This is a genomic window from Flavobacterium sp. 123 (assembly GCF_003634825.1).
GTDB lineage: Bacteria > Bacteroidota > Bacteroidia > Flavobacteriales > Flavobacteriaceae > Flavobacterium.
Genome location: NZ_RBXD01000001.1, coordinates 2,581,689 through 2,639,359 on the forward strand (window position 1 = coordinate 2,581,689; position 57,671 = coordinate 2,639,359).

Below are 57,671 nucleotides of genomic sequence, written 5' to 3' on the forward strand. Positions count from 1 at the left end.
CGCACCAAATTTCCCTAGCCAGTTTCTCACTGTTTCTGTCCTGTCGGTTAATTTAGTTACAGCACTTTGATCTGCTTGACCGTAGATATAAAAAGATATGAAAGCAAGTAATAAAGCGATTGAAAATAATACCAAAAGACTACCAAAAACAATTTTTTGTTGCTTTGATATTTTCCAGAATTGAGATACTTCAGACTCAGAACTATTTTTTTTGTCTAAAGATGATGCTTTTGCTGTTTTTGCCATTCCTGATTTTGAATTGTACTTATAAAAGTATTGGAAGATAAATAATTAAGCCAATTATAATTGCTGTTACAGCTGCGAAAAAAACAGCTCCAGCAGCAATATCTTTGATGAAACCAATTCGTTGATGATAATCCGGATGTATAAAATCTGCTATTTTTTCTACTGCAGTATTCAATCCTTCAATACTCATTACTAAACCAATTGCAAAGATTTGAAAAAGCCAATCCGTTTTGGAAATACCAAAATAAAATCCAGCAAAAGTCAGTAGTAAACCTATTGAGAATTGAACCATCACACTGTGCTCTGTTGTAATTAATTTTACAGCACCTTTGAAAGCAAATGTTACACTTTTAAGTCTACCCGTAAAAAACGAATTGTCTTTTTGAAATTCCATTGATTTACTTTAATTAAAGTACTGCTAAAGCAGCTTCGTAATTAGGTTCGTTTGCAATTTCTGAAACTTGTTCTGTATGAAGAATTTTTCCGTTTTCATCTGTAACAATAACAGCTCTTGAGTGTAAATGTGCTAATGGTCCATCAACGATATTAAGTCCGTTTGAAGTTCCAAAACTTCCAGTTTGAAAATCAGATAAATTAATTACATTTTCTAATCCTTCAGCACCACAGAAACGTTTTTGTGCAAAAGGTAAATCTCTAGAAATACATAATACAGTTGTGTTGTTTAATGAACTAGCGCTTTCGTTAAATTTTCTAACAGAAGTAGCACAAGTTCCAGTATCAATACTTGGAAAAATATTTAAGACTAATCTTTTTCCAGCAAAATCAGCAAGTGTAGCTATTGAAAGATCGTTTTTTACTAATTTAAAATCAGCAAGAGGTGTTCCAATTTTTGGTAATTCACCTGATGTGTTGATAGGATTTCCTCCTAATGTTATGGCAGCCATATTGTATGTTTTTTATTGAGGTTCAAAAGTATGAAAATTATTTAAGATTTTGTTAAAAATGGATAAAGAACGGGAACTAAAAAAAATATTGAATAAAAAAAAACGCACTCATAGCGGAGCACGTTTTGTAAAAGCAAGATTTTTTATCTTATCAAGATTTATTAAGGTTTGATTCTGATTTATTTATCGATAGAACCAAGTACTCGTTTCATAAAAGTGTTTAACGCTTCTTTTTTATCAGCACCATCTTTTATCAATTTGTTCACTTCTAATGCGCCATACATATTTGAAATCAATTCCCCTATAACATCTAATTCTTCGTCTTTCAACGAGGCAATTTCTGTCATAGCCTCAAGAACTTCAATAGTTTCAATGATATAATCTTGATCGTTTTCTTCTATAAACTGTGTTAAATGCTTGATTACAGGTAATTTCATCTTTTTTTAAGTTTTAAGTTTAAGGTTTTTTAAGTTTAAGATTTTTAAAGACTGTTGCTTAGTACTTTTATTTATGAAGTCAGGCAACTCAAAACTTTAAACTAAGAAATCATTAAACTATCTCGTTTACTAATTCAATTAGTACTTCTTGTTTGTTAGTTTGTGTTTCGTTTACCAATTTACCATTTACGAAAGTTGCAAAAGTTGGTAAGTTGCTAACGTTAGCTAGTTTTCTTGATTCTGGAGAATTTTCTGCATCTACAAGAACAAAAGCCAAAGCTTCATTTTCTGATGCTAATTTTTTGAATTTAGGTTTCATGATACGGCAATTACCACACCAAGAAGCTGAAAATTGAACTACAACTTTATCGTTTTTTTCGATTAAGTCTGCTAAGGTATCTTCGTTTAATTCTATTAACATGATTTTTATTTTTTTTAGTGTATTTCTAAATACAATGGCAATTTAAATATTGAAAATTGCCATTGATTTAAAAATGCTTTTGTTATTAGTGTGATCCTAAATAAGCTGCTGTACTGTTTCTGTCTGCGCTCATTGCGTCTTTTCCTTTTTCCCAGTTTGCAGGACAAACTTCACCTTTTTCTTGTACGTGAGTATACGCATCAATCAAACGGATATATTCGTTTACATTTCTACCTAATGGCATGTCATTTACACTTTCGTGGAAAATTTTTCCAGTTTCGTCAACTAAGTAAGTTGCTCTGTAAGTTACATTTGAACCTTCAACAATTACTGAATCAGTATCTTCGCTGTAGCTAGTTGATTCAATATCTAAAATTCCAAGAATGTTAGATAAATTTCTGTTAGTATCTGCAAGGATTGGGTAAGTTACTCCTTCAATTCCACCGCTGTTTTTTGCTGTATTTAACCAAGCAAAGTGCACTTCGTTAGTATCACATGAAGCTCCAATTACAATTGTGTTTCTTTTTTCAAATTCTGGTAACGCAGCTTGAAAAGCATGTAGTTCTGTTGGACATACGAAAGTAAAATCTTTTGGGTACCAAAATAATAATACTTTTTTGTTGTTTTTTGTAGCTTCTTCAAAAATGTTGATTTTCAAATTATCGCCCATTTCAGAGATGGCGTCAACTGCAATACTTGGGAATTTTTTTCCTACTAATGACATATTATTTTTATTTTATGTTAATGTTCTTATTTTATTGATGCAAATATAAATCAAACTACAAGTTTGAATATATAAGTTTTGATTATAAATATTTATTTTAAAATAGCATTTAACTATGGTTAATTTATATTAGCTTATAATCAACATTATAGATAATTAATTACAACAGGTAAACTTCCTTTGCAAATAGTGTTATTTAGCAATTGTTTTGCAGCAGTTTCTTGAAATTCTATAAAATCTTGATACATTTCAATAATTCCAGAGGCGTTTTTTAAATTTGGTATCACCTGAAGTGCATAAGGATTCCCAAAAACATACAGAATACACTTTTTCGAGCTGAATAATTCTTCTAAAAAATGTAAAACAGGTTCTTCAATATCAAAATTGTTTAGTGGCTTTGCTTTTGGTACAAATAACGAAATAATTATAGTGTCAAATGAATGTAAAGCTGTTTCTAATTCTCTGATGGAATCAGTGTCATCTCCCAAATTGATTTCAAATTCAGCGGAAGATAGGGGAGTCGATAGGCTTTTAAAAAACGCATTATCGACTGTTTTATAAATGCTTATTTTAGCTAATGAATTTCTCTTTTTAGCATCAAATATCATTTCTGTAGTATTGCTGTCTTTTATTTTGGTGATGCAATGTTCTGCAATTTTCTTATTTAAGATATTTGTGTATTCAAAATCAAAATCATCTTTGGAAGTTTCTGAGAATGTATTTTCACTTTTAATGATTCCAGCCTTTTGTTTGCATTTCCATAAACGATTGAAACTAGCTTCGATTCGTTCAGGTGTAGCATTATTATATATTTCCTGAATTCCTTCTGCTACATTTTCAGCAAAACACAATACATCATTTCCAGCATTGAAAGCTTCCCATTCTAATTGCCCTTTTTTAGTATACAATTTTGAGACACTGTGCATATTCAAAGCATCTGAAATTACTAAACCATCGTACCCTAATTGTTCTCGCAAAAGTGTTTCAATTATTGGTTTTGATAGTGTAGCAGAAATATTTTTTCCTTCATTCAAAGCGGGAACGGCTAAGTGACCAATCATAATAGAATCGACATTGTTTTCAATTCCTTTGATAAAAGGATACAATTCATTATCTAATAATTGGTCTAAATTTTCTTCTAAAACGGGTAATCCTAAATGCGAATCTACATTTGTATTTCCGTGTCCAGGAAAGTGTTTCAGACATCCTAAAATCCCAACATCAGACATTCCTTTTAAATACTCCAAGGCAAAAACGGCTACTTTTTCTTTGTTTTGACCAAAGGAACGATACCCAATTACTGGATTATTTGGATTGTTGTTGATGTCAGCTAATGGCGCTAAATTATAATGAATTCCAGCAGATTTCAGGTCTAAACCAATTTGTTTTCCAACTTCGTAAACCAAATGGCTTTCACTTTCGGCTAAGGCGCCAAGGGTTATTGCGTAAGGATATTGAGGTGTTTTTTCAACTCTCATCGCTAATCCCCATTCTGCATCAATACTTATTAATAGGGGTGTAGGTGCACATTTTTGATAGCGAACAATCAGCTCTTTTAGTTTATGATAACTATCGTCATTTAGAACTACTTTTTTCTTTGTTTCATAATTGGTAGCAGCACTTGCTCGACTATGAAAAAAAGTAAGACCACCTATATTATATTCTTTGATAAGTCGTTCTGTTTCTTGAATGTTTTCTTCGGTATCGTTTATAAATACGGCAGGAAAAAAAAATTGTCCTATTTTTTGCTCTAATGTCATTATTGAATAGCCATTATTTGTAAAATTATATTTTTGCTTTTTTGCCAAAATCAGATGGGAATATCAAAAAGCGAGATAGAATTAATCCAGGAATAGTTGCGCAAAACACCCAAATAAAGAAATTAGCATATCCTAGATATTCTTGAATATATCCACTTAACATGCCAGGAAGCATCATTCCTAAAGCCATAAAACCGGTTGCTATTGCATAATGAGATGTTTTAGATTCGCCTTCAGCAACGTAAATCAGAAACATCATAAAAGCAGCAAAACCAAAACCATATCCAAATTGCTCAACTATTATAGTTATATAAATGTAAAAAATAGATTCAGGATGAAAATGAGACAGCAAAATAAAACCAATAATAGGTAAATGCATCATCAATATCATTGGGAGCATCCATTTTCCTAATCCGTTTTTAGATATGGCAATTCCTCCTAAAATTCCACCAATGACTAGCGATAAAACTCCAAAAGTACCGTAAATAATGCCAACATCTTGGGTTGTTAATCCCATTCCGCCAACGGCTTTTTCGTCTATTAAGAAGGGAGTAAGCATTTTTAATAATTGCGATTCTCCAAGTCTGAAAACGAGAATGAAAATCATAACCAAACCAATTTGTTTCTTTTGAAAAAAACTGATGAAAACAGTATTGAAACTTTTACTTTCTCTAGTTTCCGTATTATTAACAGTCTCTGAATGCTCTGTGTTAGGAGTAGAAAAATAATTGTAAAGCGTAATCACAGCCATTAGGATGGCTACAAAAATCATAGTGTAAGACCATGCTTTATGCTTGTCGCCAAATTCTTGTTCGAGATAACCAGCAATAATTACAATTAAACCGTTTCCAGTTAACATAGAAAGGCGGTAAAAAGTACTTCGGATTCCTAAAAAAAAGGACTGTTGTTCTTTGGGCAAAGCCAATAAATAAAAACCATCACTAGCCACATCATTTGAAGCAGAAGCAAATGCAGCTACCCAAAAAATGGCTAAACTGACAACAAAAAATTGGCTTACAGGAATGCTTAAACCTACTAACAAAAAAGCAATTGATATGAGTAATTGCATGCTCAAAAACCACTTTCGTTTGGTGCTATACAGGTCAATAAATGGACTCCATAATGGTTTTATTACCCAAGGGAGATACAATAAACTGGTGTAAATTCCAATGTCTTCATTATTGATACCTAAACTTTTATACATAATTACCGAAACCGAAATAATAATTGCATAAGGTAAGCCAGAAGCGAAGTTTAATACAGGAATCCAAAACCAAGGTTTATTGTCTATTTTCATATTTTAATTTTGTTTTTTGATTCCTTATTGCAAATCGATAATTGAACCCACACTTTCATTACCATAAAAATCAATAAAAGTAATTTCGCAGGTGGTGTTAGTATCTAATTTCTCTTTTGGTAATGTAATTGTAATAGCATCACTTTTTTCCTTAAAGGCAATTTTATCAATAATTTGGCTTGGATCATTAACATCAATTTGAGCTTTGTTTTTTGCACAATAAACCACTACATATCGCACTTTACTATTCAGCGGATATTTGATATTTAGAAGAAATGAGTCGCTTAGATTTTTAACAGAGTTAATTTCAGGGACATCAATTACAATCTTTTTTAAATTAGGCACAGCCAATGGAAGTGCAGGATATTTGTATTGATTTTCCATTAACATTTGGGCCACATCCTGATTCTGATTGATAAACCATTTAGCACTGAAATAGGCATTTCCTTGCACATTAGTAAATGTTCTGGTGAAATCAATTTGGTTAGGAATTTCATTCGGAAGGTTCCATCGTTTATCCCCATCAGATCGAATTTTATAAGTACTGTTGCCAATATAAATAGCAGTGTTTTTAGAATTTTCAGACCACCATTTTAAGAGTTTTGAATAAGAAGCTTTAGGATGATCTAAACTCCAATATAATTGTGGTAAAATATAATCAATCCAATTGTTTTCCATCCATGCCAAAGGATCTGCGAACAAGTCGTCATAATTAGTTTGTCCAGAATCAGTATCAGAACCTTTTGGATCCATAGATTTATTGCGCCAAACTCCAAAAGGGCTAATTCCAAATTGCACCCATGGTTTGTTTTGTTTGATAGTTGAAGAAATATTTTTCACAAAATTGCTCACATTCGAACGTCTCCAATCCGCTAAGCTAAGACCATTTCCATATTTTTCATACGAAGCGGTGTCGTTAAATTTCTCACCATTTATAGTGTAAGGGTAAAAATAGTCATCAAAATGGATGGCATCAATATCATAGTTTTTAACTACTTCTTCTACAACTTTTATTAAATGTGCTTGTACTTCAGGCAATGCTGGATTGTAGTAATATTTCCCACCATATTTAATCATCCAATCCGGATGTTTATAAAAATCATGATTCGGACTTAAATTTTCTGTTTTTAAATCGAATGTAGCACGATACGGATTTAACCAAGCATGAAATTCGAAACCTCTAGCATGTGTTTCGGCAATCATCCACTCAAGGGTGTCATAATATGGTTTTGGTGCCTGACCTTCTTTCCCCGTCAAAAATCGAGACCAAGGTGCTAATTGAGAAGGATAAAATGCATCTCCAACACTCCTTATTTGAACAATAATTGCGTTATAGTTTAATTTTTTATAGGTATCTAAAATTTCAATAAAGTCAGCTTTTTGTTTGTCAACAGAGTCAACGCCGTTTTTTGGCCAATCAATATTAACTACTGTTGCTATCCAAACAGCTCTAAATTCGTTTTTAGGGTATAGTATTTTCTTTTGTGCAGTTCCATCCAAAAAAGAAAGAAAGCATGCCAAAATAAGTAGTACAAAAGATTTATTCTGAATCATTAATGGTATAATTTATAACGCATCAAAAATAGGTTTTTTAGAGAAGTTATTCAGCTAAAATTTTGATAAAATTAGGCTTTTGTTCTGCGCTATTATTTTTGTATTATGAATTTTAAAAGATATTTATAGAAACAAATGAGGAAACAATCGGAATAGCTTCCTTAATTTCTTATTTGATTATATTAAATTTTAAAGCGCTATAATTTTTATATTTGTCGGATGATGCTGTTTACACAGCTTTTAAAAACATGCATAATTTCCAACTGACTATGTTAAATCCTTTGCAATTAAAGCAATTATCCCAATCTTTGGAGGGAACACTTTTATATGATGAACTTCATAAAACCATATATTCAACTGACGCTTCTGTCTATAAAATAAAACCACAAGCTGTAGCATTACCAAAAACGGTTGATGATATCTGTAAACTTATTGAGTTTGCCAATACAAATAAAATCTCCATAACGCCAAGAACCGCAGGAACTTCCTTAGCTGGGCAAACGGTTGGTAGTGGGATTATTGTAGATGTTTCTAAACATTTTACAAAAATAGTTTCTTTTGATGCTGATAAAAAAACAGTAACCGTACAACCGGGTGTTATTCGGGATGAATTAAATTTATTTTTGAAGCCACATGGTTTGTTTTTTGGACCTAATACATCAACTACTAATCGATGTATGATAGGAGGGATGGTCGGTAATAATTCATCTGGAACAACTTCGATTCGGTATGGAGTTACGAGAGATAAAATTGTCGAAATTAAAGCGATTTTGAGTGATGGATCTCCAGTTGTTTTTAAGGAACTTTCCACAGCAGAATTTTTAGAAAAAACTAAAGGAGATTCTCTTGAAAGTAAAATTTACAAAACTATTTATGATGAACTTTCGGTTGTTGAAAATCAAAATGAAATTATAAAAGAGTTTCCTAAGCCTGAAATTCACAGGCGAAATACAGGATATGCGATTGATTTATTATTGAAGTCTGAATTGTTTTCGGGTACTGAAAAAACGATTAATCTTGGTAAACTACTTTGCGGAAGTGAAGGGACATTAGCATTTACAACAGAAATTACACTAAAAGTAGATGATTTGCCTCCTGCCAATAATGTTATGGTAGTAGCTCATTTTCATACTATAAAAGAAAGTTTAGAAGCGGTAGTTACCGCAATGAAACATCATTTGTACACTTGTGAGATGATGGATGATACTATTTTAAATTGTACCAAAACAAATAGGGAACAAGCAAAAAACAGGTTTTTTATACAAGGTGATCCAAAAGCTGTTATTATGCTGGAAGTTGCCTCTCATTCTAAGGAAGATGCAGAGCGACAAGCAGATGATTTGATTGCAGATCTTGAGAAAAATAATTTTGGTTATGCCTTGCCTAAAATTTACGGTTCCGATATTGATAAAATAAATGATTTGCGTAAAGCAGGTTTAGGACTTTTAGGAAGCATTGTAGGCGATGATAAAGCCGCAGATTCTATTGAAGATACAGCGGTTGAATTGCATGATTTGCCTAATTATATCGAAGAATTTGCAGCAATGATGAGCAAATACAATCAGGAAGCAATCTATTATGCGCATGCAGGTGCTGGGGAAATCCATTTAAGGCCTGTTTTGAATTTAAAGAAAAAAGAAGATTTAAAACTTTTCAGAATCATTGCCACCGAAGTAGCGGTTTTAGTTAAAAAATACCGTGGTTCCTTAAGTGGTGAGCATGGTGATGGAATTGTTCGTGGTGAATTTCTTCCTTTTATGATCGGGGAAACCAATTATAATTTATTGAAACGAATAAAAAACGCTTTCGATCCTAATGCCATTTTGAATAAAGGTAAAATTATCGATACTCCTAAAATGGATGAAAATCTTAGAATGGTAGCGGGTAGGGTTGAACCAGAGATTCAAACCATTCAGGATTTCTCAGATAGTATGGGGATTTTGCGTGCAGCTGAAAAATGTAATGGTTCGGGAGATTGTAGAAAAATGCCTTCGGCTGGCGGTACTTTATGTCCAAGTTATAGAGCTACAAGAAACGAAAAAGATACCACCCGTGCTCGTGCTAATGCTTTGAGAGAATACCTGACCAATTCTGATAAAGAGAATAAATTTGATTATGAGGAATTGTATAAAGTTTTTGAATTGTGTGTGAGTTGCAAAGCTTGTGCTAGCGAATGTCCTAGTAATGTAGATGTTGCGTCTTTGAAAGCAGAATTCTTATATCAATATCAAAAAGCGAATGGATTTTCGTTGCGTAATAAAATATTTGCATTCAATGCCAAATTAAATAATCTAGGAAGCATCACGCCAAAGCTTACTAATTATATGGTTAATCTGCCTTTTGTAAAAAATAAAATGGGAATTGCTTCTAAGCGACAAGTTCCGCTTTTGGCTCCAAAAACATTTAGAAAGTGGCATGAGAAAAATGTCAATTCAATCCAAAACGGTTCTTTTCCGAATGGAAAAATATATTTGTTTTGCGATGAATTTACTAACTTTTACGATGTTTCAGTTGGAATTGATGCTTTCGAATTGCTAACAAAATTAGGATATGAAGTTCTGATTATCGATCATGAAGAAAGTGGAAGATCATTTATATCTAAAGGGTTTTTAGAACAAGCAAAGGCTATTGCAACTATAAATGTTGACATTTTTTCTTCTATTATTACGGATGATTGTCCTTTAGTTGGAATTGAGCCATCAGCAATATTGACTTTTAGAGATGAGTACCTTCGACTAGCAGATGATAAAGAAAGCGCGCAAAGTATATCTAAAAATGTATTTACAATCGAGGAGTTTTTCAAAAAAGAAATCACTTTAGGAAGAATTACTTCAGACCAATTTTCGGATGTAAAAAAAGAAATTAAAATTCACGGACATTGTCATCAAAAATCACTGAGTTCTGTTGAAGCTACATTTTCGATGCTAAATCTACCTAAAAACAATTCAGTAACCATTTATAATTCAGGATGTTGTGGAATGGCTGGTTCTTTTGGTTATGAAAAAGAGCATTATGATATTAGTATGCAAATGGGGGAAGATACTTTGTTTCCTAAGATTAGAGCTACTGAACAAACGGTTGCAATTGCTGCTGCAGGAACAAGTTGTCGTCATCAGATTTATGATGGAACAAATAGAGAAGCACTTCATCCAGTTACAATCTTGAAAAGTTGTCTGAAGTAAGTTTTAAAAAAAAGAAACCAATTGATTTTAACTATTTCTTATTGTTGAATAATTTTAGCAGCAATTTATTTTTTATTTGGTTTAAAATTATATTTTTGACTTTTTTACATGGTAATAAAAAAAATGCTCATCGGATTACGGTAAAGTAAATTTCTTTTATATATTTGGTTTTTAATAAATTTACATTGTTTAGTAGATAAACAGTAAAATTTGCAGAATATTAATTTTTAACGATAAAATTTACAATATGGCATTCAAAAGTTTATTCAGGAAAAAGACCGTACAAGACATCTTAAAACAAGTCGAAAAAAACAATACGGATGGACATGAAGCTTTAGGGAAGCATTTGACTGCTCGTGATTTGACCGCTTTTGGTATTGCAGCAATTGTTGGTGCAGGTATTTTTAGTACTATCGGTAAAGCTAGTGCGGACGGAGGACCAGCTGTTATTTTTCTATTTTTGTTTACTGCTATTGCTTGTAGTTTTGCTGCTTTTGCGTATGCTGAATTTGCTTCAATGGTGCCTGTTTCAGGAAGCGCTTATACCTATTCCTATGTAGCTTTTGGTGAAATTATTGCCTGGATAATAGGATGGGCACTTATTATGGAATATGCGGTTGGTAATATAACTGTAGCAATTTCGTGGAGTGATTATTTTACAGGATTACTTGAAAGTGGAGGTATTAGTTTGCCTCAATGGGTACAAATGGATTATTTAACTGCTTCAAACGGATTTAAAGATGCTACCGCCTTAATGCAAGGAGGGAAATTATATGAAAATTTGAGTCCAGCTTTACAAAATGCATATGTAGCATGGACTAGTTCACCAGTACTTGGCTCTTTCCACTTTGTTGCTGATCTACCTGCATTATTAATAATTATTTTGATTACAGCATTGGTTTACAGAGGAATGAAAGAATCTCGTAATGCCAGTAATATGATGGTTATCGTTAAATTATGTATTGTTCTTTTGGTTATTGCTGTTGGTATTGGATATGTTGATACAGCTAATTGGCATCCTTTTGCGCCAAATGGAGTATCTGGAGTTTTGAAAGGAGTTTCAGCTGTATTCTTTGCTTATATTGGTTTTGATGCGATTTCAACAACCGCTGAAGAATGTAAAGATCCACAACGAGATTTGCCAAAAGGAATGATGTGGGCTATTATTATATGTACGCTTTTATATATTGCTATTGCATTAGTCCTTACGGGAATGGTTAGTTATAATGAATTGAATGTTGGAGATCCATTAGCTTTTGTTTTTGATAAATTGAATTTAAAATGGATGTCAGGAATTATTGCGGTAAGTGCAGTCGTGGCTATGGCGAGTGTGTTGTTAGTTTTTCAAATGGGTCAGCCTCGTATTTGGATGAGTATGAGTCGTGATGGATTATTACCAAAACGTTTTTCTAAAGTGCATCCAAAATTCAAAACTCCTTCATATGCAACTATTGTAACTGGTTTTGTTGTGGCAGTTCCTGCTTTGTTTTTGAATTTAACAATGGTTACGGATTTATGTAGTATTGGAACTTTGTTTGCCTTTGTATTAGTTTGTGCAGGAGTATTGGCTTTGCAAAATAGAACTGATATTCCTCGTGGAAAATTCAAGACTCCTTATGTAAATTCTAAATACATTATGCCTATTTTGGTTTTAATAGGATTGGTATTTGCTTTTGGATACAATAAAAAAGCAACTATGGATTTCATTACTAATGAAACTCAAATTAATAATTCGTCCACTATTATTACTTCTTTAAATAAGGAAGAAACTAAAAAAGTGTATGATTATTTAGTAACTGTAGATGCTAAAAATGCTACAGTTTACACTCCTGATTTAGAAGTTTTATTGAATCAGTACCAACAAGATGATGTGAAATATGCTTCGGTAATTGCAGGAATGCCTATTTCAGATACTATAAAATATGAAAAAGGTTTTGACTTGTTCAAACATAAAATACCAATGTGGATTTTCTTATTCGTTTTGGTTGGATTAATGGTTTGGTCTTTCAAAGAAAATTTATCTTTAATTCCGCTTTTAGGTTTAATTTGCTGTTTGTATATGATGGCTGAATTAAGTGTTTGGAATTGGATCTACTTTGGTGTTTGGCTACTGATAGGATTGGTTATATATTTTAGCTTTAGTCGAAAAAACAGTAAACTAAGATTAGAATAATTATATATTTTAAAATTCAAAAAGCCGATTCTGAAATTAGAATCGGCTTTTTTTATGCGAGAAGAAAGAGGAATAAGGAAAGATATTCGATAATATTTGCTGAAATTAGGAAAACAACATCATTTTCGTAACAAAAAACCTTAAACTTTGAACTTTAAACAAAACTTAATTCCTTAATTTTGCAACACTAAAATAAAAAACATACACTATGAGTTCATTTGACGTAGTCATTATAGGTTCCGGTCCAGGCGGATATGTATCAGCCATTCGTTGTGCACAACTGGGTTTTAAAACAGCAATTATTGAAAAATATTCTACTCTTGGCGGAACTTGCCTTAACGTAGGTTGTATTCCTTCAAAAGCATTATTATCATCTTCACACCATTATGCTGAAATAGCACATTTTGCAGACCACGGAATTGAACTTTCTGGTGAAGTAAAAGTGAATTTAGAAAAAATGATTGCTCGTAAACAAGCGGTTGTAGATCAAACTTCAGGAGGAATCAATTACTTAATGGATAAAAATAAAGTAACTGTATTTAATGGTTTAGGTTCATTTGTAGATGCAACACACGTAGCTATCGCTAAAGCAGATGGAAGTTCTGAAACTATTGAAGCGGCAACTATTATTATTGCAACAGGTTCAAAACCATCTTCTTTGCCTTTTATCAAAATTGATAAAGAAAGAATCATCACTTCAACAGAAGCTTTGGCTCTTAAAGAAGTTCCAAAACACCTTGTTATTATTGGTGGTGGTGTAATTGGAATTGAATTAGGTCAAGTATATTTACGATTAGGAGCACAAGTTTCTGTAGTAGAATTTATGGACAGAATTATTCCAGGAATGGATGGTGCGCTTTCTAAAGAGTTGACCAAAGTATTGAAAAAACAGGGTATGAAATTCTATGTTTCACACAAAGTGAAATCAGTAGAAAGAAATGGAGATGCGGTTGTTGTTCAAGCTGAAAATGCAAAAGGAGAAACAATTACTTTAGAAGGAGATTATTCATTAGTTTCTGTAGGTCGTCGTCCTTACACGGATGGATTGAATGCAGATAAAGCAGGTGTGAAAATTTCAGATAGAGGACAAGTAGAAGTAAACGATCATTTGCAAACTAACGTTCCAAATATTTATGCCATTGGTGATGTAGTTCGTGGCGCAATGTTAGCTCACAAAGCGGAAGAAGAAGGAACAATGGTTGCTGAAATTATTGCAGGACAAAAACCACATATCGATTATAATTTAATTCCAGGTGTTGTTTATACTTGGCCAGAAGTGGCTGCAGTAGGACAAACAGAAGAGCAATTGAAAGCTTCGGGAGCTGAATATAAAGTAGGAAGTTTTCCTTTCAAAGCTTTAGGTCGTGCGCGTGCTAGTGGAGATTTAGATGGATTTGTGAAAATTCTAGCGGATGCAAAAACGGATGAAGTTTTAGGAATTCATATGATTGGAGCTAGAACTGCAGATTTAATTGCAGAAGCTGTAACCGCTATGGAATTCAAAGCATCAGCTGAGGATATTTCAAGAATGTCACATGCGCATCCAACATTTGCTGAAGCAATAAAAGAAGCCGCTTTGGCAGCTACAGATAATAGAGCTTTGCATGTTTAATTAGTAAACTATGTATAAACAAAAAACCCGCTATTAAGCGGGTTTTTTATTTATAATGTATTTTTTATTTAGCAACAAATAAGCTTTTGTAATTATCCCAATGTGTGAAAATTAAAAATATGTTTCCTAAAAACACAAACAATGCGAGAGGTAAGTTTTCAGGGGTTAGAAAAAAGTTAATCAATAAGATGTTTATTGTCACTGGAAAAATAGCAATATTTGCTAAGGTTACATAACGTCCGGAAAGGAACGATAATCCACAAAGTAATTCCACAGATTTTGCTAATGGAATTAAATACGTAGAAGCTACAATTCCAATTTGGAAAGCTTTAAAGTTTCCTGTAGTTACTGGTTCTGGCATTAAGTTAAAAAAATAGCTGACAGAAGTAAAAATAAAAAGCAGACCAATCAATGTCCGAATAATAATGATAGCGATTTTCATGATATATAGTTTTTTATTGGTTAAATAACTAAAATATTATAATCTGGCACATCACTTTCATCATCAAATTATGGATCATTAATGCCTATAAAATCAGTATTTCAATTGTTTTAGAGGCTTATTTTTTTAGCCCAATTTTAATATGATTTGTTTTTATGATATAAAGATAATTAATTTTTTAAAACGAAATAGATAGTTTTTTAACAGTTTTGATTTTATTTTTGTAAATATTTTATATAATAATTAAATTCATAGCTTGAAATTATGAAATTACCTACAATTTTGTTTTTTTTAAATAATCATTTATTTTAGAATACACTTGCTTTTTTTGATACTCTTTCTTTGAAGGATTTTTTTTATTGTAATTTTGAAATCTAAAAAAAATAGTCTTTGAGAGTTTCCATTTTTAAACAAATATCAAATCCAATCCTCTTTAAGCAACAGCTTTTGCAGTGGGCACAACAATTTAGAGAAGTCGTTTTTATGGATAGTAATGAATATCCCCAAGAACATTCTAGTTATGATTGTTTACTGGCGGTTGATGCTTTTACTTCTATAAAAACGGATTACCACAATGCTTTTGAAGATTTAAAACAATACCAACAAGTAACTAAAGATTGGCTCTTTGGGTATTTAGCCTATGATTTAAAAAATGACAGTGAACAGTTGCAGTCTCGTAATTTTGATGGATTGCATTTTCCTGATTTGTTTTTCTTCCAACCCAAAAAAATATTTTTATTAAAAGGGAATCAACTTGAAATTCAATATCTCAATATGTGTGAGGAGGAATCTGAGGAGGATTATAATGAAATCATTCAAAGCCAAAAACCAAAATCTGCCGACCATCATAGTGTGAAAATTCAGCAACGAATTTCGAAAGAAGAATATCTTTCAAAAGTGAATAATATGTTAGACTATATTCATCGTGGTGATATTTATGAAGCTAATTTTTGCATGGAATTTTTTGCCGAAAATGCAGTGATTAATCCATTAGAGAAATTTCAAAAACTGAATGAAATTTCACAACCTCCTTTTGCGGTTTTTTTTAAAAACAACAAGCACTTTCTGCTTTCAGCAACTCCTGAACGTTATTTAAGAAAAGAAGGCGAAACCTTGATTTCACAACCTATAAAAGGTACCGCTAAACGTTTTGTGGATGCTGTTGAAGACGAAAAGTCAAAACAGCAATTAGCTTCAGATCCGAAAGAACGTGCTGAAAACATTATGATTACGGACCTAGTTAGGAATGATTTATCGCGTACTGCACAGAAAGGTTCTGTTCATGTGGATGAGTTGTGCGGAATTTATTCTTTTTTGCAAGTACACCAAATGATTTCAACGATATCATCAAAATTAGATCCAAAATATTCCTTAGTTGATGCTTTAAAATTAACTTTTCCTATGGGAAGCATGACTGGTGCTCCAAAGATTTCTGTAATGAAAATTATAGATGATTTAGAGGAAACAAAACGCGGCTTATATAGCGGTGCGATTGGTTATTTTACTCCCGAAGCTGATTTTGATTTTAATGTGGTTATCCGAAGTATTTTATACAATCAGGAGAACCAGTATCTTTCATTTTCTGTAGGAAGTGCAATTACTTCATTGTCAATACCTGAAAACGAATATGAGGAATGTTTATTAAAAGCAAAGGCCATGCTTGAAGTTTTAGAATAATTTTAGACACCTTTTTTGAATCAGTATCATTTCAATTATTTTTTGTTAAAGTATTGTTTAACTAATACCTTCTAAATGTAATATTACATTTTTAATCTTTATTTTTGGTACATGCTAGAAAAACTTAAAAATCATATTGTTCGTAATTTTTCCTTTTTGGAACAAAAAAAACTATTCCTAGCAGTTAGTGGAGGTTTAGATAGTATGGTTTTACTGCATCTTTTTCAGCAATTGGATTATGAAATAGCTGTTTTACATTGCAATTTTCAATTGCGAGGTTTAGAAAGTTTTGATGATCAAAATTTTGTTGCAGAATATACAAATACAAATCAGATTCCTTTTTTATTAACTCAATTTGACACTTCGGCTTTTGCCAAAGATTACAAACTTTCTACTCAGGTTGCAGCCCGTGAGTTACGTTATAGTTGGTTTTATGAACAATTAGACGAACATAAATTTGATTATATTTTGACAGCTCATCATGCTGATGACGACTTGGAGACTTTTTTGATAAATCTTTCTAGAGGCACTGGATTAGATGGTTTGACAGGGATTCCTGCGCAAAATGATAAAATTATTCGTCCTTTATTGCCTTTTTCAAGACAAGAAATAGAGAATTATGCAAAGGAAAATACTATTGAATGGAGGGAAGATAGTAGTAATGCTTCAGATAAATATGTGAGGAATAAAATTCGGCATCATTTGGTCCCAATTTTAAAAGAATTGAATTTTGAGTTCATTTCCTCTTTTCGTAAAACACAAAACTATTTGCAAGAAGCACAGGCTATGGTCGAAGATGCATCAATAATGGTGTACCAGCAAGTGGCAAAACAAGAGGAAGAGGACATTTATTTTGATTTAAAAAAACTGCTTCAATTGCCTAATTACAAATCGTATTTGTATCAATGGTTGAAAGAGTTTGGTTTTACCGCTTGGGATGATATTTATGATTTAGTTGAAGGGCAATCTGGTAAACAAGTTTTTTCGGCTGAATTTAGACTCTTGAAAGATAGAAGTTTTATGATTTTAAGTCCCTTTAATTTGGTTTCAGAAAACGAAGAATATTATATAAATCAAAATCAAGATAAAATTAATGTTCCCTTAAATCTCTCTTTTTCTAAAGTTACGGATATCAGTATAGATTCAAATACCGCTATATTTGTTGACGAAGATAAATTGAAGTTCCCATTGGTTTTGCGCCATTGGATGGAAGGCGATGTTTTTCAGCCTTTTGGAATGCAAGGGAAATCAAAAAAAATCAGCAAACTTTTTAAAGATGAAAAGTTATCCTTAATTGACAAGGAGAATGCTTGGATTATATGTTCTGATAACCAAATTGTTTGGGTTGTGGGAATCAGACAGGATGAGCGTTTTAAAATAGATACAACAACAAAAAACATGCTTAAAATACAAATAGAATAATGAGAAAAATTATTTTTTTATTGGTTGTTTTTTTGGCTTTCGCCAAAGGAAATTCTCAAATTTTAGATCCTGTAAAATGGACGACTAAGATTGAAAAAAAATCAGATCGCAATTATGTACTTATTTTTAATGGAGTTATAGAATCTGGCTGGCACATGTATTCTCAATTTACTCCAGATGGTGGGCCACTACCATTAGAAGTAATTTTTAAAAATCAAAAAGGGAATTTTGATTTGGTTGGCAAAGCCAAAGAAAGTAGGACAACAACTGCATATAATGATGTTTTTGAAGTAAATGAAACTTTTTTTGAAAAGAAAGCCCAGATTCAACAAGAGATTAAAATTGTAAATCCAAAAGTTTCAAAAGTAGAAGTAGACTTGAATTATCAGGTTTGTAAAGAAGCTTGTATTAATCTCGATAAAAAATTCACATTCGTAATTCCAACAGAAAAAGTAGCGGAGGTTGCACCATTAGAAGTTGATTCTTCTAAAATTGATACAACAGTTGCAAAACCTTTGGTAACAGAAATAAAAACTCAGAATACAGTAAGTTCAACGGTTGAAAAACGTAAACCGCAATCTCAGAGAGGGTTGTGGTCAATCTTTTTTATCGCATTTTTATCAGGATTTGCAGCTTTGCTTACCCCTTGTGTTTTTCCGATGATTCCGATGACCGTAAGTTTTTTTACAAAACAAAGCAAAACAAAAGTGGCAGGAGTTAGAAATGCTATAATTTATGGTGTTTCAATTATTGTAATATATGTTTTATTGGGAGTTTTAGTAACTTGGATTTTTGGTGCAGATGCGCTAAATGCCTTGTCAACTAATGTTTATTTCAATATTATATTCTTTATTTTATTAGTTGTTTTTGCAACTTCTTTTTTAGGAGCTTTCGAAATTATGTTACCAAATTCATGGGCTAATAAAGTAGATAATCAAGCAGATCGAGGAGGAATAATCGGAATTTTATTTATGGCATTGGCTCTAGCTATTGTCTCGTTTTCTTGTACTGGGCCAATTGTAGGAACGCTTTTAGTAGAAGCAGCATCAAAAGGCGGAATTGCACCTATAATTGGGATGTTAGGATTTTCATTGGCATTAGCCTTACCATTTATGTTGTTTGCAATGTTCCCAGGATGGTTGCATTCGTTACCAAAATCAGGTGGCTGGTTGAATACGGTAAAAGTAGTTTTAGGTTTTCTAGAATTAGCTTTAGCGTTTAAATTTTTATCAAATGCAGATTTAGTTTTGCAATTGCATTTACTGGAAAGAGAAGTATTTTTAGCTATTTGGATTGCGATTTTTGGAGCCTTAGCATTGTATTTGTTTGGAAAAATCACATTGCCACACGATAGCCCTTTGCAACATATTTCTGTTGGGAGATTATTAATGGGATTGCTGGTTTTAATGTTTACTGTTTATTTAATACCAGGACTTTGGGGAGCTCCGTTAAAATTAATTAATGCTTTTCCGCCTCCGATAGAATATAGCGAAAGTCCTCTAGGTTTTGGAGGAGCTGGTGGGGATTCTAACACAGCAATTAATTTACCTGCTGGTGCAAAAAGTGGTCCTCATCGATTAGTAGTTTTTAATGATTATGAGCAAGGTTTGGCTTACGCCAAAAGTGTAAACAAGCCAATAATGCTAGATTTTACGGGGCATGCTTGTGTAAATTGCAGAAAAATGGAAAACAATGTTTGGTCAGACCAAAGGATTTTAAATATATTAAAAAACGAAGTGGTGCTAATTTCTTTATATGTAGATGAAGACATTGATTTGCCAAAAAACGAACAATTTATTTCTAAAACTACAGGTTCAGAAATCGTAACAGTGGGGGATAAGTGGACCGATTTTATGATTTCAAAGTACAAAACAAACACGCAACCTTTGTATGTTTTAACTGATTTAGAAGAAAATAGTTTGAATACAGAAAAACCAACAATAAGCTATGTAGGTGTTGATGAATATGAATCTTGGTTAAAAAATGGCATTTCGAAGTTTAGAAAATAACTTTTAGTCAAATTAATTTTAGGATTTAAACCTGCTCAATTTGTTGAGCAGGTTTTTTTATTGTTTTAAAAATAGCAATACGTTAAATTTTTTGAATTTTGGTTTTTTATAATTACTTATAATTTAAAATAAATGCAGTTAAAAGTTTATTTTATTCCTTTTAACGAGAATGTATTAAAAAGTCTGTTAATGTATTTTTAATTATTTAATTTGGCTTATAATCATTTATAAAATAAGTCATTGTGTGATTTTTCGTTTGTTTTAAAAAGTAAATAAAAAAATATTTTTTTTAAAAATAAAGCGAAAAATACTAGCGCTTTAATTTTAAATTATAAGTAATTGTAATTGATTCCTAATCTTAATTTTTATCCTATGAAAAGAGCTTTACCCACAGCCAAATCAGGATTTTTAGCAACATTTTTTTGTATTGCTAATTTATTTTTTGCTAGTGTTGTTTTTGGACAAACTAGTGTGATTACAGATAAAGGTGATTACGCACCTGGTTCCACCGCTATTATTACTGGTTCTGGATTTCAGGCAGGTGAAATAGTAGAATTACATGTTGAACACGCTGATGGTGATCCATTAGGGATTGACCCTACGTATCACGAGCCATGGTATGTAACTGCAGATAGTACGGGTAATTTTACTACTTCATGGTACGTACCTTCTATAGTGGAAGGCGATGCATATGGAGCAACTTTATTACTGACAGCTCATGGAAATATGGGTTCAGAGGCGAGTTGGATATTTACGGATTCAGGAAATTTTGTTTATTCTACAACTAATGGTAAATCTAATTCTGTATCAATTATACCTGGAGCTACAGATAGCTCTACATTAAGTGTTGACGTGAATGCTCCAAAAAATAATGGAACTTTTAATGCAAGTTTAAGTTTTACTACTCAATCTGGGACTACAATAGGAATAGGTGTGGGAGCAGGACTAATTAATTTAACAAGTATATTAAATTCATTTGTAACAGGCGGTTCTAATGGACCTGATGTTACCCAAATATTTCCTGTTACGGTTATTGTAGGTGCTAGTGTGCCAAATGGGATTTATAAATTTAAAGCAATAGCTACTTCGAGCACCGGTACTCCAACCAATAATAAAGAATGGCTATTTGAAGTTGTAGTAGGTAACACAATTGGATCTATTGGAATTGTTACTGTAGGATCTCAATCTGGAGTTTCAGTTTATGGAACTGCGAGTACACCTTCATTTAGTATCACATCACTTAGAGGAAGCAATGGAAATGTTAATGGAACTTATAGCGTATCGGGTTTGCCTTCTGTTGTTGCATCTAGTTTTTCTCCATCAGCAACATTTACAGCCAATGGATCAGCGCCATTTCCTGGAGTAACTTTAAACCTTACTGTTCCAGCAAGTCTAAATGCAGGATCTTATAATTTTACAGTTTCATTAAGTGATGGTAGTAGTACATCTACTGCTAATGGAATATTAACAGTAACCAAAGCTTCAATTACTGTTGTCAATACAAATCGTTCCAAAGTATATGGCGAAACATTAACTGATGCAGATTATAGCGGAAGTATCACGGGTGTTGTAGCAGATGATGATATAATAGTTACTCGTGCCAGCATAGGAGGTATAGCAACAGCTACGGTTGCAGGTTCAACCTATTCAATTGTAGGAACTTTGGTTGATCCAAATGGCAGATTAGCAAATTATAATGTAACTAATCCTAATGGAATATTAACAGTAACCAAAGCTTCAATTACTGTTGTCAATACAAATCGTTCCAAAGTATATGGCGAAACACTAACTGATGCAGATTATAGTGGAAGTATCACGGGTGTTGTAGCAGGCGATGCTATAACAGTAACGAGAGCCAGTACAGGAGGTGTAGCAACAGCAACGGTTGCAGGTTCAACCTATTCAATTGTTGGAACTTTGGTTGATCCAAATGGCAGATTAGCGAATTATGATGTAACTAATCCTAATGGAGAATTAACAGTAACCAAAGCTTCAATTACTGTTGTCAATACAAATCGTTCCAAAGTATATGGCGAAACATTAACTGATGCAGATTATAGTGGAAGTATCACGGGTGTTTTAGCAGATGATGATATAACAGTTACTCGTGCCAGCACAGGAGATGTAGCAACAGCAACGGTTGCAGGTTCAACCTATCCAATTGTAGGAACTTTGGTGGACCCAAATGGCAGATTAGCAAATTATGATGTAACTAATCCTAATGGAATATTAACAGTAACCAAAGCTTCAATTACTGTTGTCAATACAAATCGTTCCAAAGTATATGGCGAAACATTAACTGATGCAGATTATAGCGGAAGTATCACTGGTGTTGTAGCAGACGATGATATAACAGTTACTCGTGCCAGCACAGGAGGTGTAGCAACAGCAACGGTGGCAGGTTCAACCTATTCAATTGTTGGAACTTTGGTTGATCCAAATGGTAGATTAGCGAATTATGAAGTAAGCAATCCTAATGGAGAATTAACAGTAACCAAAGCTTCAATTACTGTTGTCAATACAAATCGTTCCAAAGTATATGGCGAAACATTAACTGATGCAGATTATAGTGGAAGTATCACGGGTGTTTTAGCAGATGATGATATAACAGTTACTCGTGCCAGCACAGGAGATGTAGCAACAGCAACGGTTGCAGGTTCAACCTATCCAATTGTAGGAACTTTGGTGGACCCAAATGGCAGATTAGCAAATTATGATGTAACTAATCCTAATGGAATATTAACAGTAACCAAAGCTTCAATCACAGTGGCTAATACAAACCGTTCCAAAGTATATGGCGAAACATTAACTGATGCAGATTATAGCGGAAGTATCACGGGTGTTGTAGCAGGCGATGCTATAACAGTAACGAGAGCCAGCACAGGAGGTGTAGCAACAGCAACGGTGGTGGGTTCAACCTATCCAATTGTTGGAACTTTGGTGGACCCAAATGGCAGATTAGCAAATTATGATGTAACTAATCCTAATGGAGAATTAACAGTAACCAAAGCTTCAATTACTGTTGTCAATACAAATCGTTCCAAAGTATATGGCGAAACACTAACTGATGCAGATTATAGTGGAAGTATCACGGGTGTTGTAGCAGGCGATGCTATAACAGTAACGAGAGCCAGTACAGGCAGTGTAGCAACGGCAACGGTTGCAGGTTCAACCTATTCAATTGTAGGAACTTTGGTTGATCCAAATGGCAGATTAGCAAATTATGAAGTAACTAATCCTAATGGAGAATTAACAGTAACCAAAGCTTCAATTACTGTTGTCAATACAAATCGTTCCAAAGTATATGGCGAAACACTAACTGATGCAGATTATAGCGGAAGTATCACTGGTGTTGTAGCAGGCGATGCTATAACAGTAACGAGAGCCAGCACAGGCGGCGTAGCAACAGCAACGGTTGCAGGTTCAACCTATTCAATTATAGGAACTTTGGTGGATCCAAATGGCAGATTAGCAAATTATGATGTAACTAATCCTAATGGAGAATTAACAGTAACCAAAGCTTCAATTACTGTTGTCAATACAAATCGTTCCAAAGTATATGGCGAAACATTAACTGATGCAGATTATAGCGGAAGTATCACTGGTGTTGTAGCAGACGATGATATAACAGTTACTCGTGCCAGCACAGGAGGTGTAGCAACAGCAACGGTGGCAGGTTCAACCTATTCAATTGTTGGAACCTTGGTTGATCCAAATGGTAGATTAGCGAATTATGAAGTAAGCAATCCTAATGGAATATTAACAGTAACCAAAGCAGTTTTAACTGTAACGGCAGATGATCAAACTCGTCAATATAGTGATGCAAATCCTGAATTAACGGTAACAATTGTAGGTTTTGTGAATGATGATAATGAAGACGATTTAACGACAGTACCTACAGCAAGTACTTTAGCGAATGCTTCTAGTCCAGTTGGGACATATCCAATTATTGCATCTGGTGGAGTAGGTGACAACTATTCATTTGTTTATTTTTCGGGGAATCTTACTGTTGTTGAAGAAGATGCCTGTGCTTATTATACGGGAGCTCTATTTGCTTCAACAGCAAATGCTACTAGTTCGAATGCTACAATTACCTTAGCAGCTACGATTAAGGAGTTGACTGATTCAAGCGCTGGAAATATAACAAATGCGAAAGTTTACTTTATGATTGATGAATTACAAAAAATTCTTGGGCCATTTACTCCTGGAATAGTTACATCAGGAGATAATACAGTTGGAACAGTCGTTTATAATTGGTTGGTTGATATTGGAAACAGTAATTCCTTAAGTTATAATGTTCGCGTTATTGTGGAAGGTTATTATTCAGGTACTTGTGGTGATGTTCGATCAGTAGTTACTGTTTCTAAACCACTTGATGATTTTATTACGGGTGGAGGGTATTTGCAACTTACAAGTTCATCAGGTATTAAAGCGGGAGATGTTGGTGCAAAAAACAACTTTGGTTTTAACGTAAAATTCAACAAAAGTAAAACCAACTTGCAGGGTAATATTAATACGATTGTACGAAGAACGGAATCAGATGGATTAGTACATATTTACCAAATAAAAGGTAATTCTATGACTTCTTTATCAGTTCAACCAGCTTCTAATTCGAATCCACCAACAGCAACTTTTAATGGTAAAGCTAACATTCAGGATATAACAAACCCATTGGCTCCAATATCAGTTGAAGGAAATGCAACATTGCAAGTTACAATGGTTGATAACGGAGAACCTGGAGCAAAATCTGACCCGATGGATAGGATTTCTATTACTGTTTGGAACAAATCTGGGGGCTTGTGGTTCGCAAGCAATTGGAATGGTTTAAAAACGATAGATCAAAATATCGCTAAGGGTAATTTAAAAGTTCGTAGTAGTGGTTCTTTTGTAAGTGGAACAGCACTGACAAATGCATCTCTTAATTCATCATCGGTGTTCTCAACTCTTGGGCAATCAGTTACGTTTACGTCTGTAGTAACTGGTTCAGGAACGAGTATTCCTTCAGGGACAATTACATTCATTGATTATAGTACTAATACAACTTTAGCAAAAGTATCTTTAAATAAAGGAATTGCAACTTATAGTACGTCATCTCTTATATTAGGGGAACATGAGATTTATGCGTATTACGGAGGAGATAGTAAGTATTCTAGCAGTGCGAATTCATTGACACAAACAGTAAATGCTCCTCTAGCTGGCCGAACTATTTTAGCGACTTCTACCAAAAAAGATGTTTTAAGGCTTACTGAACCGACCTCTTTCGATGTGAAAATTTACCCTAATCCAGCCCAATATCAATTTACATTAGAGATGGAAGGCGGAAACTCTGAAAAAACAGAAGCGGTTATTTATGATTTATTGGGTAGAATGGTGAAACATATTGAAAATAATGATGTGCAACCTATCAATTTTGGTGAAGAGTTACCAGCAGGAACTTATATTGTAACTGTTCGTCAGGGGGAGAATCAAAAAACGATTAAATTGATCAAGCAATAAATCTTATTTTATAAGTTATACATAAAAAAAAACTCCATTTCAAATTTAATTGAAATGGAGTTTTTTTATGTAATAGTTTAAATATGTAATAGTTTAAATATGTTGAAGTTAAGTTTTTGTAGAATAGAGATTATTTAAACATGAATGTTGGTATTAGAATGATTTTTAAAGTGATAATTACAAGTTTTATAGCTATATATGTCTCAATTATTTGAGTGCTAAAATGGATAGTGAGCAGTAATAAAAGGCAATAATCTAAGTATAAAACAAAAAAAAACACTCTAAAAACTAATTTTTAGAGTGTTTTTAAATTTATTTTAAAGAAAGGTCTACAAATATTCTCCGTGTTGAGAAATATCTAATCCTAATTCTTCTTTATCTTCACTAACTCTTAGAGGAGTAATTTTATTTACAATAAAGAATAGTGCATAAGAACCGCAGAATGCAAAGATTGAAACTAATACAAGAGCTTTCAATTGGATTAAAAATAAAGTAGCATCACCAAAAATTAAACCTTGATTATCACCTACAATTGCGTTTACAGATTTTGAAGCAAATACACCAGTTAAAAGCATACCAACCATACCGCCTACACCGTGACAAGCAAATACATCTAAAGCGTCATCAATTTTTCCTTTAGGGAATTTACTAACTACTAGGTTACTTACAATACTAGCAATAATACCAATTGTAATTGCGTGAGGAATACTTACGAAACCAGCAGCAGGAGTAATAGCAACTAGACCAACAACCGCACCAATACAAGCACCCATAGCAGATAATTTATGTCCTAAAATTTTATCAAGGAATACCCAAGCCATTGCAGCAGCAGCAGCAGCAACTGTAGTAGTTCCTAATGCTTGTGCAGCAAGTCCACTAGCACCTACAGCAGATCCAGCGTTGAAACCAAACCATCCAAACCATAACAAACCTGTACCTAATAACACATAAGTAATACGAGCAGGGTTAACTTTTTGAACTTTTCTTTTTCCTAAGAACATTGCTCCAGCAAGAGCAGCCCAACCAGCACTCATGTGTACCACTGTACCACCAGCGAAGTCTAATACTCCCATTTTAAAGAATAATCCATCAGGATGCCAAGTCATGTGACATAATGGAGCGTATATTAATAATATGAATAATGTCATGAATAACAAATAAGCCCAGAAACGAATACGTTCTGCAAAAGCTCCAGTTATTAATGCAGGTGTGATAATTGCAAATTTTGCTTGAAAGAAAGCAAATAAAATAAATGGAATAGTTGGTGCTAATTCCCAAGCAGTCCCTGAGTTTACACCTTGAAAAAATAAATTAGATGAAGGATCTCCAATGAATCCACCAATTGATGGTCCAAAACATAATCCAAATCCAATTACAACCCATAGTACAGTAACAATTACCATGGCCATAAAACTTTGTAACATTGTACTAATTACATTCTTTTTTCCAACCATACCTCCGTAAAAGAAGCCAAGTCCTGGAGTCATTATCAATACAAGAGCGGAAGCAACTATCATCCAAGCGGTGTCTCCAGTATCTAATTTTAAGGCAACAACGTGTGCACCTAGAGTTGCTGAATCAACAACAAAATAATTTGAAAAAAATGATAATACCAAAATTGTGATCAATATCACACTTAAAATAATCTTTCGCATAGTTTTAGTTTTTAGTTTTTAATTTCGATAAAAGTATAAAATCATTTCAAACCCCCATTAAAAATCACAAATAAAAATTAATTTTTGTCATATTTGTATTTTACCCCCCTTATTTTTACGGGGTGAACTTTAAAATAATACTATAATTTGTAATTTATTAATGTGCTTTTTCTAAAAATGGTCATTTTTAATTGTGTTTGTTGAGTTTCTTTATTGATTCTATTGGTCAATTAAAATTAATAATAAAAATAATTAGTTGGTTTGTCTATTTTTCTGAATTAGTCTAAATGTCTTTATTTTTCTTTGTTTTGGATTTAATGTTTTTTGATAATTAATAATTTAACAAGATAAATACCATAATTTAATGCATTTGTATTGATTTTTAATTTACATTTAAAAAAACAATTTTATATGTTGGTTAAAGTTTATGGTAGTGCCGTTTTTGGAGTTGAAGCAACTACCGTTACGGTTGAAGTTAATATAGATAAAGGAATTGGATACCATTTAGTTGGTTTGCCTGATAATGCGATTAAAGAAAGTAGTTACCGAATTGCTGCAGCCATGAAGAATAATGGATATGCAATGCCAGGTAAAAAAATCACCATCAATATGGCTCCAGCTGATTTGCGTAAAGAAGGATCTGCTTATGATTTAACATTAGCAATGGGGATTTTAGTGGCTTCTGGCCAAATTAAATCAAATGAAATAGACCAATATATTATTATGGGTGAACTTTCTCTTGATGGGAGTTTACAGCCTATTCGTGGTGCTTTGCCTATTGCTATAAAAGCGAAAGAAGAAGGTTTTAAAGGTTTTTTTCTTCCAAAACAAAACGTAAAAGAAGCAGCAATAGTTTTAGGATTGGATGTTTATGGTATTGAAAACATCAAGGATATTATAGATTTCATGGAAGGTAACGGTTCAATAGAACCAACCATAATTGACACTCGAGCTGAGTTTTATAAAACATTAGATTTTCCAGAATTTGATTTTTCCGATGTAAAAGGTCAGGAAAGTATTAAAAGATGTATGGAAATTGCTGCTGCGGGTGGTCATAATATTATATTAATAGGTCCGCCAGGAGCTGGTAAAACAATGCTTGCAAAACGTTTACCCAGTATTTTGCCTCCAATGACTTTGAGAGAAGCACTTGAAACAACTAAAATTCATAGTGTCGCCGGAAAACTAAAAGAAGTTGGTTTGATGAATCAGCGACCATTTAGAAGTCCTCATCATACAATATCTAATGTAGCTTTAGTAGGAGGAGGGAGTTATCCCCAGCCAGGTGAAATTTCTATGGCGCATAATGGCGTTTTGTTTTTAGACGAATTGCCAGAATTCAAACGTGATGTTTTAGAAGTAATGCGTCAGCCATTAGAGGATCGAGAAGTTACAATTTCTAGAGCTAAATTTACTGTAACATATCCCTCGTCTTTTATGCTTGTTGCAAGTATGAATCCGAGTCCGAGTGGTTTTTTTAACGATCCTGATTCGCCTCAAACGTCCTCTCCTCATGAAATGCAACGGTATTTAAGTAAAATATCCGGACCTTTACTAGACCGAATTGACATACATATTGAAGTAACACCTGTTCCTTTTGAAAAACTTTCAGATAATCAAAAAGCAGAAAGCAGCGTAGCAATTAGAAAACGAGTGACTTCGGCTCGTGAAATTCAAACCAGCCGTTTCGAACAAATGGAAAACATACATTATAATGCACAAATGAATTCCAAGCAAATTAGAGAATATTGTGTCCTTAATGAAGAGTCTAAACTATTACTAAAAACAGCTATGGAACGATTAAATCTTTCAGCAAGGGCGTATGACAGGATTCTTAAAGTATCTAGAACTATTGCAGATTTAGAAGCCGCACTAGATGTTAATTCCTCTCATATTGCAGAAGCTATTCAGTATAGAAGTTTAGATCGTGATGGTTGGTTGGGGTGATTTTTGCTTATTGCTAGTTTGTAATGTAGCATTCCTTCTACTAGTCTCGTCTACACGAGTACCAGTTTTATTTATTATCAATTATTCGGTTTCGTAACTTCATAAATGGTTTTTCAATTAAGAGATTTACTAAATATGCTCCAATAGTACAAGTTACAATGCAGATAAGTACTATTAAATTACTTTCGACTTTTGTGTTTTCTAATAAATGTTGCGTTATGTGAATTATTCCTTTGTGTGTTAAGTAAATAGTAAATGATAATGTTGCTATAAATGTTGTTGTTTTTGATTTTAATTTAAAAAGAAAACTATTTGGACTTATTGCACCAATTACTAAAAATCCGTAACCAATTGCAATTAAAGGAAAACCAAAAATAGAAGCATAAAATGTTTGCTGTTCATAACACACGAAATAGGCACAAGTTAAAATTATTAAGCTCAATATTATATTCAGATTTCCAAATTTTGATAATTTGTTCCAAAAATCTGGAAGAAACTGATAAATTCCAGCGATTGAAACTCCAACTAAAAGTCCGTCAAGTCTATTATAAGTTGGATAATAAATAAACTTGTACCAATATAACCAAGAGTTTTCATCGTTTATTTTTGGAATGTAAAAATTGTTCCAGCTATAAATCCTGATTGCAAAACCAAAAATAAATAGAAACACTAATAACCAATACGATTTCTTAAAAAGATTTTTAGTTTGTAATACAATTAAGATAATAGGCAAGAAAAAGTAAAAGTGTTCTTCCACACATAAAGACCATGCGTGAGAAAAAGTCCCATAATCTTTTAAGTTTGTTCCAAAGTTTTGAGTAAAAGTCAAAAATTTCCAAATTGCGGGTAAACTTTCCTTTTCTCTAAAAATGGGAAAAATAAAATAAATTCCAACAACTACTATATAAGCTGGAATAATTCTAAAAAATCTTTTTAAAAAGAATTCTTTGTATGAAATATTTTTTTCTTGTTTGATTTTCAAAAATAATTGAGATGAAATTAAAAAACCACTTAACACAAAAAATAAATCAACTCCTGTCCAGCCAAATCTTGCATAATCAGGTAACCATTTTGGTTCTCCACCACTTAATATGAAATAATGAAAAAAGAAAACTAACAAAATTGCCAATGCTCTTAAATGATCTAATCCGTTAAATTTTTCTGTTTTTATATTATCTGAAACCACAATAATTTATTTTTCTCTCTTTAAGTTTTCTGTTCTATCTCTGTAGCTCAAAAGTGGATACTAAATGATAAATTGGCACTACTCTGCTTTGTAAAGCTACCCAATTTTGGTTTGCTTTGCGCTATTAATTATTTTTTTGTTGTAAGTCAGCAAACGTATTGCCTTATTTAATATCACCTGATTTAAAGCCTTTGTTTAAACATTCTTTTCCGTTGTTGCTAGTCTTCGGCCAGTTCCAGTGGGGCTTAAACCTCAATTTCGTCAAACGGCTTTCGTGGGTTTTTTTTTTATTTTTCTGCTTTTATTTTATAAATATTTTTCCAAGTAATTAATAACAATAATAGTACACTAAAAGTCCAAATTGAAACTAATTTTGGTGAGCCTAAAATCCAATATTCACTTAGTATTTCTTTGCTTAATAATGTGTTCAGTACTACTAAAATAATTAAGATATATAAAATAGTAGGAATCAATAAGAAAAGTAAAAACCACCCAATTTTATTTTTATTTTCTATTATTTTATATGCTTTTATTAATGGAAAAAGCGTCAATAATAAAATTCCAATTAATCCAATAATCCAAGCTAATGTATGATTGTTTAGAAGTTTATTTAATACCGTAATTTCATCCCCAATTCCTAATATAGCATTTAGTATTCTTGCAAATGGTAGAGAGGCAAATAGTAATGAAAATCCTAAAATTTTCTTATTCTCAGATTCGTTTTTCTTAATCATTAAATAACCTACCCATATTATAATGAATGTGAAAACTGGACCAGCAACTGTTGCCCATATAGCAAAAGGATTATTACAACTTTCGCAAATCCCCCAATTGTTAAAATCTCGTAAACCCCAACATCCGCATATTATTCTACCAACAGTTGTATGCACAATTTCGTGAGCTTCCCCAAGTACAAATGTCAACGCCATAAAAGCAATTATAAATTTAAAATTAAGTTTTATTTTCATTTTTTTTAGTTTTCTATTTTGTTCAGCTAAAATGATGTAGAATTAATAAATATATGATAATCAGTTTTTTTAAATATATTGGTTTACGCTATTAATTGTTTTTATTGTAAGTCAGCAAACGTGTTGCCTTGTTTGATATCACCTGATTTAAAACCTTTGTTAAACCAAAACATTCTTTGCTCAGAAGTTCCATGAGTAAATGAATCTGGGACAACTTGTCCTTGCATTTTACTTTGAATGGCATCATCACCTACAGCATTTGCTGCACTTAAGGCTTCTTCAATATCACCAGGTTCTAGAATATTTTTCATTTTTTGATTGTAATGTGTCCAAAGTCCGGCATAAAAATCGGCTTGTAATTCAAGAGAAACGGAGAGTTTATTTCCTTCAACTTCGTTTTTGCCTCCTTGTAGCTCCTGAACTTTACTAGAGGTTCCTAACAATGTTTGAATATGGTGTCCAAATTCGTGAGCAATTACATAAGCAACTGCAAAATCTCCACCTTCGGCACCAAATTTTGTTCGTAATTCTTCAAAAAATGACATATCCATATAAATTGTTTTATCTCCAGGACAATAGAATGGACCTGAAGCAGAACTTGCGCCACCACAAGCGGTTTCTACTTGTCCGCTAAACAAAACTAATTTTGGAGCTTCAAAGGGTAAATTGTTTTCTTGGAATATTTTTGCCCAAACGTCTTCGTTGTCAACTAATATAGCATTAACAAATTTTCCTTCTTCAATTTCTGAATCTGTCAATGCTCTTGTTTCTGTTTGTGCGGGTTGTTGATTGTTGAATTGTTCTAATATTGGGGTTAACATTTGAGCATTTTCACCACCAAAAGTATTTAATAGTAAGATTACAATTCCTACAATTCCACCACCTAGAATTGTTTTTCCTCCAGAAGACATTCCTCTGCGGTCTTCCATATTTTCACTTTGTCTTCTGCCGCTCCATTTCATAGTATTGTTTTTTTAGATTAAAAAATCGTATTGTATCAGTAGGTTTTGTTAGGTATTATTTTACCCATTTTAAAACAGTTTCCTCAATTATTCCTTTTAATATTGGTTTTGAAATGTAATCATCCATGCCCGCATTAAGACATTTTTCTCTTTCTTCTTTTTCGGTTCCTGCAGTAATAGCGATTATAGGAATGGTTTTTCCAAGTTCAAATTCTCTAATTGCTTTGGTAGCTTCATACCCATTCATTATTGGCATTTGAATATCCATAAAAATTATATTAGGTTTTATGGTTTCAAATTGGTCTACAGCATCTTTTCCGTTTTTAATTTCGTAAATTAAACTCTCTTTAAATAAATTCTTGAGAATCGTTTTTAGTAATAACATGTTAATACTATTATCTTCAACAATCATTATTTTTAGATTTCTATGGGTTTCTTTAATTTCAAAAAACATGTCATCTGTACTAGTTTTTTGATTTTCTAGATCCTCCTCCTCTTCTTCTGTACGAAAAGTAGCGGTTTTTAAATTTAAATCAAAATAGAATGTACTTCCAATAGCTATACTACTTTCCAGTTGTAAATGACTATCCATTAAAGCTAATAACTGGTTTGATATTGTTAAACCTAATCCTGTGCCACCAAATTTTCGGGTAGTGGAACCATCTTCTTGTGAAAACGCTTGAAAAATTTTCTTTTTATTTTTTTCGAGTATTCCAATACCAGAATCAATTACAGCAAATCGGAGAATAGTATTCAGCTCTTCCTTTTTGTCGAGAACAGTTACATTTAATTGAATGGTTCCTTTTTCGGTAAATTTCACCGCATTCGACAATAAATTAATTAGGATTTGTTTTAACCTTACGATATCAGTCCAAAAATATTTAGGAACATCATTGTCAATATTAAGTTCTAATTGGAGTTTTTTCTGGTTTGATTCATAAGAGATTAAATCAATAATTTGAGTTAAACTTTCGTTTACTTCCTGTTTTTCAATAAATAAGTCTAATTTTCCAGCCTCAATTTTAGAAAAATCAAGGATGTCATTTATGATTTCCAATAGCGAATTAGCAGACTGATTTATAGTAGTCATATATTTTTCCTGAGTTCTGCCTAAATTAGTTTTCATCAGTAAATCTGTAAAACCAATAATTCCATTGAGAGGTGTTCTGATTTCATGACTCATATTAGCAAGGAATTCGGATTTTGCTCTGTTTGCAGCTTCTGCTAATTCTTTGGCTTTAATGACAGTTTCAGTTTGTTTTCTTTCGGTGATATCAATGAAAATTCCTTCTATAAAAACAATTTTTCCTTCCTTATAGATGGTATCACCAAATTCCTCTACCCAAACAATTTTATTTGTTCGATGTATAATTCTATAAACAAGATGAATTTGTACTCCTTTTAGAATGGCTTCTTTTTCTTGTAATATAGTTCGTTCTTTATCTTCAGGATGTATTAAATCAATATATGATATTTTATTATCTAGAAAATCAGTTTTTGGATAACCCGTTAGTTTTTCTATTTCATCATTAATATAAATTTTAGTGGCGTACTCATCAAATTTGGATAAATAAACGGTGCCTGGAATATTATTCGCTAATAATCGAAACTTTTCTTCGCTTTCATGTATTGCGGTTTCATTCGTAATTCGTTCAATGGAATAGGATATATTTCGAGCTAATGTTTTTAGAATATTGACTTCATCCTCAGACCATATTCTTTCGTTTTTAGTGTCATCGAAACCTAAAAAACCATGAAAATTATTCTTTACGAAAATGGGAAAAATAATTATTGAAGCGACTTCAATATTCGATAATTTGGTTTTCAAAGATTCATTCTTAATCTTTCGAACAATAGCTTTATAGATTCTGTTATTTAAAAGCGGGTTTAATAATTCTTCAAAATAATGATGCGGCAAGTTTTGAAGGTTAATATTATTTTCAGTCAGCGTATCATTATTAATTATCCATCGGTATTTTTGACTAATCAATCCTGTAGTTTCGTCATTTTCATAATAATATGCACGATGTGATTTGGTTGTTTTCCCCATGATAATTAAAACATCATCAAAGATGGCATCAATGTCTTTGCTGCTCAAAAACTTTTCGGTGCAAATGGCCATTGCAGATAAAAGATCACTTTTATATTTTAACTTTTTTTCTGCTTCATCTCGTTTTTGAGAAGCAATAGCTAGTGAGATAAAATCTGAAATTGTTCTCGCAAAATTAATATCTTCATTATCCCAATTTACTTTTATGGAGGTGTTCTCGAAACAGACAATTCCAATTAACTCGCCATTTAGAAAAATAGGAATATCAAGTAACGATTTGATGTTATTATTTAAAAAATAATCGGTTTTGAATTCAGACACTTCATGTTTTTCAAAAACATCTGGTGCATTGAGTAAGGTATTGCTATTTATAGATTTGAAATAGATAGGAAAGTCTTCTTTTTTTAAAATTATTTTTTTACCAAAACTATTGGTGTCTAGAAAGTATAGATTTTTACAAACGATACGGCTTTCTTTGTATTTCCAATAACTAACTCGGTTTGTTTGTGATGCTTTTGCAGCAGCTTCAATAATTAGTTTAATTACGACATCAGTACTTTCATAGTTGCTGAAATTTATAGTCGATAATTTTTTTATAGTTGAATTGTATTTTTCAATTTTTGCCTGACGGATTTTATTTTCAGCTTCAATATTTTTTGATTTGGTTATATCTCTGGCAATACCTGAATATCCAATTATATTACCTAAATCATTTCGTCGGATAATCACTTTTTGTGAAATCCAAAACTCATTTCCATCTTTTTTTATCAAAGGAAATTCAACAATTGGAAAATCATGTTCATTAGCTTCTAAATCTTGGTAGAAAGTCATCATGGTATTGATGTAATCCGGTCTGATAAATTCAGAATAATTCCGGCCTAAAATCTCCTCTTCGCTATAGCCTAATGATTTGATGGTAAATTTATTTATAAACGTAAAATCGCCATCGTCATTTACTTCAAAAATCAGGTCGTTAGCGGATTGAATTAAATTTTTGTATTGATCTTTTGCAACTATTTGTTCCGTAATATCTTGTCCGATACTAACAATTAAATCTTTCGAATGTTTTTTGCTTTTCCATTGGATGAACTTATATTCTCCGTTGTTGCATTTTAATTTTCGAATATAAAATTCATTATTTGAAAAAGTATTATGGTATTCCTGACTCATAAATTCAGTATCTTCAGTAAGTTTCCAAAATTCTAAACCCATTACTTGCTCTGGAGTATATCCTAAAAGAGGAAAAATAGTTTCACTACAAAAAGAAATTTCTCCCTTTTTATTGGTAGCAATAGTAAGAGTATTTCCTTTGTTTATGATGTCATTTGTAAAGTGAAACTTATCTGTTATATTCAGCAATGAAATGTGTCTCATATAGTTAATAATCATAATTATAATAGAATAATTCAATATGATTATGGCTCTTTTTATAGGGACTAATTCAAAAATTAATATGCTAAAAACAAATAAGAAAACGAAGCCAACAAAGGTCCAATATAGTCTTATCGGTCTAAGAACACAATACGAGAAGAAAAACAAAACAATAAAGGCGATTACTGGAATGATATCATTTGTGTAAACTATTATATTGCGAATTACAACAGAAAAATACAATAGGTAAATCACTATAAAAATGACTTTTATGTTATTGTAAAAAAAGGTAGTTTTTTTGGTCAAAAAATGAATAAATAGAACAAAAACACCTACTAAAAAATTGAGTTCCAGTAGACTTTTTGGTCTTACTTTAAAAATTTCGAAAACAACTTCGGTGATAATCATGGTCACACCCATAAAAAATAGATAAAGCTGGTATTCTTTATTTATATAATTTATGGTGGTATTATTCTCTGTGATTTTGTTTTTTAATTGCGATTTAATTTTAAAGAAATTATAAATCAGTAAAACAAAAAAGAGTAGTAATGCAGGAATTAAAATCCAAAGCTTTTTATCATTTGGAATTAATTTGATATAATTTAAAAAAAACGAAAAACTATCAGAAAAATTGGTGGTAATATTTGAGATAGATAGTATTAAAGTGCCATAGCAATATACCATTGTTAGATTTGGGTTTAATTGTGGGGGATCAATTTTTTCCTCTAATTTGGGACTAGAACTTTATTTAGATAAAAATAAATCTAGTAGAATTTGGGCTTGAATTATTCGGGATCAGGACCGATTTCTTCATATTCATCTATAGAATCTATTCCTATTATGGCACAATAAATGGCATAGTGCATAGAATACATAAATGGGATTGTAAAGAATATTCCAATGCAGCAACCTATAAATCCAACTAGAGAACCTATAAAAGCTACAAATAATAATAAAATTAAAACGAAAGGTTGTTTTAAAACAATGCTAAAACTAGATTGGATAGCATTCATTGCTTTTAAGTCTCCAAAAATAATTAATGGAACTGTCAAAACCGTTAAAAATGAAATTGATATAGAAACTAAAAATCCAACAATATCAATATTTACAAGTTCAAAAAGCATTGATAAACCGCTACTGATTATTGTTATAACCGCTGTTGAAATAAAGAGTTCTTTGAAATAAGGCGTTTTGTAATATTCAAAAAAGGTAGAGACATGAAATTCATTGTCTTTTTCAGCACAATCAGCCATTTTTAGAAAACCAGCATTAAAGGGACTTAAAAAAGCAGAAAGAAAAACAACAACAAAAAAATAAAGCGCCAAATAAATTCCGGAAAGATTCTCGATTTTTAAATTTTCAGCTAACTTTTCATTTAAAAAAGCAATTCCAAAATAAAATGAGATTATAGCTATAGCTGCAATACCGATAACTACTGAAAATACAAATAAGGCTAATCCTGCGTAGAGCGCTATTTTTTTATAATTCTCGAAAGCATGATTAAAAACATTTTCAAATTCTAATTGGTATCCATTAATTTTTATTTCTTCTATTCTTTTCTCGGTCAATTTCATGGGGCAGTTCGGTTATTTTTTGGTTATTTTGGCTTTTATATTTTAAAATAAACTTCTTTAAACGGTATTCTAAAGCGTTCTCCATAAACTCCATTTTCTTCTCGAATTCCACATCCAAGAATCATATTTATTTCGGAAGAGGCCGGTAATTGTATTATTTTTTTTATTCTCGATGAATCAAAACCTTCCATAGGACAAGTGTCATATCCAATTGCGGACATACTAATCATGAAATTTTCAGCAGCAAGTGCAGCACTTTTATGCGCTACAATTCGCATGTCGCTGGCTCTTACTTGTCTATAAATAGGTTTGAACAAACCGATAATTTGAAATGCAAGGTATTTTATTCTTCCTAAAATTCCTAAAAAATCGATATAAATAGTAGGAACAATTTTTCGATAATAATTTAAAGCAAACTGCTCTCTTTTTGTATATTCTACTTCTGGTTTATTACCGTATTGTAATTTTAAAAAGGCAAGATTAGATTGCTGTCTGTTTTTCCATAAATCTTTTCTAGCGACAACAATAACAATTTGGTTTGCAGTTTTGGCTGCATTTTGGTCAAAACTAGCTGTTGCAATTTGTTGGATAACTGATGGAGAAACGATATGATAAAATTCCCAAAGTTGCATATTACTGCTTGTAGGAGCAAGGGATGCCAACTTGATACATTCTTTGACTTTAAGTTCATCAAGGGCTTCGTTTTTGAAAACACGAACAGAACGGCGGTAGTGAATCGCTTCGCTTACTGATTTTTCATTGGTTACAGCCATTTCAATATATTTTTGATTAAGGTTAGCTTGCCAGTATAAGGCGCATACCGAAGAGTCAAATCTAACCAATTTGCTTTTTTTACAATTCCTTTTTCGTGAGAAAAAACATCAAAACTTAAGCTTCCATGATACGCCCCAATTCCGCTATGTCCAACACCTCCAAAAGGCAATCTTTTATTAGAAAAATGCACAACAGTATCATTGATGCATCCGCCACCAAAAGAGAATTGTGTTATAATTTTTTTTGAAAAAGATTTATTTTCGCTAAAAACATACAGGGCTAATGGTTTTTCATATTTTGAAATCACGCTGCTTAATTCGGTTTCATTTTCATAAGAAAGAATTGGTAAAATTGGTCCGAAAATTTCCTCTTGCATAATTAAACTATCCGTATCAGATTCGTCAATTAAAGTAGGGGAGATGTATCGGTTTTCAATATCAGTTTGTCCTCCAAAAATCACTTTTGTTTCATCGATTAAATTAGCCAATCGAAGCCAGTTTTTAGTATTTACAATTCGTGCAAAATCAGGGGATAAAGAAGGATTTTTGCCATATGCGTTGGTGATTTCAACTTTAAGATATTCTATAAAATGAGTTTTCATATCTTTTTGAATCAAGATATAATCAGGAGCAATACAAGTTTGTCCAGCATTTATAAACTTACCCCAAACAATTCGTTTTGCAGCTAGTTTTAAATTAGCCGTTTCATCAATTATACAAGGGTTTTTACCGCCAAGTTCAAGAGTTACTGGGGTTAGGTTTTTGGCTGCAGCCATAGCTACAATTTTACCAACCGCAACGCTACCTGTGAAAAAGATATAATCCCAACGTTGAGAAAGTAGTCCTTGAGAAACTTCTGCGCCACCCTCTACAACTTCAACATGATTTTTGTCAAATGATTTTAGAATTATTTTAGCAATTACTTCAGATGTTTTAGGAGTAAGTTCAGAAGGTTTTAATACCACTTGATTTCCTGCTGCTACTGCCGAAATTAACGGACATAATGCTAATTGAAAAGGATAATTCCAAGGAGCAATAATTAATACTTTGCCGTAAGGCTCTTTATAAATAGAGTCAGTAGAAGGAAAATTGAGTATGGATGGCAAGACTTTTTTAGGTTTTGCCCAACGTTGTAAGTTCTTAATGGTATCTTTTAAATCAGCAATAACATAATTAGTTTCTGTTAGAACAGCTTCAAAAATTGGCTTGTTGAAATCGTTTTGGAGTGCCTGAATTACTTCATCTTCATGAAGGATAATAGTGTTCAGTAACTTTATTAAAGTTTCTTTTCGGTATCCTATGTTTGTTTTGTAACTCATAACTGATTTCAAATTTACTATTTATAATTAGATAGCATTCCAGATAACATCATTGGGTGTAGGGGCAATAATTTCAAGAGGTTCTTTTGTTACCGGATGTACAAAAATTAATTTGCGTGCATGTAAATGAATTCCTCCATCAGGATTACTTCGGTCAAAACCATATTTTAAATCTCCTTTTATAGGAGAGCCAATTGCGGACAGTTGCGCTCTAATTTGATGGTGTCTTCCAGTGTGAAGATTAATTTCTAAAGCAAAATAATTATTGAGTTCCTTAATAATTTTGTAATCTAAGCTTGCTATTTTGCTATCAGGAACTTCTTTAAGATGTGCTTTTGAAGTATTATTTTTCTCGTTTCTTTTTAAATAATGAATCAGCTTGTCTTCTGCTTTTGAAGGCTTGTTTTTAACGATTGCCCAGTATGTTTTTTGAGTTTCTCGATTGCTGAACAATTCGTTCATTCGAGTAAGTGCTTTGCTTGTTCTGGCAAAAACAACAATTCCAGAAGTAGGGCGGTCTAAACGATGCACTACTCCTAAAAAAACTTCACCAGGTTTATTGTACTTAACTTTGATATATTCTTTGACAATTTCACTCAAAGGTTTATCCCCCGTTTTATCTCCTTGTACAATATCCCCAACACGTTTATTAACTATAATTAGGTGATTGTCTTCATGGAGTATTTGAAGATTATCTTTATTTGATATTATTTTCATTTTAAAATTAGAAAATTAATATTGCTCACTTGCATTTGGGAAATCACTAGACTTCACATCATCAACATATTGGCTTATTGCTTTTGTCATTCCTTCATACAGATTCATGTATCTTCTAAGGAAACGTGGACTGAACTCATTATTCATTCCTAACATATCATGAATTACTAATACTTGACCATCAACACCGCCACCTGCACCGATTCCGATAACTGGGATAGAAATACTTTTAGCTACTTTCTCGGCTAAATGAGCAGGTATTTTTTCTAATACCAAACCAAAGCAACCTAGTTTTTCAAGCATTTTTGCATCTTCCATTAATTTTTCTGCTTCCGCTTCTTCTTTGGCACGAACCGTATACGTTCCAAATTTATAGATGGATTGTGGGGTTAAACCCAAATGTCCCATAACTGGAATTCCTGCATTCAGGATTTTTTTGATAGAATCTTTTATTTCTTTACCACCTTCTAATTTTACAGCGTGTCCACCGCTTTCTTTCATAATTCTAATAGCTGAACGTAGGGCTTCTTTCGGGTCAGATTGGTAACTACCAAAAGGCAAATCAACAACTACTAATGCTCTTTCAGTTGCTCTAACAACAGATGAAGCATGATATATCATTTGGTCTAAAGTAATTGGTAAAGTAGTTTCGTGTCCAGCCATCACATTTGAAGCTGAATCACCAACAAGTATTACATCAATTCCAGCAGTGTCAACAATTTTAGCCATTGTATAATCATAAGCCGTCAGCATGGAAATTTTTTCTCCATTAGCTTTCATTTCAATTAATGACTTTGTTGTTATTCTTTTGTAATCTTTTTTTGCTACTGACATTGTAATTTGCGATTTAGGTATTAAAAATACGATTTGAGCTTGTAAAAGTAATGAAATTGAATTATTAAGTGCTTTAGATAGCCTATTTTTTGAAGAATCTTCAAAATATATTTTTATTCAAATTTTCTAACAATCAGCCATATTTACAGCAATTGCAAGCCCTCCTTCTGAAGTTTCTTTGTACTTATTGTGCATATCCTTAGCAGTTTGCCACATGGTATCTACAACTTTATCTAAGGGTACTTTTGCGTTTTTTGGATCAGTTTCTAAGGCTAATTCTGCTGCATTAATAGCTTTTATAGCTCCCATGGTATTTCGTTCGATACATGGAATTTGGACTAAGCCACCTACAGGATCACAGGTTAAACCTAAATGATGCTCCATAGCTATTTCTGCTGACATTAAAACTTGTTCAGGTGTGCCTCCCATCAATTCACACAATGCTGCTGCAGCCATTGCCGATGAAACACCGATTTCAGCTTGACAGCCTCCCATTGCAGCAGAAATGGTAGAACCTTTTTTGAAAATACTGCCTATTTCACTAGCGACCATTAAGAATTGTTTGATTTCTTTTTCGCCAGCTTGATGGTTTTCAATGACTAAATAGTACATTAGGACTGCTGGTATAACTCCAGCGCTTCCATTTGTAGGAGCTGTCACAACACGTCCTAAAGAGGCATTTACTTCATTTACAGCCAAAGCAAAACAGCTAACCCATTTTAATATTTGGCGAAATTTCACTTCTGTTAATCTGATTTGTTCAAGCCAAGTTTGAGGGCTTTCATAGTTAGATAAGCCAATAAGTTTTTGGTGCATATCAAAAGCTCTACGTCTTACATTTAGTCCACCTGGAAGAATTCCTTCTGAATGGCAACCTATGTACATACTTTCGAGCATTGTATGCCAAATTCGCATTAATTCGGTATGAATTTCTGCTTCAGATCGCATTGATTTTTCATTTTCATAGACAATTTCCGAAATCTTTTTATTCTCTTGAATAGTATATTTCAGTAATTCGGTGGCTTTGTCAATAGGGAAGGGGAAAGCACATTTAATAATGCTTTTTTTCTTAGCATTAATGCGTTCTTCTTTTACAACAAACCCTCCACCAATAGAGTAAAATGTTGATGTGTATTTTTTAGAATCATTTAAGTGTGCTGTAAAGGTTAACGCATTAGCATGAAAAGAAAGAAATTTTTTATTGAAAATGATATCGTCCTCAATTTGAAACTCAATATCGACTTCATTTCCTAGATGTATTTTTTTTTCTTTTTTTATTTCTTGAATGATTCTTGTGATATTTTCTACAGGAATATATTCAGGATTTTGACCACTTAAACCCAACATTACAGCCAAATCTGTTGCATGACCTTTTCCTGTCAAAGAAAGCGAGCCATATAAATTCACTTTCACCCGAGCGGTTACTTCCAAAAGATTTTCAGCTCTTAATTCAGTCAAAAAACGTTCGGCAGCTCTCCAAGGACCAAGCGTATGTGAACTGGAAGGTCCAACGCCTATTTTTAGCATATCAAATACAGAGATACATTCTTCCATGATAAATATTTGTATTACAAATGTAAATTATATCTTTGATAAATAATCATTTTTTAAACCAATTAAGATGTTTATTTTGCGAAATAAATATTATTAAGCATTTTATTTAAGAATGTGATGCGTAAAGTTAATTTTCTTCTTCAATTAACTTTTCTCTTATTTGATTTAATTCTGCAATTTTTTCCTCACTAACTTTAGGATATTCTAGATCCATTTCATCTAATGTATGAATTATTGCAGAAGCAATGGCAATGCGGGCATAGGATTTATTATCAGCTGGGATTACATACCAAGGGGAATTTTCAGTAGTTGTATTTTTAATCATTTCTTCATAATTGTCCATATATGAGTCCCAATATTCCCGTTCCCGAATATCAGCAGCACTAAATTTCCAGTTTTTATCAGCATCATCAATTCGTTCTATAAATCGTTTTTTTTGTTCTTCTTTAGAAACATTTAAAAAGAACTTAATGACTATAGTACCATTGCGATTCAAGTATTTTTCGAAGTTTCTAATATCTTCAAATCGTTCTTTCCAAATGGAATCGGTTATAAGCTCTTCCGCTAGTTTTTGTGAGCGCAATATTTGTTCATGAACACGAACTACTAGAACTTCTTCGTAATAGGAGCGATTAAAAATTCCTATTCTTCCACGCTCTGGTAAATGTTTTTGGCAACGCCATAAAAAATCATGATCTAATTCTTCATTACTTGGAGCTTTGAATGATGAAACTTGACAGCCTTGTGGATTAATTCCAGACATGACATGTTTGATGGCGCCATCTTTTCCAGCGGCATCCATTGCTTGAAAAACCAATAGTAATGACCATTTTCCTTGTGCATACAGAACATCTTGCATTTTAACTAATGCTTCAATTCCCATTTGTAATGTATCCGAAACCAATGATTTATCTTCGTCACCCAAATCAAAATGGGCATAAGTATCATAATTTTTTAATCGAAAATTACTTCCATCATCAACACGATATTGTTCGGAAAAAACTTTAGCACGTTCGATCTGTTCTCTTTTATTCAAATTTTGAAAACTAGAAATGTTTTCTGATGAGTTTCCATTTCCGTTATTCCCCGAAGATTTTGATTTTCCCATATTTCAATAAAAATTATGCAATTGTTTAATTTAGAGTATAAAATAATTAGCTAAACAATCAAATTTAATGAATTAGATATTAATTAATATACCAAATACATTTTATTAGAAACGTAGATTTTAAATACTAGATGTCTATGTTTTATACACAGGAATTTCATTAAAATCTGCAGCCTTTTTTTCATCTAATAAGCTATCTTTTATAGCCATTAACATAGCTTTGTTTGATGTAAAAAGTTCTCTATTGAAATTTATAACGGTTGTGATATCAATATTTTCAACTTTACTTGTTTGAGCTTCGGTATAAAAATTATTGAGTGCTTCGGTATAATTGTTTTGTATGGTTTCAAAAATTTCATGAAATTTTTCAAAATCAGCAGCATCATTTTTAGTAAATAAAGCATTCAATTCTCGATACAGTTTTTTAGTTTTTTTTCGGTGATATACAAAGAAATTATATTTGATATCTTTTGAAGAACTTTTAAGATTTGAAATATTAGTTCCAATATCTTTAATACTTTTTACCGCATGCATGGAACTTCTCACGGCCGAAATTAATTGATTCAACTCAGAGCTTCTTTCAGATTGCAGTTTTGTTCGTAGTTCTAAATAAAAGGCTTGTAATTCACCTTGTAGCTGTTTTAAAAACTCATATTTCTCTTCCATATTTTTAGAGAAATATTTCTTTTTTGTGTTGATATTTTTAAATTCATCATTTTCCCGAAATGATTTAAGGTTTATTTCAAAAAGTTCTAAATTAAAAAGCATGGAATTATGAATAAAATATTTTGTTTCCATGCGCAACAAATCTATTGCTGTTTCAGGTTCAATAGTTGAAGCATGTCCAATAAAAGCAGCTGCGCAAGAATCTGTTTCTTTGAAAAAACGTTCCAAAAATTTAGCAAATCTGTTTAGAAAAGGAAGGAAAATTAAAATAGACAAAAGGTTTATAAAGCTCGAGAAAGTAACTAATCCTATTAATGGATCTTTGATATTTAGGACATCGGTAATTAAACTTAAAAGTTCCTCGATGAAAATGAAAGACAAGCTTGTTATAGAGATATTAAAAACCAAATTACCTAGTGCTACTCGTTTTTTTGTCGCATTCCCTTTTGAAGCACTCAAAATGATTTTCATTATTGTTCCAGTTTCTGCACCTAATACTATTGCGGCAGCAGGAGGAAAGCTAATTGCTCCAGCATGTAATGCGCTTAATGTTAGTGCCATAGTTGCTGAACTGGATTGAATAAGTATGGTGATTGCAAATCCTAAAACTAGAAAAGCAAATAAAGGCAATTGATTGTATATGGAAAAATCAAAATTTTCTACTTGACTTTCCATAGCCATTCTCATAAAAGAAAGTCCGATAAATAACAATCCAAAACCAAAAAGAAAATAGGAGATGTATTTTATGTTTTTTCGTTTACCAAAAAAAATCAACAAAAAACCACTGAAGCATATTATTGGATAAGCAAAAACGGCAATATTTATTCCAAAACCTAATGTTGCTAAAATCCAACTGGCTAATGTTGTCCCTAAATTGGCTCCTAGAATAATTGCTATTGCATTTTTGACGCTGAATACACCAGCACCAACAAATGCTAATACCATTAAGGAAATCATGGAACTACTTTGAAGAACTACTGTAATTATAATGCCTCCAGCAACTGCGCTAATGTTGTTTTTGGTTATTTTTTGGAGAAATAATTTAAAATTCCTACCAGAAAGATTTTTTAAAGATTCTTCTAGCAGATGCATGGCAAAAAGGAATAAACCAATTCCCGCTCCAATTTTAAAGATAGTATTTAGGATTTCTATAGTCATAAAGTAAATTAAAGATAATCATTAATGATATATCATCAAATTTTAGAACTATAATATTCCCTAGTTGACATAAAGTTAGTTTGGTTAAAAAAATTATTTTTTAAGCGTAAAACCCACTGGAACCATCAAAATTCCTTTCTCATAAATGTTCAGATATAATTTCACAGGTGTTTTTTGACCGTCCCATTTTATTTCATATACATCTAAGAAACCAGCTCCCATGTCGCTTCTTTTTGTTGGAAAAGGACAACAGCTTTCTAATTTGGTAAAAGTGATTTTTTCACCTTTTGGACCAGCCAAAGCATTCAGAAAACGCTCTTGATTTATATTTTCATCTCTGCTATTTCTAAAAAAAACATTGATGGGATAATCTTTGTCATATCCATATTTTTTGTCGGTACTGAATTTAGTAATTACAAAAGTATTGTTACTCGTCAATTCAGGATATGGAGCATTATTATCCACGTTTTTTATAGTTGATTTTATGCTTCCGCAAGAAGTAAAAAGTATTGATAACACTACAAAAAGAATTATTTTTTTCATGGATTTTTCTTTAGATTTAATTTGAGCTACTCAAAGCTAATGGTCTATTTTTTGATAGAATCTCACTTTGATTATTTTAGTAATACAAATATATGTAGAACTTTTAAAGTCGTGCTTAGCATAAACAATAATTATGTCTTAATTGTGATAATTTTAAAAGACTTAATTCTTATTTTTGCCTAAAAATAAATAAAAAATGGATATTATTTTTCAAACATGGCCTTGGTACGTTTCCGGTTTTTTAATTGGTATGATTATGCTTTGTTTGACTTATTTTGGCAAGACTTTTGGGATGTCGTCAAATTTACAAACCTTATGTTCAATGACTGGTATAGGAAAGAGAGTTCCTTTTTTCGATTATGATTGGAAAGCAAAGCGTTGGAATTTAGTAGTAGTTTTAGGCGCAATGCTCGGAGGTTTTGTTGCGACTAATTTTATGAACGATCCTTCTAATGTGGCAATAAATCCTAAAACAATTGCACAATTAGCTCAAATGGGAATTGATGCTCCCAATGGAAAATTGCTTCCTGATTTTCTTTTTGGAAATCAAATTTTCGAATCACCTAAGAGTATTTTGATTTTGATTATTGGTGGGATTCTAATTGGTTTTGGAACTCGTTATGCTAATGGTTGTACTTCTGGTCATGCAATTTCTGGTTTGAGTAATTTACAACTACCGTCTTTAAAAGCAGTTATTGGATTTTTTCTGGGTGGATTAATTATGTCTCATTTTTTATTACCACTTATTTTTTAAATTATGAAAGCATTAAAATTTTTAATTGTTGGATTTGTTTTTGGTATTGTTCTCACAAAATCAGAGGCTGTTTCTTGGTATAGAATTTATGAAATGTTTCAATTTCAATCTTTCCATATGTACGGAATTATTGGAGTTGCAGTTGCAACGGGTTTAATAGGGATTCAAATCATCAAAAGAAACAATATTAAAGACATTAAAGGATTGCCTATAGTAATTCAAGATAAAGAGGAGGGTTCTGCTCGGTATTGGATTGGCGGATTGTTTTTTGGACTCGGTTGGGCTTTGGTTGGTTCGTGTCCTGGTCCTATATTTATACTTCTTGGAGCTGGGTTTTTACCCGTAATTTTTGTTCTTTTAGGAGCTTTGGTGGGAACTTTTATCTATGGAATATTGAAAGATAAATTGCCTCATTAACAAGATCAAAATCAATTTTAAGTGTAACATTTTCTAATATTAGAGAATGTTATTTTTTTTCATTCAAATTTAAAATTCCGTTTACAATAAAGTATTGTGCAGCAATGTAAGTAGCCATTATTAAGAAAGAATTTAATGGAATGGGGCTGTAAAATTTATTGAAAGCCAAAATACTATCAGAACTTACAAAAAATAGTGCTCCTAATAAAACCGAATTCCCGGCGTTATTATTCCATTTTAAACTTCCTTTAAAAGCAAAATACAACATAGTGGTTATGACCATTGCATAAACCAAAACAGGAATTTTCAAAGGTCCTAATTTTGGAAATAATGTGAATATCATACTCGCGAAATAAATCAGAATTACACAAACACCAGACCAATACGTTGTTTTATTGATAGGATTATTAGATTCTAATTGCTTCTTAAATACTATAATATAAATTAGGTGTGATAGTAAGAACGCTACTAATCCAAGTATAAAATACAATTCTCCACGATCTGCAAATAGTAATATGTTATCTCCAATCCAGGAAAAAAAAAGTGCGCTTAGTAAGAACTTTTTAGAATCAAATTTTGCGGAAAAATAAACTGCTAAAAGTAAAAATACAATCAAAAAAGGTTTTAAATACCAAGCAAATTTTTCGTACTCAAAAAGGGTAATCAAAAGATAAATAATGCTAAAACCAATATATCCTTTTAATATTAATTTGTTTTTCATGAAGTTGTTTTAAAATTATGCAAAAGCAATTTTTTCTTTATCAAAATTGATATTTATAAAATAGATGTTAATCAATAATGATAGGGTTAAATATCCCATAACAAGATAATTAGCAAATGAAAATAATTGATTCATTCCAAACCAATCTCCAAAATAAATCAGGATACTAAATCCAAAAACAAATCGAATACTTTCCCAAAACAAAGAAAATTTTCGGGTATCCATTAATTCAGTATAACTATAAACGCTTAAGAATATAAAAGCGCCGTAAACAAATACATTTGGTAACCCAATAGTTGAAATAAAGCTATACAAGTAACTAATAAACAATAGTGTTGTTAATGCTTGAAATAGGGACCAATAGATAATTTTTTTTGAATTTTCTGTTCCGTATTTTTTAAAATCATAGACATTAGTAATTTTATTTACAGGATATTTTTCCTCAAAATTTTCTGGACGCCAACCGGTTGGTTTGAACCAAATTGTAAATTTGTCTTTCCAATTTTCTGCTCTCCACGCATCGGTGATTAGTAATCCAAGATGTTGAAAATTTATCCGAATAGGATTCCAAGTATGCGCTGGTCTCGTAATTCCAAAAACTGGAGGAACCGTGTCTAATTCTGCCTGAAAAGTACCAAATAACTTATCCCAAAAAATGAAAATTTGGGAATGATTTTTATCCATATATTCAGGGTTAATTGCATGATGTACTCTATGATGTGATGGCGAAACGAGAATATTTTCAAGAAAACCAATTTTTTTGATGTGTTTAGTATGATACCAAAATTGTAGGAATAAATGAAAAGGAAGTATGATCGCAATTACTTTTGAAGGAACTCCTAAAAGTGCAGCGGGAATAAGTAAAAAGGTAAATAAATTTACAAAACTTGAAATGGGTTGGCGTAAAGCACAGGCTAAATTAAATTCTTCACTACTATGATGGATAGCATGTTTGTTCCATAAAAAATTAATTTGATGGGATAAACGATGGCTCCAATAGCCATAAAAATCAATAGCTATAAAACCTATTATGTAAGCCGTTACAGATGCTTCTAAGTTAAAAATTGCAATTTTAGAAACAATCCAATCGTATGAAATTAAGGTAATACTTAGACCTAAAACATCTTTTAGAGAATTTACCATGCCTGAGCTTACACTTGAAACAGAATCCATATTAGGAGCAGTATCTTCTCCTTTATAATGTCCGTATAGTTTTTCAAGTATAATCAATGTCAAAAAAACAGGCATTGCAATAACTAAAATTTTACCGTATTCTTCCATAAAACATGCATTTTTATTCAAATATAAAATAAAAGCACTTATTTTTTGAATTATTGGTGAAAATTAATGCGAAAACTATTAAATATTAAATAATCTCAGCGCTTAATCCAGCCTCCAAGAGTTGTGTGCATTGCGGTTTTAGTTTGTCATAAGGCCCTGTTTTTACAGTGCATTTTCCGTTGTAATGAACAATTAAAGAGCATTGTTCTGCTTGTTCAGCAGTGTGGTTGCAAACACGTATTAAAGTGTCAATTACGTGATCAAAGGTGTTTACATCATCGTTGTAAACAATTATTTCGTTATCTATTGAAGTGGCTTCTTTGACACGAACTCTTTCTTTTACTTTTTCTTTAGTACTCATTTTTAGATAATTTTGGGGTTTAAATAAAAATACAGTTTGATTTATCTCTTTTTAAAAACACAAAAAACAAAATTTTGTATCGTTTCAAAAGGTGTTTTGTGGTCTTGATTGATACAATTTACTTTTTCAAATTCACTGTAAAATTGCTTTTCGAGTGTTGTTTCTGTATATTGTTTTATCTCAAGTCCACTACATTTAGTTGGCCCTTTGTCTGAAAATGTTCCAATAATTAAAAATTTCGCAACCCATTTTTCAACAACAGATAAATATATATTAATCTGTTCAGTAGAAGTCAAAAAATGAAAAGTTGCTCTGTCATGCCAAATATCATACTTTGTATCTGGTTTGAATTCTGTAATATCAGAAACAATCCATTTAATTTTTTTGCTTTTTTCTCCAAGACGTTCTTTTGCTCGCTCTAATGCATTCGCAGAAATATCCAAAACAGTTATGTCTTCGTATCCTTCGGCTACTAAATAATCAACAAGTTTGCTGTCGCCGCCTCCAATATCAATAATTTTCGCACTTTTTCCTAAATTAGTTTCTTTAATAAAGTCAAGAGAAATTTTAGGATTTTCTTGTGTCCAGCTTACTTCATTGGGTAGCTTTGTTTTGTAAATTGTTTCCCAATGATTTTTGCGATTAGTGTCCATGTTATTGATTTTCAGATACTAATTTACGTATTTTAAAGAAACCCAATTGTTTCTTTGAAATTTTTTAACATAAGTTAAGCCTTTTTCTGTACAGGAAGCATCTATAAATGGAATATCTTCTTCGTAAAATCCGCTAAATAGAATAGTTCCTTTTGGATTTAGAGAATCTACATAGCTTTGCATGTCATTTAGCAAAATATTTCTGTTGATATTCGCAATTATTAAATCGTATTTTTTTCCTTCTAACAAAGCGGCATCACCTTCGTAAACAGTAATGTGCTTGCAATTATTGCGCTCTGCATTTTCGATTGAATTTAAGTAGCACCAGTTGTCAATATCAATAGCATCAATAGGTTGAGCACCTTTCATTTCGGCAAGAATTGCTAAAATTGCAGTTCCGCAACCCATATCAAGCGTTTTCATTCCTTTGACATCTATTTCTAATAAATGTTGAATCATCATGTGGGTAGTTTCGTGATGTCCTGTTCCAAAACTCATTTTTGGTTCAATAACAATATCAAATTCAGCATTGGTTTTAGGGTGAAATGGCGCACGAACATGACAATTTCCTTCCACATCTATTGGCTCAAAATTCTTTTCCCATTCTTCATTCCAATTGATTTGTTCAATTTCTTCGAAAGTGTAATCAATTTTGAATTCCTCAGATTGCAATATAAAAATACCATCAAGAATCATTTCATCCCATAAATCTTTCTGAACATAGGCAGAAATTCCTGTTTCAGTTTCAGTAAAGCTTTCAAATGCTTTTTCACCTAATTCAGCAATTAAAATTTCTGAACCTAATTCTTTTGGTTCTATAGTAAAATGATATCCAATATATATGTTTGACATGTTTGTTTTTTTTGCAAAGGTAGTATTTCTCTTTTTTAAAGAATAGTTAAAAGCAAAAAAAGAGGTTTGATTCTATCAAACCTCTTTTTATTTTTATTTAAAGGATAATTATATAGCGTTTACAATTGCTACAAAATCATCTGCTTTAAGAGCTGCACCACCAATAAGACCTCCGTCTACATCTGGTTTAGAGAAAATTTCTTTAGCGTTTTCTGGTTTTACACTTCCTCCATAAAGAATAGAAACATCATCAGCAATATCACTTCCGTAAGCTTTACGAACAGTTTCTCTGATAAATTCGTGCATTTCTTGCGCTTGTTCTGGCGAAGCTGTTTCACCAGTTCCAATAGCCCAAACTGGCTCGTATGCTAAAACAATATTTTCCCAATCTTTAGCATTGATATGGAATAAACCATCTTTCAATTGGTTTTCAACTACATTAAAATGGTTGCTTGATTGACGGTCTTTCAACTCTTCACCGAAACAAAAAATAACAGTCATATCATGTTCAAGTGCAGTATCAACTTTACTTGCGATTAAAGCGTCTGTTTCATGAAAAATAGCTCTACGCTCTGAATGTCCAAGAATTACAGTATTTACACCTACGCTTTTAAGCATATCTGCTGAAATTTCACCTGTAAAAGCTCCACTTTCTGCTTGATGTACGTTTTGTGCAGCAACATCAATATTTGTAAATTCTAAATGATCAACAGCAGATGCCAAGTTTACAAAAGTAGGTGCTACAATTACTTGTGCATTACTTTCAGTAGGTATTTTTGCTATTAATTCATTCAATAAATCTTCAGTTTGTTCTGCGTTTTTATGCATTTTCCAGTTTCCTGCTACAATCTTCTTTCTCATTTTAGTTGTATTTATATTAAATTTTCGTTTTTTATTTTAAGCCTTTTAGAGTTTCGTTTATTTTGTCAAAATCAGTTTCTATGGCACGGTACAAAACAATTTTTCCAGTTTTATCAAGAATAATATATCTTGGAATCCAGTCTAAGTCAATTGCCTTCCCGAAGACTCCTTTCATTTGGTCGTTAGCCATATAATGTTCTCCTTTTAGTTCGTGTTTTTCAATACCAGCTTTCCATTTATCGGCTGTTTTATCCATAGAAATGAATACGTAATCAACATCAGGATTATTTGCTTGTAATTCTTTTATTTTAGGCATTGCTTTTACACAATCGCCACACCATGATGCCCATATTTCAATTACTAAAGTTTTTCCTTTGTGTTTTTTTATAATATTTTTAAAAGGAACTTGACCATTATCAGTTGCTAATAAAGTTTCTGATAAAGCTTCTTTTGAAAATGAAGATTTTTGTGCGTTAGTGCATGAAAAAGTGATGAAAGCGATAAATAAGGCAAATATTTTTTTCATTTATTTTAAATTTTCACAAAGTTAATCAAAGAAATGGAAAGAGGTTGACGGATTTAAAAATTTTGAAACTACATTCCTAAAAAAAGCAAGCAATATCGTTATAGTTAATAAAATTATTAAACTTAAATGTGGTCTAATAATTTTATTGCTACAATTTTAAATCTTGAATATCATTATAATGCACTTTTTGTTTTATGGTACCTTTTTCTAAAACAACAATACTCGGATTTGCTCTTTCGATCGTTTTTAAAGCAATTGCGTCACAAAAATAGAAATCAAAGGTGTATCCATATTCTTTTTTTGTTTTAGCAATTTGTTCTGGCAAAGAAGCCGTCATTCCAATTACCTTATATCCTTTTGAAGCAGCAGTTTCTTTTAGTTTTTCTAATTTTGATAATCCTTCTTTATCGGCTATGGCCAAATCATAAGAAACAAATAATAGTAATTTTGGTTCATCCAAAAACTCCTCTTTATAATCAGAACCATCTTTTTCCATAGCAAAATCATGTATAGGAGGGACGTAACCTTCAACTATTACTTTGTCTTTTCTATCCACAAAAGTTGCTCCTGTTGGGATTTTCATTAAATCTTTTTCTGAATATTCTTTTTCAACTCCGTTTACTTTGTAGATAAAAATCATTTCCACAACGGATTTTGGGGCATTGTCTGGAATTCTCATGCCTTTTTGAATATTATTCCCCACTTTATAAGGACGAAAATCTTTCAGTGGCAAATGATTTAGAACCCAGTATGCCATAAATACGCATAAAGCAAAACTGATGAAAACTAATATGTTTTGTATGGTATTGTTAAATAATGGTTTTATTAATTTTTTATTTAAGAATAAAATCAAAATGAAAAATAACAATATAATATCTTTTGTAAAAGATTGCCAAGGTGTTAGTTTTAAAGCATCACCAAAACATCCACAATCTTTAACCACATCAAAATATGCGGAATAAAAAGTTAAAAAAGTAAACATAACAATTAGTAACAATAAACTCCAAATTGTAAATTTTGATTTGTAACCAATGAGGAGCATAAACCCTAAAACTACTTCAAGAATAACCAAAAACAAAGCTATAGCTAATGAAAAAGGCACAAAAAAGGGCATATTAAAAACAGGTTCTCCAAAATATTCTGCAAGTTTATAAGAAAACCCAACAGGATCATTTAGTTTTATCAAACCAGATATGATAAATAAAATACCAACAAAAATTCGGGAAAATTGAGTAATGCTATTTTTAATGTTAATCATAATTTTGGGTGTTAATTTGGAATTTATATTTTATTTTTTACCGATTAGAATCAACGCAAAAACAGCATAATTTATCATATCTTGATAATTAGCATCAATTCCTTCAGAAACAATGGTTTTTCCTTTATTATCTTCGATTTGTTTAACTCGAAGCAATTTTTGAAGAATCAAATCCGTCAATGAACTTACACGCATATCACGCCAAGCTTCACCATAATCATGATTTTTATCCTCCATTAATTCTTTGGTTAATTTAATTTTAGCATCATATAATTGAGTAGCTTTTTCAACGTCTAAATCCGGTTGATCGACTACGCCTAACTCTAATTGAATAAGCGCCATTATCGAATAATTGATGATTCCAATGAATTCGCCAGATTCATCTTCGTCGATTTTTCGTATTTCGTTTTCTTGTAAGCTCCTGATTCTTTGCGCTTTGATGAAAATCTGATCGGTTAATGATGGTAATCGTAAGATGCGCCAAGCACTTCCGTAATCTTTCATTTTGTTAATAAATAATGTCCGACAAATGGTAATTACGGAATCATATTCTTGTGAAGTATTCTTCATTATTGATGTATATTTGTATTCAAATTTTTCCAAAAATAAGGATAATTTTTTGAATGAAGATTGATGAATAACGAATGTTGAATATTGAAGTTTAAATCATCAATATTCAATTGAAACTAATACCATAAAATGACTATAAACTGCAAAGGACAACTGATTGATTTATCAACTCCCAAAGTAATGGGGATATTGAATATTACACCAAACTCTTTTTTTGACGGAGGAATGTATAAAAATGAGAGTGAAGTTCTTTCTCGAGTTGAAAAAATGATTTCTGAAGGAGCAACATTTATTGATGTAGGAGCATATTCCAGCAAACCTAGCGCTGAGTTTGTTTCTGAAAAAGAAGAAATCGAAAGAATTATTCCTTTTATAGATTCGATTATAAAGCATTTCCCAACCGCCATTCTGTCTATTGACACTTTCAGAAGTGAAGTTGCTAAGGCTTGTATCGAAAGTGGAGCAGCTATTATTAATGATATTTCAGCAGGATTGCTTGACGATAAAATGTTAGAAACTATTGCTAAATACAAGACTCCATATATTATGATGCATATGAGGGGAACGCCACAAACGATGCAGAAATTCATTCAATATGACGATATTGTAAAAGAAATATTGTTTTATTTTTCAGAGCGAATTGCAGCCGCAAGACATTTAGGGATTGATGATTTGATTGTTGATCCAGGATTTGGCTTTGCCAAAACAACGGAACAGAATTATGAAGTTTTCAAAAAAATGGATTTATTTGAACTATTTGAACTTCCTGTTTTGATTGGAATCTCTAGAAAGTCAATGATTTATAAAACATTGAATTTTAGCGCAGAAGAAGCTTTAAACGGAACTACAGTTTTAAATACAATTGCTTTGACTAAAGGGGCAAATATTCTAAGAGTTCATGATGTCAAAGAAGCTATGGAATGTGTTGCTTTGTTCAATAAAATAAACTTAAAATGAAATATTTAAGTCTTATATTAATTTTGGTTTTCATTTCTTGTGAAAATAAAAAAGATATTCTGTTGCCAAAATCAAACAGTAGCATTGTAAAAGATATTCAAGATCATTCACCAATCTATATTTTTTTTGAAACAAAAGGGAAAGATACTATAGCAGAAGTGAATAGAAAAAATAGTATTATTTCTACCAATTGGATTTTGAATATTGACAAGCGATTACCACTACGATTAGTTATTCCAGAAGTCATGAAATTGCAACAAAAAAAGCGAGAAGAAAAAGCGCATAAGAACGAAGCTGCTCAGAATTACTACTCGTACGCAGATACTATTGGTAAAAACATGGCTTTTATTCCTTTTACAGAAGTGTATTATAAAATGGCAAAACCAAAATCCGGAACTGTAGTTTTTTTTAATAAAAACAATGAAATTTGGGTGAATAATGTTGCGGTTAAAAAAGAAGAATTAGCAAATTATCTCAATACATTTGGAATTGATAAACAGAGTAAAACCACACTTTGTTTTGATAAAAACATGAAGTACGGTAGTTATATTCAAAATAAGATTTTTATTAGAAGTTTGAATTTTTCAAAATCAGAATTAACACCGATTATTTTTAATCAGGAATTTGTTTACTAATAAACAAACGCAGGCTTTCTTGTAAAAATAAGCCTGCGTTTATATCCTAGAATTGGTATTTAGTAGCTTCCTCCGCCACCGGTTCCACCGCTACCAGATCCTTCTGGATTTGTTGTGATAAGTTGTCCTCTAATTTCTCCTCCTGGGAATGCAGTACTATGTAAGTTGACATAATAAAGATTAGCTAAAAGATCCGCTTCTTGACTTGAACTTAAAGGAGGACTTGTATAGTTCATAGGAGAGCTTATATCTGCAATAGGGAACACAACGCTTCCATCAACTCCAACGGCACCTTTATGAATATGAGCTTCGGTTACTGTCAGACCAGTGTATGTAACTTGCAAGGTGAGTATTTTGGTGGTTTTGTCGAACGTAAGAATCGCACTCCCAAACGCTGATGTTGTGGTATTAGGAGGTACTTCGCTTGGACCATCTAAATCAGCATTAAAAGTAACAATAATGTGTGCTGGGGCGGGGCTGCTGTCATCATTACTACATGAAAGAAATACTGATGTAATGATGAAAATGACTAAGATTGGAATCGGTCGTTTCATAATAAAAATATTTTAAGGTTAAAAAAACTAAAACTAAAACTATATAAAAAGTTAAATGATTTTTGTAACGCAAATATTTAATACAACAATTCTGAAATTCAAAGAAATAAAATTAATATTTTAATCTTCAAATAAAAATAAAATTAAGTTAAAAAATTGATTTTTAGCATTTTAAAATTCAATTTGTTGTTTTTTTGAATGAATAAGTAATTTTTAAACAAGGGCAATAAACTGAATTTATGATTGCCGAATAAATTTAAAACAGAATAATTACTGATGGTGATAGGGTTCGTTTCTTAAAATGGTGAAACCGCGGTATAATTGTTCTATGAAAAACAAACGAACCATTTGGTGTGAGAATGTCATGAGTGAAAGCGAAATTTTTCCTTGAGCTTTGGCATAAACCGTTTCCGAAAATCCGTAAGGACCACCAATTACAAATACTAATGTCTTTACACCTGAATTCATTTTCTTTTGTAGTTCTTCTGAAAAGCCTACGCTTGAAAAGTTTTTTCCGTTTTCGTCCAATAAAATAAGTTGGTCCGTAGGGGTTATTTTAGCTAAAATTAATTCTCCTTCTTTTTCTTTTTGTTGACTTTCCGATAAGTTTTTTACGTTCTTTATATCAGGAATAACATCTAATTCGAATTTGATATAAAAAGATAGGCGCTTGGTATAATCGTCAATTAAAGATTGTAATGCTTTATTGTCAGTTTTGCCAATGGCAAGAAGTTTAATATTCATTTTTATAAAATTTCAAGAAACAAAGGTATTAAAAAGTTTAAAAGCAGCTTATTTTGCTACAAAATTAGCTTCGAAATTCTGGAATCTAATATCTAAATCTTCAACTAAACTTTCCTTAACGGCTTCTTCTTTTATAAAGCTATAATTGATGCTATTATACACAAATTGTTTAATATCTGAATAGGAAATGTCTTTGTAACGTTTGGCTAATAAAACGTATTGTTCGGTCATATTAGTCCTTAAAATCCCCGCATCGTCAGTACTGATAACAATAGGCACACCAAATTCCTTATACAACGTTATTGGATGGCGATTTTCTTTTACTTTTAAAATAAATTCGTTACTAACCAGGTTTATCTCTACAGGAATTTTGTTTTTGGCCATATATTTCAGTAGTTCATAAGATTTATCTTCGTATGCTATATCAACTCCATGTCCGATACGATTAGCACCAGCATCATAAACAGCGGAACGAATATGCCAAGTCAAATCCTCAGGCTTTACTAATCCTAAAGTAAGTTCTCCCGCATGCAAAGTGTATTTTACATTAGGAAAATGAGAATGACAATATTTAAACATAATCATATGCAACCAATAATCTTTCATGGAAGTTTCGCCATCTTCAGGGGAAACAATATTTACACCAGCCATTAGCGGACTACTATCTGCAGAAATAAATGCGACAACTAAATTTTTGAACAACTCATTTGGTTCCATAAAACGCAATACAAAATTTTGATAACGCATGGTGAAATCTGCGTCGTCAATTTTTAAATCGGTATGTA

General features: G+C 31.9%; 48 protein-coding genes (2 of these 48 cut by a window edge). 12 read left to right on the forward strand and 36 right to left on the reverse strand.

The genetic code is table 11. The annotated features are described in order from the left end of the window. From C8C88_RS11375 to C8C88_RS11415, 9 genes are all read right to left on the reverse strand, one after another. On the reverse strand, window positions 1-246 hold the start of the coding sequence (locus tag C8C88_RS11375) for a DNA translocase FtsK (protein ID WP_121338238.1). Its footprint begins 2,208 nt before the window's first position; 246 of the gene's 2,454 nt are visible here — the first part of the coding sequence; it begins with the start codon at window positions 244-246; its stop codon lies beyond the left edge, outside the window. A gap of 19 nt (window positions 247-265) precedes the next feature. Further along, entirely contained in the window at window positions 266-640 is a 375-nt protein-coding gene (locus C8C88_RS11380; RefSeq protein WP_121338239.1) for a diacylglycerol kinase family protein, read from the reverse strand. Window positions 641-653: 13 nt separating this feature from the next. Beyond that, a complete protein-coding gene (tpx, locus tag C8C88_RS11385; RefSeq protein ID WP_121338240.1) occupies window positions 654-1,151 on the reverse strand; it encodes a thiol peroxidase in 498 nt (165 codons plus the stop codon). A 179-nt stretch (window positions 1,152-1,330) separates the two neighbouring features. Further along, entirely contained in the window at window positions 1,331-1,588 is a 258-nt protein-coding gene (locus C8C88_RS11390; RefSeq protein WP_121338241.1) for a hypothetical protein, read from the reverse strand. A 112-nt stretch (window positions 1,589-1,700) separates the two neighbouring features. After that, on the reverse strand, window positions 1,701-2,009 hold the full coding sequence (locus C8C88_RS11395) for a co-chaperone YbbN (protein ID WP_121338242.1): 309 nt from the start codon (window positions 2,007-2,009) through the stop codon (window positions 1,701-1,703). 85 nt (window positions 2,010-2,094) lie between these two features. Then, complete coding sequence (locus C8C88_RS11400; RefSeq protein ID WP_121338243.1) at window positions 2,095-2,733, reverse strand: peroxiredoxin; 639 nt, start codon at window positions 2,731-2,733, stop codon at window positions 2,095-2,097. A 146-nt stretch (window positions 2,734-2,879) separates the two neighbouring features. Then, the gene (locus C8C88_RS11405) at window positions 2,880-4,493 is read right to left on the reverse strand and encodes a glycoside hydrolase family 3 protein (protein WP_121338654.1); all 1,614 of its coding nucleotides are present in this window, start codon (window positions 4,491-4,493) and stop codon (window positions 2,880-2,882) included. A 25-nt stretch (window positions 4,494-4,518) separates the two neighbouring features. Continuing rightward, window positions 4,519-5,790, reverse strand: a complete 1,272-nt coding sequence (locus tag C8C88_RS11410) for an MFS transporter (RefSeq protein WP_121338244.1) — start codon at window positions 5,788-5,790, stop codon at window positions 4,519-4,521. Between the two features lie 24 nt (window positions 5,791-5,814). Beyond that, window positions 5,815-7,344, reverse strand: a complete 1,530-nt coding sequence (locus tag C8C88_RS11415; protein WP_121338245.1) for a glycoside hydrolase family 10 protein — start codon at window positions 7,342-7,344, stop codon at window positions 5,815-5,817. A 269-nt stretch (window positions 7,345-7,613) separates the two neighbouring features. Between C8C88_RS11415 and C8C88_RS11420 the strand changes: the two genes are divergently transcribed. The 3 genes from C8C88_RS11420 (at window position 7,614) to lpdA (ending at window position 14,311) form a co-directional block, all read left to right on the forward strand. Then, complete coding sequence (locus C8C88_RS11420; protein ID WP_121338655.1) at window positions 7,614-10,526, forward strand: FAD-binding and (Fe-S)-binding domain-containing protein; 2,913 nt, start codon at window positions 7,614-7,616, stop codon at window positions 10,524-10,526. Between the two features lie 247 nt (window positions 10,527-10,773). Continuing rightward, window positions 10,774-12,699: an amino acid permease gene (locus tag C8C88_RS11425; RefSeq protein ID WP_121338246.1), complete on the forward strand. Its 1,926-nt coding sequence runs from the start codon at window positions 10,774-10,776 to the stop codon at window positions 12,697-12,699. 208 nt (window positions 12,700-12,907) lie between these two features. After that, on the forward strand, window positions 12,908-14,311 hold the full coding sequence (gene lpdA, locus C8C88_RS11430; RefSeq protein ID WP_121338247.1) for a dihydrolipoyl dehydrogenase: 1,404 nt from the start codon (window positions 12,908-12,910) through the stop codon (window positions 14,309-14,311). A gap of 64 nt (window positions 14,312-14,375) precedes the next feature. On the opposite strand, the gene C8C88_RS11435 is transcribed toward lpdA, so the two are convergent. Continuing rightward, complete coding sequence (locus C8C88_RS11435) at window positions 14,376-14,753, reverse strand: DoxX family membrane protein (RefSeq protein WP_121338248.1); 378 nt, start codon at window positions 14,751-14,753, stop codon at window positions 14,376-14,378. Window positions 14,754-15,143: 390 nt separating this feature from the next. Between C8C88_RS11435 and C8C88_RS11440 the strand changes: the two genes are divergently transcribed. The 4 genes from C8C88_RS11440 (at window position 15,144) to C8C88_RS11455 (ending at window position 25,357) form a co-directional block, all read left to right on the forward strand. Continuing rightward, window positions 15,144-16,430: an anthranilate synthase component I family protein gene (locus tag C8C88_RS11440; protein WP_121338249.1), complete on the forward strand. Its 1,287-nt coding sequence runs from the start codon at window positions 15,144-15,146 to the stop codon at window positions 16,428-16,430. A 111-nt stretch (window positions 16,431-16,541) separates the two neighbouring features. After that, window positions 16,542-17,852 carry a tRNA lysidine(34) synthetase TilS gene (gene tilS, locus C8C88_RS11445; RefSeq protein ID WP_121338250.1) on the forward strand — a complete coding sequence of 437 codons (1,311 nt, stop codon included), beginning with the start codon at window positions 16,542-16,544 and terminating at the stop codon, window positions 17,850-17,852. Continuing rightward, window positions 17,852-19,861, forward strand: a complete 2,010-nt coding sequence (locus tag C8C88_RS11450) for a protein-disulfide reductase DsbD (RefSeq protein WP_121338251.1) — start codon at window positions 17,852-17,854, stop codon at window positions 19,859-19,861. The genes tilS and C8C88_RS11450 overlap by 1 nt, the downstream gene beginning before the upstream one ends. Window positions 19,862-20,233: 372 nt before the next feature. Beyond that, window positions 20,234-25,357, forward strand: a complete 5,124-nt coding sequence (locus C8C88_RS11455) for an MBG domain-containing protein (RefSeq protein WP_121338252.1) — start codon at window positions 20,234-20,236, stop codon at window positions 25,355-25,357. 329 nt (window positions 25,358-25,686) lie between these two features. Here C8C88_RS11455 and C8C88_RS11460 read toward each other — a convergent pair whose 3' ends face one another. Then, window positions 25,687-27,012 carry an ammonium transporter gene (locus C8C88_RS11460; RefSeq protein WP_121338253.1) on the reverse strand — a complete coding sequence of 442 codons (1,326 nt, stop codon included), beginning with the start codon at window positions 27,010-27,012 and terminating at the stop codon, window positions 25,687-25,689. A 411-nt stretch (window positions 27,013-27,423) separates the two neighbouring features. Here C8C88_RS11460 and C8C88_RS11465 point away from each other — a divergent pair, with 411 nt between their 5' ends. After that, entirely contained in the window at window positions 27,424-28,959 is a 1,536-nt protein-coding gene (locus C8C88_RS11465; protein WP_121338254.1) for a YifB family Mg chelatase-like AAA ATPase, read from the forward strand. 67 nt (window positions 28,960-29,026) lie between these two features. On the opposite strand, the gene C8C88_RS11470 is transcribed toward C8C88_RS11465, so the two are convergent. The 13 genes from C8C88_RS11470 to C8C88_RS11530 all read right to left on the reverse strand — a co-directional run bounded on the left by C8C88_RS11470 (window position 29,027) and on the right by C8C88_RS11530 (window position 45,742). Further along, complete coding sequence (locus C8C88_RS11470; protein WP_121338255.1) at window positions 29,027-30,145, reverse strand: acyltransferase; 1,119 nt, start codon at window positions 30,143-30,145, stop codon at window positions 29,027-29,029. 287 nt (window positions 30,146-30,432) lie between these two features. Then, on the reverse strand, window positions 30,433-31,113 hold the full coding sequence (locus tag C8C88_RS11475) for a hypothetical protein (RefSeq protein ID WP_121338256.1): 681 nt from the start codon (window positions 31,111-31,113) through the stop codon (window positions 30,433-30,435). Between the two features lie 101 nt (window positions 31,114-31,214). Next, the gene (locus C8C88_RS11480; RefSeq protein ID WP_121338257.1) at window positions 31,215-32,075 is read right to left on the reverse strand and encodes a neutral zinc metallopeptidase; all 861 of its coding nucleotides are present in this window, start codon (window positions 32,073-32,075) and stop codon (window positions 31,215-31,217) included. A 55-nt stretch (window positions 32,076-32,130) separates the two neighbouring features. Then, complete coding sequence (locus C8C88_RS11485; protein ID WP_233549333.1) at window positions 32,131-35,499, reverse strand: PAS domain S-box protein; 3,369 nt, start codon at window positions 35,497-35,499, stop codon at window positions 32,131-32,133. A gap of 782 nt (window positions 35,500-36,281) precedes the next feature. After that, on the reverse strand, window positions 36,282-37,070 hold the full coding sequence (locus C8C88_RS11490) for a hypothetical protein (protein ID WP_121338259.1): 789 nt from the start codon (window positions 37,068-37,070) through the stop codon (window positions 36,282-36,284). A gap of 35 nt (window positions 37,071-37,105) precedes the next feature. Then, entirely contained in the window at window positions 37,106-37,843 is a 738-nt protein-coding gene (locus tag C8C88_RS11495; RefSeq protein ID WP_121338260.1) for a nitroreductase family protein, read from the reverse strand. Beyond that, complete coding sequence (locus C8C88_RS11500) at window positions 37,834-39,162, reverse strand: aldehyde dehydrogenase (protein ID WP_121338261.1); 1,329 nt, start codon at window positions 39,160-39,162, stop codon at window positions 37,834-37,836. Before C8C88_RS11500 ends, C8C88_RS11495 begins: the two co-directional genes overlap by 10 nt. 27 nt (window positions 39,163-39,189) lie before the next feature. Next, a complete protein-coding gene (locus C8C88_RS11505) occupies window positions 39,190-39,879 on the reverse strand; it encodes an RluA family pseudouridine synthase (protein WP_121338262.1) in 690 nt (229 codons plus the stop codon). Between the two features lie 15 nt (window positions 39,880-39,894). Next, a complete protein-coding gene (gene panB, locus C8C88_RS11510) occupies window positions 39,895-40,713 on the reverse strand; it encodes a 3-methyl-2-oxobutanoate hydroxymethyltransferase (protein ID WP_121338263.1) in 819 nt (272 codons plus the stop codon). 126 nt (window positions 40,714-40,839) lie between these two features. Further along, complete coding sequence (locus C8C88_RS11515; protein ID WP_121338264.1) at window positions 40,840-42,267, reverse strand: L-serine ammonia-lyase; 1,428 nt, start codon at window positions 42,265-42,267, stop codon at window positions 40,840-40,842. A gap of 127 nt (window positions 42,268-42,394) precedes the next feature. Beyond that, a complete protein-coding gene (locus C8C88_RS11520) occupies window positions 42,395-43,375 on the reverse strand; it encodes a polyphosphate kinase 2 family protein (RefSeq protein ID WP_121338265.1) in 981 nt (326 codons plus the stop codon). 135 nt (window positions 43,376-43,510) lie between these two features. Further along, window positions 43,511-45,199, reverse strand: coding sequence for a Na/Pi cotransporter family protein (locus C8C88_RS11525; RefSeq protein WP_121338266.1), 1,689 nt, complete (start codon window positions 45,197-45,199; stop codon window positions 43,511-43,513). Between the two features lie 93 nt (window positions 45,200-45,292). Beyond that, complete coding sequence (locus tag C8C88_RS11530) at window positions 45,293-45,742, reverse strand: 2-dehydro-3-deoxyphosphooctonate aldolase (protein ID WP_121338267.1); 450 nt, start codon at window positions 45,740-45,742, stop codon at window positions 45,293-45,295. Between the two features lie 196 nt (window positions 45,743-45,938). Between C8C88_RS11530 and C8C88_RS11535 the strand changes: the two genes are divergently transcribed. Both C8C88_RS11535 and C8C88_RS11540 read left to right on the forward strand, forming a co-directional pair. Beyond that, entirely contained in the window at window positions 45,939-46,496 is a 558-nt protein-coding gene (locus C8C88_RS11535; protein WP_121338268.1) for a YeeE/YedE family protein, read from the forward strand. 3 nt (window positions 46,497-46,499) lie between these two features. Beyond that, the gene (locus tag C8C88_RS11540; protein WP_121338269.1) at window positions 46,500-46,913 is read left to right on the forward strand and encodes a DUF6691 family protein; all 414 of its coding nucleotides are present in this window, start codon (window positions 46,500-46,502) and stop codon (window positions 46,911-46,913) included. A gap of 49 nt (window positions 46,914-46,962) precedes the next feature. Here the strand turns inward: C8C88_RS11540 and C8C88_RS11545 are convergent, their stop codons facing one another. From C8C88_RS11545 to C8C88_RS11585, 9 genes are all read right to left on the reverse strand, one after another. Beyond that, window positions 46,963-47,634, reverse strand: a complete 672-nt coding sequence (locus C8C88_RS11545) for a lysoplasmalogenase (protein ID WP_121338270.1) — start codon at window positions 47,632-47,634, stop codon at window positions 46,963-46,965. Window positions 47,635-47,649: 15 nt separating this feature from the next. Further along, a complete protein-coding gene (locus tag C8C88_RS11550) occupies window positions 47,650-48,915 on the reverse strand; it encodes a sterol desaturase family protein (protein WP_121338271.1) in 1,266 nt (421 codons plus the stop codon). An 85-nt stretch (window positions 48,916-49,000) separates the two neighbouring features. Further along, window positions 49,001-49,276 carry an ATP-dependent Clp protease adaptor ClpS gene (locus C8C88_RS11555; protein ID WP_121338272.1) on the reverse strand — a complete coding sequence of 92 codons (276 nt, stop codon included), beginning with the start codon at window positions 49,274-49,276 and terminating at the stop codon, window positions 49,001-49,003. Window positions 49,277-49,317: 41 nt separating this feature from the next. Continuing rightward, window positions 49,318-49,929: a trans-aconitate 2-methyltransferase gene (locus C8C88_RS11560; RefSeq protein ID WP_121338273.1), complete on the reverse strand. Its 612-nt coding sequence runs from the start codon at window positions 49,927-49,929 to the stop codon at window positions 49,318-49,320. An 18-nt stretch (window positions 49,930-49,947) separates the two neighbouring features. Next, a complete protein-coding gene (gene prmA / locus C8C88_RS11565) occupies window positions 49,948-50,781 on the reverse strand; it encodes a 50S ribosomal protein L11 methyltransferase (protein WP_121338274.1) in 834 nt (277 codons plus the stop codon). A 108-nt stretch (window positions 50,782-50,889) separates the two neighbouring features. Next, window positions 50,890-51,642: a triose-phosphate isomerase gene (gene tpiA, locus C8C88_RS11570; RefSeq protein ID WP_121338275.1), complete on the reverse strand. Its 753-nt coding sequence runs from the start codon at window positions 51,640-51,642 to the stop codon at window positions 50,890-50,892. Between the two features lie 31 nt (window positions 51,643-51,673). Then, window positions 51,674-52,168 carry a TlpA disulfide reductase family protein gene (locus C8C88_RS11575; RefSeq protein ID WP_121338276.1) on the reverse strand — a complete coding sequence of 165 codons (495 nt, stop codon included), beginning with the start codon at window positions 52,166-52,168 and terminating at the stop codon, window positions 51,674-51,676. A 148-nt stretch (window positions 52,169-52,316) separates the two neighbouring features. Next, entirely contained in the window at window positions 52,317-53,417 is a 1,101-nt protein-coding gene (locus tag C8C88_RS11580; protein ID WP_121338656.1) for a BT_3928 family protein, read from the reverse strand. A gap of 39 nt (window positions 53,418-53,456) precedes the next feature. Next, window positions 53,457-53,996 carry a DUF1599 domain-containing protein gene (locus tag C8C88_RS11585; RefSeq protein ID WP_121338277.1) on the reverse strand — a complete coding sequence of 180 codons (540 nt, stop codon included), beginning with the start codon at window positions 53,994-53,996 and terminating at the stop codon, window positions 53,457-53,459. 129 nt (window positions 53,997-54,125) lie between these two features. On the opposite strand from C8C88_RS11585, the gene folP reads away from it, so the two are divergent. After that, window positions 54,126-54,953, forward strand: coding sequence for a dihydropteroate synthase (gene folP / locus C8C88_RS11590; protein ID WP_121338278.1), 828 nt, complete (start codon window positions 54,126-54,128; stop codon window positions 54,951-54,953). After that, entirely contained in the window at window positions 54,950-55,588 is a 639-nt protein-coding gene (locus C8C88_RS11595) for a hypothetical protein (protein WP_121338279.1), read from the forward strand. The genes folP and C8C88_RS11595 overlap by 4 nt, the downstream gene beginning before the upstream one ends. Before the next feature lie 59 nt (window positions 55,589-55,647). On the opposite strand, the gene C8C88_RS11600 is transcribed toward C8C88_RS11595, so the two are convergent. From C8C88_RS11600 to C8C88_RS11610, 3 genes are all read right to left on the reverse strand, one after another. Next, window positions 55,648-56,142 carry a CHRD domain-containing protein gene (locus C8C88_RS11600; protein WP_121338280.1) on the reverse strand — a complete coding sequence of 165 codons (495 nt, stop codon included), beginning with the start codon at window positions 56,140-56,142 and terminating at the stop codon, window positions 55,648-55,650. Window positions 56,143-56,412: 270 nt separating this feature from the next. Beyond that, entirely contained in the window at window positions 56,413-56,886 is a 474-nt protein-coding gene (gene rlmH / locus C8C88_RS11605) for a 23S rRNA (pseudouridine(1915)-N(3))-methyltransferase RlmH (protein ID WP_121338281.1), read from the reverse strand. Window positions 56,887-56,934: 48 nt separating this feature from the next. After that, window positions 56,935-57,671, reverse strand: partial view of an adenosine deaminase gene (locus C8C88_RS11610; protein ID WP_121338282.1) — the 3' portion only. The gene runs 682 nt beyond the window's last position; the window shows 737 of its 1,419 coding nt (coding positions 683-1,419); the start codon falls outside the window, past its right edge; the stop codon is at window positions 56,935-56,937.

Coding starts and splice junctions, on each gene's coding strand:
- C8C88_RS11380 (WP_121338239.1), bottom strand. CDS start 640: ATGGAATTTCAAAAAGACAATTCGTTTTTTACGGGTAGACTTAAAAGT.
- tpx (WP_121338240.1), bottom strand. CDS start 1,151: ATGGCTGCCATAACATTAGGAGGAAATCCTATCAACACATCAGGTGAA.
- C8C88_RS11390 (WP_121338241.1), bottom strand. CDS start 1,588: ATGAAATTACCTGTAATCAAGCATTTAACACAGTTTATAGAAGAAAAC.
- C8C88_RS11395 (WP_121338242.1), bottom strand. CDS start 2,009: ATGTTAATAGAATTAAACGAAGATACCTTAGCAGACTTAATCGAAAAA.
- C8C88_RS11400 (WP_121338243.1), bottom strand. CDS start 2,733: ATGTCATTAGTAGGAAAAAAATTCCCAAGTATTGCAGTTGACGCCATC.
- C8C88_RS11405 (WP_121338654.1), bottom strand. CDS start 4,493: ATGACATTAGAGCAAAAAATAGGACAATTTTTTTTTCCTGCCGTATTT.
- C8C88_RS11410 (WP_121338244.1), bottom strand. CDS start 5,790: ATGAAAATAGACAATAAACCTTGGTTTTGGATTCCTGTATTAAACTTC.
- C8C88_RS11415 (WP_121338245.1), bottom strand. CDS start 7,344: ATGATTCAGAATAAATCTTTTGTACTACTTATTTTGGCATGCTTTCTT.
- C8C88_RS11420 (WP_121338655.1), top strand. CDS start 7,614: ATGTTAAATCCTTTGCAATTAAAGCAATTATCCCAATCTTTGGAGGGA.
- C8C88_RS11425 (WP_121338246.1), top strand. CDS start 10,774: ATGGCATTCAAAAGTTTATTCAGGAAAAAGACCGTACAAGACATCTTA.
- lpdA (WP_121338247.1), top strand. CDS start 12,908: ATGAGTTCATTTGACGTAGTCATTATAGGTTCCGGTCCAGGCGGATAT.
- C8C88_RS11435 (WP_121338248.1), bottom strand. CDS start 14,753: ATGAAAATCGCTATCATTATTATTCGGACATTGATTGGTCTGCTTTTT.
- tilS (WP_121338250.1), top strand. CDS start 16,542: ATGCTAGAAAAACTTAAAAATCATATTGTTCGTAATTTTTCCTTTTTG.
- C8C88_RS11450 (WP_121338251.1), top strand. CDS start 17,852: ATGAGAAAAATTATTTTTTTATTGGTTGTTTTTTTGGCTTTCGCCAAA.
- C8C88_RS11455 (WP_121338252.1), top strand. CDS start 20,234: ATGAAAAGAGCTTTACCCACAGCCAAATCAGGATTTTTAGCAACATTT.
- C8C88_RS11460 (WP_121338253.1), bottom strand. CDS start 27,012: ATGCGAAAGATTATTTTAAGTGTGATATTGATCACAATTTTGGTATTA.
- C8C88_RS11465 (WP_121338254.1), top strand. CDS start 27,424: ATGTTGGTTAAAGTTTATGGTAGTGCCGTTTTTGGAGTTGAAGCAACT.
- C8C88_RS11475 (WP_121338256.1), bottom strand. CDS start 31,113: ATGAAAATAAAACTTAATTTTAAATTTATAATTGCTTTTATGGCGTTG.
- C8C88_RS11480 (WP_121338257.1), bottom strand. CDS start 32,075: ATGAAATGGAGCGGCAGAAGACAAAGTGAAAATATGGAAGACCGCAGA.
- C8C88_RS11485 (WP_233549333.1), bottom strand. CDS start 35,499: ATGAGACACATTTCATTGCTGAATATAACAGATAAGTTTCACTTTACA.
- C8C88_RS11490 (WP_121338259.1), bottom strand. CDS start 37,070: ATGAAATTGACCGAGAAAAGAATAGAAGAAATAAAAATTAATGGATAC.
- C8C88_RS11495 (WP_121338260.1), bottom strand. CDS start 37,843: ATGGCTGTAACCAATGAAAAATCAGTAAGCGAAGCGATTCACTACCGC.
- C8C88_RS11500 (WP_121338261.1), bottom strand. CDS start 39,162: ATGAGTTACAAAACAAACATAGGATACCGAAAAGAAACTTTAATAAAG.
- C8C88_RS11505 (WP_121338262.1), bottom strand. CDS start 39,879: ATGAAAATAATATCAAATAAAGATAATCTTCAAATACTCCATGAAGAC.
- panB (WP_121338263.1), bottom strand. CDS start 40,713: ATGTCAGTAGCAAAAAAAGATTACAAAAGAATAACAACAAAGTCATTA.
- C8C88_RS11515 (WP_121338264.1), bottom strand. CDS start 42,267: ATGGAAGAATGTATCTCTGTATTTGATATGCTAAAAATAGGCGTTGGA.
- C8C88_RS11520 (WP_121338265.1), bottom strand. CDS start 43,375: ATGGGAAAATCAAAATCTTCGGGGAATAACGGAAATGGAAACTCATCA.
- C8C88_RS11525 (WP_121338266.1), bottom strand. CDS start 45,199: ATGACTATAGAAATCCTAAATACTATCTTTAAAATTGGAGCGGGAATT.
- C8C88_RS11530 (WP_121338267.1), bottom strand. CDS start 45,742: ATGAAAAAAATAATTCTTTTTGTAGTGTTATCAATACTTTTTACTTCT.
- C8C88_RS11535 (WP_121338268.1), top strand. CDS start 45,939: ATGGATATTATTTTTCAAACATGGCCTTGGTACGTTTCCGGTTTTTTA.
- C8C88_RS11540 (WP_121338269.1), top strand. CDS start 46,500: ATGAAAGCATTAAAATTTTTAATTGTTGGATTTGTTTTTGGTATTGTT.
- C8C88_RS11545 (WP_121338270.1), bottom strand. CDS start 47,634: ATGAAAAACAAATTAATATTAAAAGGATATATTGGTTTTAGCATTATT.
- C8C88_RS11550 (WP_121338271.1), bottom strand. CDS start 48,915: ATGGAAGAATACGGTAAAATTTTAGTTATTGCAATGCCTGTTTTTTTG.
- C8C88_RS11555 (WP_121338272.1), bottom strand. CDS start 49,276: ATGAGTACTAAAGAAAAAGTAAAAGAAAGAGTTCGTGTCAAAGAAGCC.
- C8C88_RS11560 (WP_121338273.1), bottom strand. CDS start 49,929: ATGGACACTAATCGCAAAAATCATTGGGAAACAATTTACAAAACAAAG.
- prmA (WP_121338274.1), bottom strand. CDS start 50,781: ATGTCAAACATATATATTGGATATCATTTTACTATAGAACCAAAAGAA.
- tpiA (WP_121338275.1), bottom strand. CDS start 51,642: ATGAGAAAGAAGATTGTAGCAGGAAACTGGAAAATGCATAAAAACGCA.
- C8C88_RS11575 (WP_121338276.1), bottom strand. CDS start 52,168: ATGAAAAAAATATTTGCCTTATTTATCGCTTTCATCACTTTTTCATGC.
- C8C88_RS11585 (WP_121338277.1), bottom strand. CDS start 53,996: ATGAAGAATACTTCACAAGAATATGATTCCGTAATTACCATTTGTCGG.
- folP (WP_121338278.1), top strand. CDS start 54,126: ATGACTATAAACTGCAAAGGACAACTGATTGATTTATCAACTCCCAAA.
- C8C88_RS11595 (WP_121338279.1), top strand. CDS start 54,950: ATGAAATATTTAAGTCTTATATTAATTTTGGTTTTCATTTCTTGTGAA.
- C8C88_RS11600 (WP_121338280.1), bottom strand. CDS start 56,142: ATGAAACGACCGATTCCAATCTTAGTCATTTTCATCATTACATCAGTA.
- rlmH (WP_121338281.1), bottom strand. CDS start 56,886: ATGAATATTAAACTTCTTGCCATTGGCAAAACTGACAATAAAGCATTA.